General features: G+C 36.7%; 50 protein-coding genes and 1 pseudogene (1 of these 51 running past the window's edge). 50 read left to right on the top strand and 1 reads right to left on the bottom strand.

Annotated elements, in window-relative coordinates; all coding sequences use genetic code 11:
- The 47 genes from QZR90_RS06960 to QZR90_RS06730 all read left to right on the top strand — a co-directional run.
- Window positions 1-713 carry the 3' portion of a helix-turn-helix transcriptional regulator gene (locus QZR90_RS06960; RefSeq protein WP_295790197.1) on the top strand. Its footprint begins 259 nt before the window's first position, so only the last 713 of its 972 coding nucleotides appear in the window; its start codon lies off the left edge, out of view; its stop codon occupies window positions 711-713.
- Window positions 714-839: 126 nt separating this feature from the next.
- Complete coding sequence (locus QZR90_RS06955) at window positions 840-1,457, top strand: MotA/TolQ/ExbB proton channel family protein (protein ID WP_295790195.1); 618 nt, start codon at window positions 840-842, stop codon at window positions 1,455-1,457.
- Window position 1,458: 1 nt separating this feature from the next.
- Complete coding sequence (locus QZR90_RS06950; RefSeq protein WP_295790194.1) at window positions 1,459-1,860, top strand: biopolymer transporter ExbD; 402 nt, start codon at window positions 1,459-1,461, stop codon at window positions 1,858-1,860.
- A gap of 17 nt (window positions 1,861-1,877) precedes the next feature.
- On the top strand, window positions 1,878-3,599 hold the full coding sequence (hutW, locus tag QZR90_RS06945) for a heme anaerobic degradation radical SAM methyltransferase ChuW/HutW (protein WP_295790214.1): 1,722 nt from the start codon (window positions 1,878-1,880) through the stop codon (window positions 3,597-3,599).
- A 24-nt stretch (window positions 3,600-3,623) separates the two neighbouring features.
- Entirely contained in the window at window positions 3,624-4,589 is a 966-nt protein-coding gene (locus QZR90_RS06940) for an ABC transporter substrate-binding protein (RefSeq protein ID WP_295790192.1), read from the top strand.
- Window positions 4,582-5,616 (top strand): iron ABC transporter permease, encoded by a 1,035-nt coding sequence (locus QZR90_RS06935; protein WP_295790190.1) that lies wholly within the window; start codon window positions 4,582-4,584, stop codon window positions 5,614-5,616. The genes QZR90_RS06940 and QZR90_RS06935 overlap by 8 nt, the downstream gene beginning before the upstream one ends.
- Entirely contained in the window at window positions 5,613-6,407 is a 795-nt protein-coding gene (locus QZR90_RS06930; RefSeq protein WP_295790188.1) for an ABC transporter ATP-binding protein, read from the top strand. Before QZR90_RS06935 ends, QZR90_RS06930 begins: the two co-directional genes overlap by 4 nt.
- A gap of 29 nt (window positions 6,408-6,436) precedes the next feature.
- Window positions 6,437-6,952, top strand: coding sequence for a flavodoxin family protein (locus tag QZR90_RS06925; protein WP_295790186.1), 516 nt, complete (start codon window positions 6,437-6,439; stop codon window positions 6,950-6,952).
- Window positions 6,953-7,690: 738 nt separating this feature from the next.
- Window positions 7,691-9,586 (top strand): TonB-dependent siderophore receptor, encoded by a 1,896-nt coding sequence (locus tag QZR90_RS06920; protein WP_295790184.1) that lies wholly within the window; start codon window positions 7,691-7,693, stop codon window positions 9,584-9,586.
- Between the two features lie 328 nt (window positions 9,587-9,914).
- Window positions 9,915-11,999, top strand: a complete 2,085-nt coding sequence (locus QZR90_RS06915; protein WP_295790182.1) for a TonB-dependent siderophore receptor — start codon at window positions 9,915-9,917, stop codon at window positions 11,997-11,999.
- A gap of 293 nt (window positions 12,000-12,292) precedes the next feature.
- Window positions 12,293-13,243 (top strand): aspartate carbamoyltransferase catalytic subunit, encoded by a 951-nt coding sequence (locus tag QZR90_RS06910; RefSeq protein WP_295790180.1) that lies wholly within the window; start codon window positions 12,293-12,295, stop codon window positions 13,241-13,243.
- Window positions 13,227-14,516: a dihydroorotase gene (locus QZR90_RS06905; protein WP_295790178.1), complete on the top strand. Its 1,290-nt coding sequence runs from the start codon at window positions 13,227-13,229 to the stop codon at window positions 14,514-14,516. The genes QZR90_RS06910 and QZR90_RS06905 overlap by 17 nt, the downstream gene beginning before the upstream one ends.
- Window positions 14,513-15,583, top strand: coding sequence for a glutamine-hydrolyzing carbamoyl-phosphate synthase small subunit (gene carA, locus QZR90_RS06900; RefSeq protein WP_295790176.1), 1,071 nt, complete (start codon window positions 14,513-14,515; stop codon window positions 15,581-15,583). Before QZR90_RS06905 ends, carA begins: the two co-directional genes overlap by 4 nt.
- 8 nt (window positions 15,584-15,591) lie before the next feature.
- Window positions 15,592-18,795, top strand: coding sequence for a carbamoyl-phosphate synthase large subunit (carB, locus tag QZR90_RS06895; RefSeq protein WP_295790174.1), 3,204 nt, complete (start codon window positions 15,592-15,594; stop codon window positions 18,793-18,795).
- A gap of 7 nt (window positions 18,796-18,802) precedes the next feature.
- On the top strand, window positions 18,803-19,822 hold the full coding sequence (locus QZR90_RS06890) for a dihydroorotate dehydrogenase electron transfer subunit (protein WP_295790171.1): 1,020 nt from the start codon (window positions 18,803-18,805) through the stop codon (window positions 19,820-19,822).
- Between the two features lie 56 nt (window positions 19,823-19,878).
- Window positions 19,879-20,832, top strand: coding sequence for a dihydroorotate dehydrogenase (locus QZR90_RS06885; protein WP_295790213.1), 954 nt, complete (start codon window positions 19,879-19,881; stop codon window positions 20,830-20,832).
- A gap of 199 nt (window positions 20,833-21,031) precedes the next feature.
- Complete coding sequence (locus tag QZR90_RS06880) at window positions 21,032-21,235, top strand: hypothetical protein (RefSeq protein WP_295790169.1); 204 nt, start codon at window positions 21,032-21,034, stop codon at window positions 21,233-21,235.
- 209 nt (window positions 21,236-21,444) lie between these two features.
- Window positions 21,445-23,232: a sulfatase-like hydrolase/transferase gene (locus QZR90_RS06875; RefSeq protein WP_295790167.1), complete on the top strand. Its 1,788-nt coding sequence runs from the start codon at window positions 21,445-21,447 to the stop codon at window positions 23,230-23,232.
- 143 nt (window positions 23,233-23,375) lie between these two features.
- Window positions 23,376-23,804, top strand: a complete 429-nt coding sequence (locus tag QZR90_RS06870; protein WP_295790166.1) for a HutP family protein — start codon at window positions 23,376-23,378, stop codon at window positions 23,802-23,804.
- 421 nt (window positions 23,805-24,225) lie between these two features.
- Entirely contained in the window at window positions 24,226-25,290 is a 1,065-nt protein-coding gene (locus tag QZR90_RS06865) for a glycosyltransferase family 8 protein (RefSeq protein ID WP_295790164.1), read from the top strand.
- A 63-nt stretch (window positions 25,291-25,353) separates the two neighbouring features.
- Window positions 25,354-26,520 (top strand): nucleotide sugar dehydrogenase, encoded by a 1,167-nt coding sequence (locus tag QZR90_RS06860; RefSeq protein ID WP_295790161.1) that lies wholly within the window; start codon window positions 25,354-25,356, stop codon window positions 26,518-26,520.
- Between the two features lie 26 nt (window positions 26,521-26,546).
- On the top strand, window positions 26,547-27,551 hold the full coding sequence (locus QZR90_RS06855) for an NAD-dependent epimerase (RefSeq protein ID WP_295790160.1): 1,005 nt from the start codon (window positions 26,547-26,549) through the stop codon (window positions 27,549-27,551).
- A 275-nt stretch (window positions 27,552-27,826) separates the two neighbouring features.
- Window positions 27,827-28,348: a translation initiation factor IF-3 gene (gene infC / locus QZR90_RS06850; protein WP_295790158.1), complete on the top strand. Its 522-nt coding sequence runs from the start codon at window positions 27,827-27,829 to the stop codon at window positions 28,346-28,348.
- Window positions 28,349-28,368: 20 nt separating this feature from the next.
- Complete coding sequence (gene rpmI / locus QZR90_RS06845) at window positions 28,369-28,566, top strand: 50S ribosomal protein L35 (RefSeq protein WP_295196540.1); 198 nt, start codon at window positions 28,369-28,371, stop codon at window positions 28,564-28,566.
- A 39-nt stretch (window positions 28,567-28,605) separates the two neighbouring features.
- On the top strand, window positions 28,606-28,956 hold the full coding sequence (gene rplT, locus QZR90_RS06840) for a 50S ribosomal protein L20 (RefSeq protein WP_295790156.1): 351 nt from the start codon (window positions 28,606-28,608) through the stop codon (window positions 28,954-28,956).
- Between the two features lie 223 nt (window positions 28,957-29,179).
- A complete protein-coding gene (gene galU, locus QZR90_RS06835; protein WP_295790154.1) occupies window positions 29,180-30,049 on the top strand; it encodes a UTP--glucose-1-phosphate uridylyltransferase GalU in 870 nt (289 codons plus the stop codon).
- Between the two features lie 96 nt (window positions 30,050-30,145).
- Window positions 30,146-31,519: a sugar transferase gene (locus tag QZR90_RS06830; protein WP_295790152.1), complete on the top strand. Its 1,374-nt coding sequence runs from the start codon at window positions 30,146-30,148 to the stop codon at window positions 31,517-31,519.
- Window positions 31,520-31,564: 45 nt separating this feature from the next.
- Entirely contained in the window at window positions 31,565-32,662 is a 1,098-nt protein-coding gene (glf, locus tag QZR90_RS06825) for a UDP-galactopyranose mutase (RefSeq protein WP_295790150.1), read from the top strand.
- Window positions 32,663-33,427, top strand: coding sequence for a DUF4422 domain-containing protein (locus QZR90_RS06820; protein ID WP_295790149.1), 765 nt, complete (start codon window positions 32,663-32,665; stop codon window positions 33,425-33,427).
- Between the two features lie 71 nt (window positions 33,428-33,498).
- Window positions 33,499-34,560 (top strand): glycosyltransferase family 2 protein, encoded by a 1,062-nt coding sequence (locus QZR90_RS06815; protein ID WP_295790147.1) that lies wholly within the window; start codon window positions 33,499-33,501, stop codon window positions 34,558-34,560.
- Window positions 34,561-34,564: 4 nt separating this feature from the next.
- Window positions 34,565-35,695: a glycosyltransferase gene (locus QZR90_RS06810; RefSeq protein WP_295790146.1), complete on the top strand. Its 1,131-nt coding sequence runs from the start codon at window positions 34,565-34,567 to the stop codon at window positions 35,693-35,695.
- 33 nt (window positions 35,696-35,728) lie between these two features.
- The gene (locus tag QZR90_RS06805; RefSeq protein WP_295790144.1) at window positions 35,729-36,787 is read left to right on the top strand and encodes a polysialyltransferase family glycosyltransferase; all 1,059 of its coding nucleotides are present in this window, start codon (window positions 35,729-35,731) and stop codon (window positions 36,785-36,787) included.
- A 31-nt stretch (window positions 36,788-36,818) separates the two neighbouring features.
- Window positions 36,819-37,997: an O-antigen ligase family protein gene (locus tag QZR90_RS06800; RefSeq protein WP_295790142.1), complete on the top strand. Its 1,179-nt coding sequence runs from the start codon at window positions 36,819-36,821 to the stop codon at window positions 37,995-37,997.
- The gene (locus QZR90_RS06795) at window positions 37,994-39,382 is read left to right on the top strand and encodes an oligosaccharide flippase family protein (protein WP_295790140.1); all 1,389 of its coding nucleotides are present in this window, start codon (window positions 37,994-37,996) and stop codon (window positions 39,380-39,382) included. Before QZR90_RS06800 ends, QZR90_RS06795 begins: the two co-directional genes overlap by 4 nt.
- A 20-nt stretch (window positions 39,383-39,402) precedes the next feature.
- Window positions 39,403-41,043, top strand: coding sequence for a cytidylyltransferase domain-containing protein (locus QZR90_RS06790; protein WP_295790138.1), 1,641 nt, complete (start codon window positions 39,403-39,405; stop codon window positions 41,041-41,043).
- Complete coding sequence (locus QZR90_RS06785) at window positions 41,043-42,116, top strand: N-acetylneuraminate synthase family protein (protein ID WP_295790137.1); 1,074 nt, start codon at window positions 41,043-41,045, stop codon at window positions 42,114-42,116. Before QZR90_RS06790 ends, QZR90_RS06785 begins: the two co-directional genes overlap by 1 nt.
- 1 nt (window position 42,117) lies before the next feature.
- A complete protein-coding gene (locus QZR90_RS06780) occupies window positions 42,118-42,771 on the top strand; it encodes a Wzz/FepE/Etk N-terminal domain-containing protein (protein WP_295790135.1) in 654 nt (217 codons plus the stop codon).
- A gap of 24 nt (window positions 42,772-42,795) precedes the next feature.
- A complete protein-coding gene (locus QZR90_RS06775; RefSeq protein WP_295790133.1) occupies window positions 42,796-43,707 on the top strand; it encodes an NAD-dependent epimerase/dehydratase family protein in 912 nt (303 codons plus the stop codon).
- A 100-nt stretch (window positions 43,708-43,807) separates the two neighbouring features.
- On the top strand, window positions 43,808-44,833 hold the full coding sequence (gene rfbB, locus QZR90_RS06770; RefSeq protein WP_366208661.1) for a dTDP-glucose 4,6-dehydratase: 1,026 nt from the start codon (window positions 43,808-43,810) through the stop codon (window positions 44,831-44,833).
- Window positions 44,834-45,111: 278 nt separating this feature from the next.
- The gene (locus tag QZR90_RS06765; RefSeq protein WP_295790130.1) at window positions 45,112-46,167 is read left to right on the top strand and encodes a hypothetical protein; all 1,056 of its coding nucleotides are present in this window, start codon (window positions 45,112-45,114) and stop codon (window positions 46,165-46,167) included.
- Between the two features lie 268 nt (window positions 46,168-46,435).
- On the top strand, window positions 46,436-48,646 hold the full coding sequence (locus QZR90_RS06760) for an AAA family ATPase (protein WP_295790127.1): 2,211 nt from the start codon (window positions 46,436-46,438) through the stop codon (window positions 48,644-48,646).
- A gap of 108 nt (window positions 48,647-48,754) precedes the next feature.
- Window positions 48,755-48,955: a KTSC domain-containing protein gene (locus tag QZR90_RS06755; RefSeq protein WP_295790125.1), complete on the top strand. Its 201-nt coding sequence runs from the start codon at window positions 48,755-48,757 to the stop codon at window positions 48,953-48,955.
- Between the two features lie 217 nt (window positions 48,956-49,172).
- On the top strand, window positions 49,173-49,517 hold the full coding sequence (locus QZR90_RS06750) for a hypothetical protein (RefSeq protein ID WP_295790123.1): 345 nt from the start codon (window positions 49,173-49,175) through the stop codon (window positions 49,515-49,517).
- 84 nt (window positions 49,518-49,601) lie between these two features.
- Window positions 49,602-50,888 carry a hypothetical protein gene (locus QZR90_RS06745; RefSeq protein WP_295790122.1) on the top strand — a complete coding sequence of 429 codons (1,287 nt, stop codon included), beginning with the start codon at window positions 49,602-49,604 and terminating at the stop codon, window positions 50,886-50,888.
- A 16-nt stretch (window positions 50,889-50,904) separates the two neighbouring features.
- Entirely contained in the window at window positions 50,905-51,381 is a 477-nt protein-coding gene (locus QZR90_RS06740; RefSeq protein ID WP_295790119.1) for a DIP1984 family protein, read from the top strand.
- 318 nt (window positions 51,382-51,699) lie between these two features.
- Complete coding sequence (locus QZR90_RS06735; protein WP_295790117.1) at window positions 51,700-52,827, top strand: M20/M25/M40 family metallo-hydrolase; 1,128 nt, start codon at window positions 51,700-51,702, stop codon at window positions 52,825-52,827.
- 16 nt (window positions 52,828-52,843) lie between these two features.
- Window positions 52,844-53,095, top strand: coding sequence for a hypothetical protein (locus QZR90_RS06730; RefSeq protein ID WP_295790115.1), 252 nt, complete (start codon window positions 52,844-52,846; stop codon window positions 53,093-53,095).
- 138 nt (window positions 53,096-53,233) lie between these two features.
- On the opposite strand, the gene QZR90_RS06725 is transcribed toward QZR90_RS06730, so the two are convergent.
- Window positions 53,234-53,914 (bottom strand): HAD family hydrolase, encoded by a 681-nt coding sequence (locus tag QZR90_RS06725; RefSeq protein ID WP_295790113.1) that lies wholly within the window; start codon window positions 53,912-53,914, stop codon window positions 53,234-53,236.
- 214 nt (window positions 53,915-54,128) lie between these two features.
- On the opposite strand from QZR90_RS06725, the gene QZR90_RS06720 reads away from it, so the two are divergent.
- From QZR90_RS06720 to QZR90_RS06710, 3 genes and pseudogenes are all read left to right on the top strand, one after another.
- The gene (locus QZR90_RS06720) at window positions 54,129-55,799 is read left to right on the top strand and encodes a sugar-binding domain-containing protein (protein WP_295790111.1); all 1,671 of its coding nucleotides are present in this window, start codon (window positions 54,129-54,131) and stop codon (window positions 55,797-55,799) included.
- A 223-nt stretch (window positions 55,800-56,022) separates the two neighbouring features.
- Window positions 56,023-56,781, top strand: coding sequence for a glycosyltransferase family 2 protein (locus QZR90_RS06715; RefSeq protein WP_295790109.1), 759 nt, complete (start codon window positions 56,023-56,025; stop codon window positions 56,779-56,781).
- A gap of 174 nt (window positions 56,782-56,955) precedes the next feature.
- Window positions 56,956-57,671: pseudogene (locus QZR90_RS06710) on the top strand (glycosyltransferase family 1 protein); the annotation flags it as partial.

The raw sequence follows: 57,671 nt of genomic DNA, 5'->3' as shown, positions 1-57,671 counted from the left end.
ATGGCAAATGTTTATATATGAATAGTGGCGATGTGTCTATTGGTTGGAAAAAGAGTGATGGATATCGGCATTCCTCTTATTTCCCTACAGGATTTTATAAAGGATTGTCCTTAGCCGTGTATGTGCCACGAGCGCAAAAGGCAGTAGATGAGTTTGTCGGCGAAGGAATTATTGACTTAGAAGTGATTTGCAATCGCTTCTGTGAAGCTCATGAGTTTGGTCTCATAAAGGATACAGGGCGTTTAAAGGAATTATGTCTCGATTTATATAATGTGCCTCAAGTATTACCAGAAGTGTATTTACGCGTTAAATGTGTAGAGATCTTTGTGCTATTAGGAACATTACAAAGTGTAGAGAGTCATGAACGCGATTATTTTGAACGAGCTCAAGTGGAAACGATAAAAGCCATTCACGATACTATTGTGAATGATTTAGGGCGCCATTATACAATTGAGGAGTTAGCTAATACGTATCGTTTGTCTATGACTGCGTTGAAGCGCTGCTTTAAAGGTGTTTATGGCATAACTATATATCAATATGTAAAGCGGTGTCGCATGCGTGCAGCAGCTAAAGAATTGAAGGAATCTGATGATACAATTTTAGCTATTGCCAATCGTTGGGGCTATGAAAATGGCAGTAAATTCTCTGGTGCCTTTAAGCAAATCATGGGCTGTAATCCAAGGGAATATCGTTTAAAACATAAGATGTCATGATGGAAATTTCTTGACCCAATGGAGCTAAGTGCTCTTTTTGGGGTAGTTTGATGAAATTGACTTTTGTTATCATTTTATATAGAGCAGGTATGGTTGTGTACATATTTGCACGAGGAGGTCAAATTAATGGAAGCATTAGCATATGTATTACACTTATTTATTACAGGTGGTTTAGTTATGTATCCACTTTTATTTCTTTCCTTGGTGACTATCGCTATTGCCATTGAACGATGGTATTATTTTAAACATAATACGCGAAGTATAAAAGGATTGATTCATGGCGTTTACCACAGTATTAAATCTGAAGATTGGAACACAGTGGACGAATTGTGCACCCAATATCCATCCGCCATGAGCCGTGTAGTACAGGCAGGTATGCGAAATCGAGAATCTGAATCAAGTTTAAAAAATAGCTTTATGGAGCAAATGACTTTAGAAATGTCATCTTTTAAACGCTATTTAGATTATTTAAGTGCCATCGTTACAGTGGCGCCATTACTTGGTTTGTTAGGCACTGTTACGGGCATGATTGGCACCTTTGGAGTCTTAGATAATGGCGGCGGTGCAGCGGCTATTACTGGCGGTATTGGGGAAGCTCTCATTGCGACGGCTACAGGCCTTTGCGTTGCTATTATTGCCTTTATGGTGTACACCTATTTCAGTCACCGCTTAGATCATTTTATAGTAGACTCTGAAAAAACCTGTGCTATGGTCGCCAATGGATTAAAAAAGGAGTGGAATTAATATGTTTAAAGAATTAGGATTAAAGCAAAAACCAATGTTTATGATTATTCCTATGATTGACATAATTTTCTTTTTACTCGTCTTTTTTATGATGAATAGTCTTCAAACAGTAGCACAAAAATCTCTCGATGTTCAGCTTCCTACGGCGCAAGCCGCACAGACACAACGGCAAGTTCCTGTTATAATATCATTAGATACAGCAGGACATATTGTTATTGATTCAAAAGCCTTCAGTGCAGATGATGCTAGACAACTTTTAGCCACAAAAGCAAAAGAGAATCCGTCCATCGCCGTTATTTTACAGGCCGATGCACGAGCTGCTCATGGTCAAGTTGTAGCAATTATGGATATGGTGCGTTCGGCGGGGATTAAAAAATTCTCCATTGGAGCCACCAATAAATGAAAGGAATCTAACTCATGATGAAACCTGAAGAATTATTTGCCAGCATGTCTGAGGAACAACGGATTATGCAATTTGGGCGGTCCACAGATAATCCGCTTATGGAAGCCTTTGATGCAAAGCGTGTAGTACATGCAGGTTTAAATGGCCGCCCGTTGAGTCCAGAGGAGTCGCAAAGCACTTGGTCTCGACTTATGGAGGAAGAGCCTACAAAAGGACAATTACAGTCTGCGTATATACACATTCCATTTTGTCAGACAAAATGCTTGTACTGTGGATTTTTCCAAAATGCAGCCAATCAATCAGCAGAAGATCGTTACATTGATTTGCTCATTCAGGAATTAGAACATGATGCAACGCATAGACGCGTAAAGGATGGATTGATTCAAACTGTATTCATTGGAGGCGGCACACCGACCTCTTTATCGGCGCATAATGCGGCGCGATTATTAAAGACAATTCAGAACTGCTTGCCTTTGGCTAATGATTATGAGCTCACCTTAGAAGGCCGCATCAATGATGTAGTGCCTGAAAAAATGGAGGCTTGGTTCTCTAATGGAGTGAATCGCATGTCCTTAGGTGTGCAATCGTTTCACACGGATATTCGTCGTCAATTGGGGCGCTTAGATGACCAGGAGACTATTTTACAGCGTTTAGCTGCCATTAAAGAATATAATCAATGCTCCTTGGTAGTGGATTTAATTTATGGATTGCCTGACCAAACACCTGAAAAATGGATGGAAGACTTAAAAATTCTTGAGACAGCACCGATTGATGGTATGGATTTATATCAGTTAAATGTATTTGAAAATAGTGATTTAAATAAACAAATACAAAAGGGGCGCATTTCGCCAGCGGCGACTACTAAGGAACAGGCTCAGATGTTTGCTATGGCTAGAGAATTTGTAGATGCCTATAATTTTAAGCGTTTAAGTGCCGCCCATTGGAGCCGCTCTCCACGGGAGCGTAGCCTTTATAATACAATGGCTAAGCGCGGCTATCCTATGTTCCCCTTTGGCTGTGGTGCCGGTGGCAATGTAGGTGGCTATATGACGATGCTCCATCGTGCTCTTGGTCCTTATGAGGCCATGGTAGAAGCAGGTCAAAAGCCTTTTATGGTATTGATGAAGCAATCGCCATTGCAGGAGATGGCCAATATTATTGTGGCTCAATTGGAGCAAGGTCATTTTGATTTGCGACCTCTCATTGCCTATGATGAGCGTTTAGGTGATTTAGCGTGGCTCTTCGATTTATGGTGTGAGCGAGGCCTTTGCAGCTTCAATGGCGTTATGTATAAATTGACGTTGGCCGGTGAATTCTGGCATGTGAACTTAACACAGTCGACTATTGAAATGGCTCAATATATATTGACTGGTGAGTCTGTTATGTTAAAAGAGAAGATTGCGGCGCAAAATGATGGCAAGGTACATGGACATCCTCAGGGAATGGGCCATCCAGCAGGAGTGCCAAAAGGACATCCAGGTGGTCATCCTCATGGAGCGGGCCACCCAGCAGGCGTGCCAAAAGGACATCCCGGTGGTCATCCTCATGGAGCAGGCCACCCAGCAGGAGTGCCAAAAGACGATCCTAGTGGACATCCTCATATGATTCGTGCGCAGTTTGCTAATCGTGCAGAAAGTCCAGCAAAAGAATTAAATGATACGCAAGGGATGTATAAGGCCACAACTATGGCAGGGCATCCGAGTGCTTGTCCGATGGGGAAGGTGCTAAAGAATAAATAAGATGTTAGTAAGGTAGGTGATGGTTTGAAGCGTTATTTAATAATTCCGGTAGGTATTGTAGTGGCCTGCTTGGTATTTTTAGCAGGATGGATGAATTTTCATGAATATGAGTCAGCTCAACCAAGCACTATGCGTACCGTAGTTGATGCAACCGGCACGGAGATTCAGATTCCAACGCATCCGAAGCGCGTTGTTATCTTAAATATTGCAAACTTAGATATGTATTATGCAGTAGGCGGTAAAGTAGTAGGTAAGCCTAAGTCCTCATATTATTCTAAAGACCTTATGGCGGCGACGGCTGATGTGCCATCTATTGGGGGTCTTCATAGTCCTAGCGTAGAAGCTATTATCGGTATGCATCCGGATTTAGTTATTGGCGTTAATGTACCTTTTAATACCAATCTGCGCGAGATGCTAAGCCAGGCTAATATACCCTTGTATATTAATAATCTAAATACCTATGAAGATGTAGTAGATACACTTCGCTTCTTTGGGGAATTAACCGGTCATGAAGATGTTGCCAATGTAACAGCCAAGCGCGCTGAAGATCATTATAATAAAGTAGTGGCCTTGACTAAAGAAGAAACAGGACCCCAGTCCCTCATTATCTTTGGGTCGCCTGGCAGTTTTAGCATGGCCACGAATACTTCGTTTAGTGGTAATTTACTAAAAACTTTGGGTGGTCATAATATTGCCGACCGAGATAGTAGCCTCGCTGGCGATTATGTGCCACTCAGTATGGAGTACATCATAAAAGAGAATCCGGAAGTCATTTTCTTCATTTCCATGACACCTAAGCCTGATAGCATTGAAACCTTTAAGCGAGATATGTTAGAGAGTTCGGCTTGGCAGGATATTTCCGCTGTTAAAACAGGCCGTATTTACTATTTATCAGGTGGTTTATTTGCATTAAATCCAGGGACGCCAATTAATGAAGCGCTGGATATTATGTACAAGGATTTATATGGAAAGGAGGTCCCAAATGACTAACAAAGAGTTGACTGCACAGAATCAGTTAGCACTGCCGAAAGATGGACGGTATCGACGTCGTCAACTAGCGTATGCAGGAGCTGGGCTATTTTTACTCATCGCTGCTTTAGCGGGTATTTTATATGGGGCCATTCCAGTTAGCTTACAGGAATTATCCTTATTATTACAAGGGCAAGGCTCTAATGATACGGAGCGAATTGTGTATTATTTGCGCTTACCTCGCGTTATATGTGCCGCATTAGTGGGCATGAACTTAGCCTTGGCAGGCTGCATTTTGCAAGGCGTATTGCATAATCCATTGGCCGATCCAGGGATTATTGGCGTTACTGCTGGTGCCGGGGTGGCTGCTATGGCAGTAATGATTTTAGCACCAGCCTTTATTTACTGGGTGCCTTTAGCGGCCTTTATAGGTGCTTTAGTGGCATTGGCGATTGTATTTTTATTGGCTTGGGATAGAGGCATTAATCCTTTGCGCCTTATCTTAGCAGGTGTAGCAGTAGCCGCTTTCTTTGGCGGTGGCACAACAGCTTTGTGGGTAGCATTCCCAGACCGTATTCAAGGCGCCGTTAACTGGCTTGCCGGTGGTTTTGCAGGGGCACGCTGGTCCTATGTGTGGATTGTATTGCCTTATAGCATTATTGGCCTTTTAGGTACCTTGTGGAATTATCGAAAATTAAATGCCCTTCAAATGGGTGATGAAGTAGCTTTGAGCTTGGGGATTAATTTAAAACGCACGCGTTTTATTCTAATCTTTTTATCGGCTATTTTAGCTGCATCCTCTGCCAGTGTAGCTGGCTTACTCGGCTTTGTAGGGCTTATTGTACCTCATATTATGCGACTTATCGTAGGTTCTGATTTTGAATACTTATTACCAGCTTCTGCCGTATTTGGTGCGGCTTTACTAGTTGGAGCAGATACCTTTGCGAGAACTATATTTAGTCCTATGGAAATACCAGTGGGGATATTCCTATCCTTCTTAGGGGCGCCATTTTTCTTGTATCTATTGAAACGGAGGAGCCGAGGATGACACGTACATTAGTTATGGACCAAGGTCGTATCGGCTATGGAGAGCGAATCGTTGGTGAAGGGGTTAATGTAAGCTTTGATAAACCAGAGATTGTAAGCATTATTGGTCCTAATGGATCGGGTAAATCCACGGTATTAAAAACCTTAGGCCGTCTGTTGGAGCCGATGGCTGGGACTGTACTATTAGATGGTAAAAATATTCAAAAGATGGGGGCTAAGGAAGTGGCGCGAATCATTTCCATGTTGCCTCAATCTGCTCAAGCGCCGCAGGATATGACGGTACGTGATTTAGTACTCTGTGGTCGTTTGCCCTATCAGAATGCATTTAGTTCACTAAAAGTAGAGGATGTGCAGGCCGTAGAAGCCGCCTTAGAAGAAACAGGCTTAGTTAATTTACAGCATCGTCCTTTAAAAGATTTATCCGGTGGTGAAAGGCAACGCGCTTGGCTTGCCATGGCTATTGCCCAAGAGCCTGATATATTGATGTTAGATGAACCGACTACGTTCTTAGATGTGCGGTATCAGCTAGAATTGATGAAATTAGTTGTGAAACTACATAAGACTCGTGGTATCACCGTGATTATGGTGCTACATGATCTTAATCATGCAGCTCATTTTAGTCATAGGCTAATAGCAGTTAAACAAGGACAAATCGTAGCTGATGGAGCGGTGGCAGATATTTTTAATGAAACTGTCTTGAGTCAGCTCTATGATGTAAACATGGTGTTTAGTAAATTACAGATTAATGGTGAAGAGCATACGATTTGTGTGCCTTATGAAAGTCGTATATAGGCATATGTATAATAGAGAGGAGTTTATCCATGAAGAGTATTGTTATTTATTCATCACGCACAGGCAATACAAAACAAGTAGCCGAAGCAATTGTTAAAGAATTACCAGCAGGTACAGAGTGTGTAGCTGTTAAAGATGCTCCTGCTGATTTAAGTTCTTATGATTTAGTATTTATGGGCTTTTGGGCTGACCAAGGAAATGCTAATAAAGAAGCGCAGACAGTGTTGAGCCGTATTAATTCAAAACAAGTTGCTTTATTTGCCACCTTAGGTGTACCACCAATGCTTCCTCATGCTAAGGAAACGATGGAGGCCGCTAGTAAATTATTACCTAATGGCTTAGCGCCAGTGAGCACTTTTATGTGCCAAGGCAAAGTAGATCCAAAAGTTATTGAAATGATGTTTAAGATGTTCCCTGAAGGACATCCTCATGGACGTAGTGCAGAGCGTGAAGAGCGTCACAGACAAGCCGCATCCCATCCAGATGCTACAGACCTTCAAAACGCGCAGAACTTTGCAAAAGATGTATTGGCTAAATTAGGTTAATAGTAAACAGATTGGTAACAGTTAGTCTAATAGGAAATATTTAAAAAAGAAAATAGTATAAAAATATTAGACCATATTAGATTAGTGGATGTTAGTAAAATTTACTAAAAGTTAGTAACAGTCAGTAAAATAAACTAATTACTTTGGATATTAATGGTTAGTTGGCAGTCTTTGTGTATTAAGAGAGACATGGTTAGCTAGCTAACCATTACTATAAAACATGCCCAGTTGGCATGATAGATTGAACAAGAGTTTGAATTTTCTATACAAGCAGTAGACATAATAGGTAAGGACCTAAATATATCGACCTTGAAATAGCTAGGTGTAGCTAGCCCTTGTGGAAACATGGACACACAGGGGACCTGTAGATATAGAGGCTTACTTATTATGTCTTTTTGTATGTAGAGCAAGTGGAGGCATTTTTAGTAGCAATCGAATTAAATGCGAAAATAATAAGTGTTAAAGGTATAAAGTATATGAGAATACCTGAAGAAGTGTCGTAATGTTTTCGAGTTACGTTGTTAATTCAAGAGATAATTTGTGTGTAAATGTAATGAGTATTACAGTAGCAGAAGTAGGGCCGAGTTGTGTGTGCTGACGGAGTTTGCGAGTTAGATAGTGATAGTAGTCGATTAAAGCTTGTGTTAGAAGTCGTGGGGGATTACAGATTCACTCTCAATATAAGTCGTGCAGTGTTAGATGGGCTTTTTGTGCATGATTGGTTCAGAGGAGAAACAAATGAACTTACGAGTAAGAAAACAGATTATTTTATCCACTTTAATAGTAACTGCTATGACCTCACCAGTGTGGGCGGCCACTAGCCAAACCGATACAATTGTAGTAACGGCATCAAAAACGGAAGAAACAATTAAAGCATCGCCACAAGCTGTTGAAGTAGTGACCGCAGAAGAGATGAAAAAATTAGGGGCAGATAATTTAATTACAGGCTTACAGTTAGCAGATAATTTAAATTTATCTGCTGGCACACAAAGTGGTACAGGTAATCAAGTAATGCTTCGCGGCATGGATTCTAGATACACTTTGATTTTAGTAGATGGACGTCGTATGTCTGGAGAGGATACAGCACAGTCAGCTAATATTTACACGTTAAGCCGCATCAATTTGAGCAATGTAGAACGCGTAGAAATTGTCCGCGGTTCTGGCAGTACTTTATACGGGTCCGATGCCATGGGTGGTGTAATTAATGTTATTACTAAAAAGGCTACAGAAGAACAGGGCACTGTTGGCGTAGTCACTGGGAATCGTGAGATTAGTAATTGGTATAGTTATTCAACAGGTAAACAAGGGCGATGGAGTGCTACGGCTGATGCTCGCTTTACTAAAGTACGACCTACGAATGTATTAAGTAGCTCGTCTTCTTCTGGTAGTGTATATAATCAGCCAAGTTTGTATGGCAATAAACAATACTATAATGTGAGCACGACCTATGATTTTGAAAATGCTAACCACAATGAATTACGTTTTGATGGTAGTTATTTTAAATCTAAGTTACAGACATCGAGCAATAATATGTCTTCAATCGCTAGATATAACCAAGATGGCTATGATCTTAGCTTGACATATACAGGTAAGACTGATAAAAATGACTACCAAATTCGCACCTATTATGATCGTTTAAATCGAGAATACCGCCCCGCATCTTCGGCTTTAAATGAAGATGGCAAGTATTATAATTTTGTAGTTGAAGCGCATGACACTATGTATGCCAATGATGACCATACTATTACCTTTGGCGGTGAATACCGCAAGAACTACTATGAAGGTACGCGCTTGCAAAATGCAGCAGCCCATGAAGTAGATTCTACGGCATTATTCGTTGAAGATACATGGCAAGTCAATGATAAATGGATTGTGCAGCCGGCGATTCGTTATGAATATAATGACCAGTTCGGTTCGAATGTGTCCCCTAAAATTGGTACTACTTATAATTTCACGGACCACTTGCGATTAAAAGCTAATTACGGCTTAGGATATCGCGCGCCAAGCATTTCTGATTTGTATATGAACTTTAGCCATACAGTGGGAACCTTCTCGTATCGTATATTAGGTAATCCTGATCTTGAGCCAGAGAAATCTAGAAATTTTGATATTGCTCTAGAAGGGGAACATGGAAAAGCCTTTGCTAAAGTGTCCTACTATGACAATAAGATTAAGAACTTAATTGACAGCACTGTAGTGGGTTATCTTTCAGGCTTCTTAACTATGAAGTATATAAATGTTGATGAAGCGCGTATTCGTGGGGTAGAAAGCACCTTAGGATATAACTTTAATGATCGATTGACGTTTAAATTGACTCATAATTATATCCATGCCACGGATGAAAGTGATGGAAGCCGCTTAGCTAATCGCCCTAAATTTGTTAGCACTGCACAGCTTTCTTATGATAATGGGGAAACTAATGGCTATAATATTACCCTTTGGGATGCCTTTACGCAGGATTATTATTTTAATAGCAAATATTATACATTTAATACCCTTAATATTTCAGCTACGAAGCGAATCAATGAAAACTTATCAGTCTTTGTCGCTGTAGAAAACATTTTAGATAAAGAAATTGATGATTTATATCTCTTCGGTCGAGTTTGGCGTGTAGGGGCTGAAATGAAATTCTAAAGGGAGTTTACTTACTATCTTTAATTAGAATTATTAGTTTTATACATTAGTAGCTTTATATAATGTTTGGCTTAATATACTAGTATTTTTAAAATTAGTACAACAATATCATTTCTAAGTAGAAGTGAACAAAACCTCTATCTAGTAGGTATGATCAGGCGATCAATGTGTGGATTGTTACATGCTTACTAGGTAGAGTTTTTTTATAAGCTTGAGATGAAGTGAACGTGAGTTTTTTGCCTTATTAAATCAAGGAAGTTCATCAAAAATAAATTTTGTGTGTAATTGTGTGTAATTTTTATATTATAGTGTGTTGGAGGTTTGTGTGATGTATAAAATGAAGACTAAAGAAATTGTATTAAGTGCTCTGGTGCTAACGGCTATGACGGCCCCAGTTTATGGCCAAGGAACTGTATCAGATGGCGTAAATCGGACGGAGACCATTGTAGTAACGGCTTCAAAAACAGCTGAAACGATTAAAGCCGCTCCACAAGCTGTAGAGGTAATTACAAGTGATGACATTAAAACAATGGGGGCTACTGATGTAGTGTCTGCGTTACAGTTAGCAGATAATATTAATTTATCTGAGTCCTCTATGACGGGGAATCAGGTTATGCTTAGAGGGATGGATACAAAGCATACGTTAATTTTAGTAGATGGCAAGCGTTTAGCTGGTGAAGATACAGATAGCACAGCCAATGTATACACCTTAGGGCGCATGAGTTTAGATACAGTAGAGCGCATTGAAATTGTGCGTGGTGCTACGAGCTCTTTATATGGTTCTGATGCTATGGGTGGGGTCATTAATATTATTACCAAGATACCTGCTACAGAAGGTGTTACTGTAGGTGTCAATACAGGCACGCGGCAAATGAATAATTACTATCGCTATGATTCTGGCAAGCAAGGTCGTTGGAGCTTGACTGCAGGGGCACAGTTTACAAAGGTGCGTCCTATTAATATTCACCAATATGTGGCGCCATCAGCTACAGCTGTAGGGGTGGATGATTACAATCGTTATATGTTTGGTACGCGTCAAAACTTTGATGTAAGTGCTGTATATGACTTTGAAAATGCTAACCAAAATAAATTGCGCTTTGATGCCAATTATTTTAAAGAACATTTACGCACTGAATTAGCTGATCAACAAGGCTTGCAAAGAGGCATGAAGTATGACCAACAAAAGGATAAGGTAGAGCATTATGATAATTCTAGTTATGGCTTAAGCCTTACTTATACTGGTAAAACCGAGTCTAATGACTATATGGTACGCACCTATTATAATCAGCTCAAAAAAGATTACGATATGAGTAATAATGTTGATTTTTCTTTCTTAGGCCGATTCTCTCCTGTTGCACAGAAAATGATGGAGCGCTTATATCCAAGTTCAGACTATGACAGAGCTAAATATTATACCTGGGTGACAGATGCACAAAATACGATGTATCTCAATGATGACCATACCTTAACCTTTGGTGGTGAATATCGCCGGGTATACTATGCTGGTACGCGCCTCGGTGGCCAAGCGAGTGCTGATGGGGTAAAAAATAAAGAGGCCCATGATGTTAATTCCTATGCCGCCTTCATTGAAGATACGTGGCAGGTAACAGACAAATTGATGCTACAACCATCAATTCGTTATGAACATAGTGACTCCTTCGGGTCCAATGTATCACCTCATATTGGCTTAAATTACAGCATTAAGGATAATTTACGCTTTAAAGCTAATTATGGCCGTGCTTATAAGGCGCCAACTGTATCAGAGCTTTATATGAATATGTGGCATAGTCCAGGCCCTATTATGGTCAATGTAAATGGCAACCCAAACTTAGAGCCAGAGAAATCGGTGAACTATGATGTTTCCTTAGAAGGAGAATGGGGTAAATCCTTTGCGAAAGCTACATATTACAATAATAAAATCAGCAATCTCATTGACTATAATCAGTGGACAGACCCATTAACTGGCGTAATCCATGCTGATTATGTAAATGTGAATAAAGCTAAGATTAGTGGCGTGGAATTAACGTATGGCTATACCTTCTCTGATCGTTTATCAGCAAAAGCTACGTACAACTACATTGATGCTACGAATGAGCGCACTGGTAGTCGCTTGTTGAATCGCCCTAAATCGGTGTCTACAATTCAGTTAGTATATGATGATAATCAAGACACAGGCTATAGCGCTATGCTTTGGAATACCTTCACGCATGATTATGCGTATAGTCCATCTACTAGCCGTCGCAGTGGAGGCTATAATCTTTATTCCTTCAATACATTCAATGCATCTGTAACACGTAAATTCAATAAGGAGTTCTCTGCATTTGTAGCTGTGAATAATATCTTTGACAAGAAAGTAGATGACCTCAATATGTATGGACGAATTTGGCGTGTAGGGGCTGAGATGAAGTTCTAATTGTTAGTGGATATTGCTTACATTGGCTATTGTGGGAGGTATATAATAAGCATAAATTGATAACTTCCTTTTAGCTTGACAGTGAGCGCCTCGAAAGGTAAAATAGAGGAGTAAGAAACAGTGAAAACAGTACGAGAGACTGTTAGTTTAATGAATACCTTTTAAGTTAGTCCTGTGAGGCTAGTAAAGGAACATAGTAGGGACCCGTGTGGCCATGGGTATATCACTACGTCTGCTATAGACCTTTTGCCTCTGGCAAAAGGTCTTTTTTGATATCAGTTAGGAGGCTGACAATGGGACAAGTAAGTTTAAAGGGCAAGCATCTTCTAGGTCTTGAGCATATCTCAAGAGAAGAGATCGAACTCATTTTACGAGTAGCCAAAAAAATGAAGAAAATTGTTCTTTCGGAGGATAAGAAACATCCCCTGTTAAAGGGCAAATCCATTATCAACTTATTCATGGAGAATAGTACTCGTACGAGAAGCTCCTTTGAATTAGCAGGTAAATACTTAGGTGCTGATGTCATTAATATTTCAAAGAGTGGTAGTTCCATGGCAAAAGGTGAAAGCTTCCGCGATACATTGCTTACCATGTCTTACATGGGCACTGATGCCATCGTAATGCGTCATAGCGCTGAAGGCTCACCACTCTATGCAACAAAAGTAGTGGACCCTATTATTATCAACGCTGGTGATGGTGCACATGAGCACCCAACACAGGCTTTACTCGATATTTACTCCATCATGGAACGCAAAGGTAGCTTAGAGGGCTTAAAAATTGTTATCGCAGGCGATATCATGCACAGCCGTGTAGCCCGTTCTGATATTTATGGCTTTACTAAACTTGGCGCCGATGTGCATTTGGTAGGCCCACGTACCTTGGTGTACCCAGAGTTAGAAAAGTTGGGTGTTACAGTGCATCATGATGTGCGCGAAGCGCTAAAAGATGCAGATGTAGTCAATGTACTTCGCATCCAATTAGAGCGTATTAACTCCGCCTTATATCCAACAAATCGCGAATATGCGCGCATTTTTGGTATTAATAAAAATGTCTTAAAAGAAGCGAAAGATGATGTAATGGTATTGCATCCAGGTCCAATGAACCGCGGTCTAGAAATTGCTCATGACGTAGCGTATAGCGATGAATCAGTGATTCAAGAGCAGGTTCGTAATGGTGTGGCCATTCGCATGGCAGTATTGTACTTAACAATTGTTGGAGGTGACGGCAGTGAGCTTGCTGATTAAAGGTGGTACAGTTGTAAACCCAGGAAAACAACAACATGAAATAGCAGATATTTTAGTCGTGGACGGAAAAATTGCCGCCATTGGTCAGAATCTTTCCGCTGATGGTGCTGAAGTATATGATGCAACTGGTCTCATTGTGACACCAGGCCTTATCGATATGCATACACATCTTCGTGAGCCAGGTCAAGAAGCAAAAGAAGACTTCCACAGTGGTACCCAAGCAGCAGCTGCTGGTGGCTTTACTCGTATCGCTACAATGGCGAACACAAAGCCAGTAGTAGATAATGCTGCGTTAGTGCGCGGTCTTCAAAAACAGGCTGACTTGACTGGTGTAGTAAAAGTAGAATTTATCGGCGCTGTAAGTAAGGGCCTAGAAGGCAAAGAATTGGCTGAAATGGGCGATATGGCAGAAGCTGGCGTAGTTGGTTTCTCCGATGATGGCCATTATGTAGAAAGCGCTGCTTTCATGCGTCGCGCCTTAGAATACTCTAGCATGTTCAACAAACCTGTTATCGACCATGCAGAAGAAGTGAGCTTAACTTGTGAAGGTCATATGCATGAAGGCTTTGTAGCTTATCAAATGGGTGTAAAAGGTCGTCCTGCTGTAGCTGAAGATATGGCGGTAGCTCGTGATTTAATGTTAGCTGAAATGACTGGTGGCCATATTCACATTGCTCATGTAAGTAGTAAAGACACGGTAGAGCAAATTCGCCGCGCCAAAGCTAAGGGCATTAAAGTTACTTGTGAAGTAACTGCACAGCATTTATCCTTTACTGATGAATATCTTCGTGAATACAATCCAGCGTTTAAAATGGCGCCGCCAATTCGTTCGGAAGATCATCGCGAAGCCTTGTTAGCAGGCATTAAAGATGGTACTATTGATGCCATTATCACCGACCATGCACCACATGCAGAAGAAGAAAAAGACGTAGAATTCTGCTGTGCACCAAATGGTTTCAGTGGCCTTGAAACATCCTTAGCAGCAGTGATTACGCACACCTATAAAACAGGTCTGTTAACCTTAGATGAGATTGTTAATTTAATGAGTGTGAAGCCAGCTCAAATCATGGGTGTTGATGCAGGTATCTTAGAAGTTGGTAAAGCAGCCGACATTACCGTATTCAGCACTGATGAAGAGTGGACTGTAGACCGCAATCAATTTTATACCAAGGGCAAAACAAGCCCATTTGATGGTATGACATTAACCGGCAAGGCTAAGTTAACAGTAGTAAATGGCGAAGTTGTTATGAAAGAGGGAGTTGTGACCCAGTGAAAGGTAAATTAGTATTACAAGACGGTAGCGTATATGAAGGTCAACTTCTCGGCGGAGCACCAATTCTCGGGGAAGTCGTTTTCAATACAGGCATGACAGGGTATCAAGAAATTTTAACAGACCCATCTTATGCCGATCAGATTATTACATTAACCTATCCTTTAATTGGTAACTATGGCACATATCGCGATATTGCACAGGCGCCAACACCATATTGCCGTGGCATGATTGTAGGGGAACTTTGTGATTTCCCAAGCAATTGGCAAAATGAAGGCACCTTTGAAGAATATCTTCGCGCTTATGGCATTCCTTGTTTATATGATGTAGATACGCGTGCTATTACACGTCGCATTCGTAATCACGGGGTTATGAAAGGTGTAATTTGCCCAATCAATACGCCACAAGAGCGCATTGATGCTTTACTGGCACAAAGCTTGCCAACTGACCAAGTTATGCGCGTTACCACTAAATGGGAAGGCTACCGCGGTAGCAATCAAGCTAAATACCATGTAGCAGTATATGACTTTGGTGTGAAAGAAAGCATTTTAAAATCCTTAGAAGCTTGCGGTTGTCGCTTGACAATTTTTCCAGCCGACACTAAGGCAGAGGAAATCTTAAAAGTAAATCCAGATGGCATTTTCTTGTCTAATGGCCCTGGGGACCCTCAAGACCTTGGCTTTGCTGTAGAAGAAGTTAAAAAATTACTAGGTAAAAAGCCAATCTTTGGTATTTGCATGGGCCATCAAGTATTAGCTCTTGCTTATGGTGGCAGTACTTATAAAATGCGCTTTGGTCATCGTGGTTCTAACCATCCAGTTAAGGATCTTCGCACTGGTCGCGTATATATTACTTCACAAAATCACGGCTATGCAGTGGATGAAACTAGCTTGAAAAACGCCGATGTTACAATTACACATCGAAGTGTAAATGACGATACTGTAGAAGGTATGGTGCATAATAGTATGCCTATTATGTCAGTGCAATATCATCCAGAAGCATCGCCTGGACCAACTGACAATCTCTACTTATTTGACGAATTTGAAGCATTAATGGATAAGCATAAATAGAAGGGGCTGTGACAATGGAACAAAAGAAAATACTCGTTATCGGGTCCGGCCCGATTATTATCGGACAGGCGGCAGAATTTGACTATGCAGGGACACAGGCTTGCCGCTCCCTTCGTGAAGAAGGCTATAAAGTTGTACTCGTAAACTCTAATCCTGCCACAATTATGACAGACCGAGACATTGCTGACCGCGTATATATTGAGCCAATTAGCTTGGAGTTTGTAACTGAAGTAATTCGCAAAGAGCGCCCTTATGGCTTGCTAGCTTCTCTTGGTGGGCAAGTAGGCCTTAACATGGCTGTAGAATTATCTGAAGCCGGTGTATTGGAAGAGTATGGGGTAAAACTTCTTGGCACTACTTTAGCGGCTATTAAGCAGGCGGAAGACCGTGAGCTTTTCAAAGAAGCTATGAAGCGGATCAATCAACCAGTGCCTGAAAGTGATATTTTCAGCGATGTAGAAAAAGCCGTTGAATTTGCTAATCGAATTGGGTATCCAATTATCATTCGTCCAGCTTACACCTTAGGTGGCACGGGCGGTGGCATTGCGCACAATGAAGAGGAAATGTACATGATTGCCCTTCGTGGCATCAAGTTGAGCCCGATTCATCAAATTCTAGTAGAGCGCTCTGTAGCAGGCTGGAAAGAAGTAGAATATGAAGTAATGCGCGATAGTGCAGACAACTGCATCATCGTATGTAATATGGAAAATATCGACCCTGTAGGTGTTCATACTGGCGACTCCATCGTAGTGGCACCAAGCCAAACATTAAACGATATTCAGTACCAAATGCTTCGCACCGCATCAGTTGACATTATTCGCTATCTTGAAATCGAAGGCGGCTGTAATGTGCAATACGCCCTCGATCCATATAGCAATCAATACTATGTAATCGAAGTAAATCCTCGCGTATCTCGCTCCTCAGCACTTGCTTCTAAAGCGACAGGCTATCCAATTGCAAAGGTGGCAGCGAAGGTGGCATTGGGCATGACCTTGGACCAAATTACAAATGCTGTAACTGGTGAAACTAAAGCGTGCTTCGAACCATCCTTAGACTATGTAGTTACTAAATTCCCACGTTGGCCATTTGAAAAGTTCAACTTAGCGGACCGTACCCTTGGCACGCAGATGAAGGCTACTGGGGAAGTTATGGCTATTGACCGCACTTTGGAAGGTTCCTTATTAAAAGCGATTCGCTCCTTGGAAATCGGCTTAGACCATATTGAATTGCCTAAGATTTCCCATGAATCACCAGAGCAATTAATTGAGCGCTTGCGTCTTGTAGATGACGAACGCATCTATGTTGTAGCACAAGCTCTTCGCGCTGGCATTAGTGTGGAAAAAATTCACTTCATTACGAAGATTGATACCTTCTTCATCAATAAGATTAAGAATATTGTGGATGTAGAAAAAGACTTAGCCGCTAATGGCGTGACAGAAGAAAATCTTCGTTTAGCTAAGAAATATAGCATGCCAGACAAAGTAATTGCGCGCTTTGCTAACACAACTAGTGAAGCGGTACAGGCTAAGCGTGAAGAATTTAAAGTATTCCCAACTTACAAATATGTAGATACTTGTGCAGCTGAGTTTGAAGCACATACACCATATTATTACAGCGCCTATGCTTATGAAGATGAAGTCGTGCCACGCGGTGATAACAGCGTTATCGTTCTAGGCTCTGGCCCAATCCGCATCGGTCAAGGTGTAGAGTTCGACTACTGTTCGGTACATTCTTCTTGGGCGCTTCGCAAAGCTGGCAAGAAATCTATTATCATCAATAATAACCCAGAAACTGTAAGTACAGACTTTGATACATCTGATAGCTTGTACTTTGAACCACTTACTGTGGAAGATGTTATGGAAGTAATTCGCAAAGAAAATCCAATTGGCGTTATTGCTCAATTCGGTGGTCAAACAGCGATTAATTTAGCTGGTCCGCTCGCAGAGCGTGGGGTTAAAATCCTAGGTACTTCTGTAGACAGCATTGATATGGCCGAAGACCGCGAACGCTTTGACGAATTATTGGCTGAGCTCGGCATACCTCGTCCTGTAGGCGCCTTAGTAACGAGCCATGAAGAAGCGATTGAGGCAGCTAGCCGCCTTTCTTATCCATTAATCGTTCGTCCATCCTATGTATTAGGTGGTCGAGCTATGGAAATCGTGTACAATGACAAAGAACTTGATGTGTACATGAAAGAAGCTGTAGTGGCATCTAAAGATCATCCAGTGTTGATTGACCGTTACATGGTGGGCATGGAAGTGGAAGTAGATGCTATTGCTGACGGCGAAGACGTTTGCATTCCTGGTATTATGGAACAAATCGAACGTGCTGGTGTTCACTCTGGTGACTCTATTGCCGTATATCCTGCGCAGCATTTATCGGATGAAATTACAGAGCAAATTGTTGATTATACACGTCGTATTGCTAAAGGCCTTAATGTAAAAGGGATTGTTAATATTCAGTACATCGTAGCTAATGGTGAGCTTAATGTTATCGAAGTAAATCCTCGCTCCAGCCGTACAGTACCATTTATCAGTAAAGTAACGGGCATTAATATGATTGAATATGCAACGCGCATTGCTTTAGGCGAGACAATTAAGTCCATGGGGCTACCAACTGGTTTAGTGCCAGCGAAAGACTATGTAGCTGTGAAAGCGCCAGTATTCTCCTTCTCCAAAATGGGCCTTGTAGAAATCGCCTTAGGACCTGAAATGAAGTCTACTGGTGAAGTTATGGGGATTGGTCGTTCCTATTCTGAAGCCTTATTTAAAGCCATTCATGGCGCCAATATGCGCATTCCAGAAAAGGGCCATATTCTCATGACTGTAGCAGACCGCGATAAAGAAGAAGCAGCGCGCTTAGCGAAGGGCTTTATCGACCTTGGTTATCATATCCAAGCGACTGGCGGTACTGGTAAATACTTTGAAGAACATGGTATTCCATGTGTAATTGTTAATAAAATTCACGAAGGTGAAAATAACTGTGCTGATTTAATCCGCCGTGGTGAAGTGGACCTTATGCTCAACACCTTGACATATGGCAAGCGTCCAGAGCGTGAAGGCTTCCAACTTCGTCGTTTGGCCGTTGAAATGGGCACACCTTGCTTGACCTCCTTAGATACAGCGCGCGAAGTATTACGCGTTGTAGCTGGTCGAGCTAATGAAGAAATTAAAATTGAAGTCGAAGCGTTACAAGATTTTGAGATGGAGTGATTAATCCGTGAGTGGATATGTAGAAATGGCGCGAGTGCTCCGCAATGAGCAAATCGGATCCGATGTATGGATTATGGATTTATACGCCCCAAAACAAGCAGCTGAAGCAAAGGTTGGACAATTTTGTAATGTTCGTGTAACTGGTGGCACGGCGCCTTTATTGCGCCGTCCCATCAGCTATGCTGGATTTGATAGCAATGAAGGTACCATTACCTTGCTATATCGCGTAGTAGGTAGTGGTACAGAACTTATGACAAAGCTTAAGGAAGGGGACGAACTAGATTGTTTAGGGCCTCTTGGTAGTCAATTTGAGCTCACTGATAATATGTTATTGGTCGGTGGTGGCGTAGGGATTGCACCGATGCTTTGTATTGCATCAAAACTTAATGAAGTAGAAGATACAACTCGCTATACTACAGAAGAAGAGGAAGTCGAGATACAGCCAATGGCGTCTAAAAAGGCGACAGTAGTCTTAGGTTTTAGAAATGAAAGCGAAACCTTCTGGGCTGATTTATTTAAAGACTGCCCTGTCGAGGTGTATGTTACTACTGATGATGGCAGTGTAGGGACAAAAGGATTCCCCACAGCTATTATGGGCGAGTTAATCACTAGTGAACGAGGCGAGGCTCAAAGAGTATTAACTCCATATTTAACAGGTGCTGGTAAGAGTGAATTAATGCCTCAAAACGCTAGACTAGAGGCGACGACTCAGGCCATAGAAGAAGCATTAGCAGCTGCACCGGAAGGCGTTAGTGTAGAAGCAGTAGCTGAAACTGCAGACGCTGCAGCAGCTGAAGGTTGCAATATTGGTTTTACATCGGTCCTCACTTGTGGTCCTACACCAATGATGAAAGGTGTGGCTAAGGTAGCGGAAGAATACACTGTGTCATGTCAAGTATCTTTAGAGGAACGGATGGGCTGTGGCACTGGTGGTTGCTTGGGCTGTGGCTGTCATGGCCGCGGCGGTAAACGCTATAAAGTATGTAAAGAAGGACCTGTATTCCCAGCTGAGGAGGTGTTTTTCTAATGAGTCATGAACAATTAGCTCAGCTTGGAGACCATGGAGAGCTTGGTTATAAGCATATGGACCATAGTAAGGATTTAAATGGCAAAAAGCCAGCGTATCCTGATTTAGCAGTCGATTTTTGTGGCATCAAAATGAAGAACCCTATCGTTGCGGCATCAGGCACCTTTGGTTTTGGCCTAGAATATGCTGATTATCTCGACCTTAGCAATGAAGTGGGTGCTATTTCAGTGAAGGGCTTAACACCACAGGCGCGCAATGGTAATGAAGGAACGCGCATTGCCGAAACTCCATCAGGACTTCTTAATTGTATTGGTCTGGAAAATCCAGGAGCAGAAGCATTCGTAGAGCATATTTTACCGGAATTAAGAAAATATGATGTGCCTATTCTAGCTAATATTTCGGCTGCTGATGTAGATGGTTATGCGTTTATGGCTAAAACTTTAACTGTTGAAGGCGTAGCTGGTTTTGAAGTTAATATTAGCTGTCCCAATGTAAAAAATGGTGGTATGGCGTTTGGCGTATGTGCTGAAAGTGCAGCCGCTGTTTGTAAAATTGTAAGACAAAATACAGATTTGCCAGTCATTATGAAATTGTCTCCTAATGTGACGGATATTGTAGAAATTGCCCGTGCAGTTAAAGAGGCCGGTGCTGATGGTCTTAGTATGATTAATACTTTGTTGGGGATGGCCATTGATGTTAAGACACGCCGTCCTATTCTAGGTAATCTGTACGGTGGTCTTTCAGGCCCTGCGGTGAAACCAGTGGCTTTGCGTTTGGTGCATCAAGTGGCGCAGGCTATAGATTTGCCAATCATGGGCATGGGTGGCATCATGACCGGCACTGATGCGGTAGAATTTATGCTCGCTGGTGCCGATATCGTGTCCGTAGGCACAGCCTCTATGGTTGATCCTGGTGCTATTGGCCAAATAGCGCGCGAAATGCATGAATACTGTGAAGATACTGGTATAGCTCATATTAGTGATTTAGTAGGAGCATTACAACCATATTAAGCAGTTAGAAGTCATTGCTTATGATGTAAGAGATGAGAGACATAGATATACGTAGAAATACGTGAGAGAATTAGATATAAGCTGAGAGAACTAAATATATAGAGTCAGTAAAAGAGCCGACTAACTTGTTTGAGGACGAGTTGGTCGGCTTTTTGCATTCTTAGAGAGTAGTCTTTGGTTTATTATTAATAGACGATATATGGGGTATGAAATACTTTTACTATTTAAGGCATGTGGAAATAAATATAAGGAATGTGGAAATGAATTTAAGGAATATGAAAATAAATTTAAGGAATATGAAAATAAATTTAAGGAATATGAAAATAAATTTAAGGGCTATAGAAATAAATTTAGGGATATGGAAGTAAATTTATTGGACATGGAAATAAGTTATAACAAATAGTACATGGTTGGATAAGTCCACTGTTGGCGAACATATCAAAGGTAGTCCGATTGATAAGATTCATCTTGAAAAGTTGTTTGACAAAATCTAGTGAAATTCATAAGATAAAATGAATGACAGATGAACGTTTTTGTTACCAATTCTTTTCATATATCGTAATGGGGGATACATCTATGATTAGATAGAGGTGGAACAGGGAGTATAAGTTTATGAAATGGATGAAGAAGCTAGACAAACAAGTAGTATATGCAATGGTTTTATATTTATTAGGAATAGTAGTAATTCAAGATATAGTGCTTGGTGAGTTTGTATGGAAGATGAAATTGCAGGACTTCATTTCCGCTTTTGTTGTAAGCCTAGTACTGTATGTGTGGAATTTCCATAGGAGCATTATCTTAGCCTATTTAGGGCTAACATTTTTTATGAGCTCTATTTTGTTGATTCAAGCTTTTCACCATATTGCGATAGCTTTTACTGCCTTGCATGTAATGATTAATAGTAGTAGTTTATTGGCATGTGTGTTAATTTCTATATATCATTTTAGTGACTTTAACTGGATAGGTAAAAATAAAGGTAATAGAGTTGTACTGGGATTTTTATTTTTTATTTTCTACTTGATTCCGCTTACATATTGGGCGTATTGGGCCATGAGTGGGCAAGTTTTGCAAGCCGATATCGTGTTGGCTATTTGCCAAACCAATGTGTCTGAAACAGTGGCGTATTTAAGAAGTCAAGGCATATTAAGTATAGTTATCTTATTTGTTTGTACCATTATCTATATAATGGGGACTGTAGCACTTACGCGCTTCATGCCTAATACAGCAGTGGCTAAACAAGTATCTAAGAAGAAAGTGACACTGGGGTTATGCGCGGTGTTTTATTTACTAAGTATAGCTAGCTTCGCTCATATAAGCCGAGCCAGTGAGCCTATTGTAATGTTTAAATCCATTAAGAAGTCCTTAGATTCTTATAAACAATATGGCTTAAATAAAGCATTACGAGAAAAGCGTTTACAAGCTATGACAGGACTGAGTGTAAATCCTAAAAATAAAGGTGTGTATGTACTAGTGATTGGCGAGTCAGAAACGCGTGAGCATATGGGCGTGTATGGATATAAGCGCAATACAACGCCTTGGCTAAATGAGTTAAGCAAGGAAAAGAATACGCTTGTGTTTTCAAAGGCATTCTCTAACCATACGCATACGGTACCAGCTTTAACTTATGCATTGAGTGAAAAGAATCAGTATAATCATCTAAATTTAGATGATGCTAATTCTATTATTGAGATTGCAAAAGCTGCAGGGATGAAAACATATTGGATTAGTAATCAACAAAAGTATGGCGCGTGGGATACGCCTATTGCGGAGATTGCTTCAACTGCTGACTACCAAGTTTGGGTTAACGGCTCTGTAGGTGAGAGCACTAATACACTGTATTTTGATGAGCGCTTAGCAGGTCAAATTCCTGATATAAAAAACTTAGACAATGCACTCATCGTGTTCCATGTAATGGGATGTCATGGATTTTATGGTGATCGATATCCTGATGCCTATGATGTCTTTTCCGGTGATGATAGTGTAGTGGACATGTATGACAATGCAGTACTATATGATGATTTTGTTTTATCTAAACTTTTTAATGATGTTAAGCAAAGCCCTAATTTAAAGGCCTTTATTATGTTTTCTGACCATGGGGAAGATGCAGACTCTCATAAATCACATGAAAGTAGTAAATTTATTCCTGTTATGTCTAAAATTCCATTGATTATAAACTTTTCAGACTCTTATGTAGCTGATCATCAATCCTTGGTAGACACTTTGCATATGCATAAAGATAGTCCTTGGACAAATGATTTGATGTATAATTTATTGATCTCAATTATGGGGATAGAAGGGGCGCCAGTTCAGGAGTCACAGTTTGATTTAGGTAGTCCTTCCTATAATAGAAATCTAGATAATTTGCGAACTTTACATGGTAAGAAAAAGCTTTCATTGTAAGATTTTAATGGACAAAGTATAATTATATTAATATGTATTGTGCAGCACTTCATTTCATAGTAATTGAAGCGAGGGACAGTATAATGGAAGTACAGCTATTTTATATGTGAGAGTTAAGTTTGGTAGTATGGTAGGAGATGTATATGGAATATAATAGCATTTCAATAGGTCGTGCCGCGTTACGCTTGGCCATTACTGAAACACGGGATATGGAGCAGGAGCTTCGCAAGGATTTACAAGAGAAGGGCATTCGCTCAGTAGCAGTTGATTTTGGAGGGCAGTTTTTACAGTCCATTCCTAAGATTATTGAACATGCTGTTGTGGCAGCGCAACGTCAAAAAGTAGTAGCAGATAATCATATTGGGGAAGGCGCTGTTATTGGGGCTACCCAAGAAGCACTAGAACAATTAAAACGCAAAGCTACAGGTCTCAATGTGGGCGGTAAAATTGGTATTGCACGGTATCGCGAGCATCTCAGCGTGGCTATCTATATCGGCGTAGGGATCTTGCATCTAAATGAAATTGCAGTGGCTATTGCCCATCGAAGCTTGCCGGCTAGAGAAGGGGAGTAAGTCTCTCGTTATATTTGGAAGCATAAAGCATTGATAGTATTGATTTTGATAGAAACTGTGGCGGAAGTGCCAATAAAATAACTCGTGCAAGCATTTTAGAATATAATACTAAGAACGAAAAGAAGACAAGTTAAGACGGCTTGTCTTCTTTTTTATTACTAAATTTGTTGGGCATAATGTTAAGTATTGAATTGTTAGGCAAAGTATTAGTATTAAAGTGTTAGGCATAATCAATGTTATAGTGCTAGGTAAATATTAAGTGTAATATAAAGTTAGAAAATATAAATTTTAAGCGGATTGTGCTTAGTAAATAGTAAACTATGAAAGCGTTCTATGCTATAATAATTAGATAAGTTATAGTATTGAACGAGGGACTCTAAAGGTTGTTTTAGGAGTCTATAGATGCATTTGGAGAGCTTAAATGAAAACATTTACAGACGCATTTTTTGATGAAGCTAATTTTATTAAAAATCAGATAGATTTTAATTATTTACCTAGTAATATAACTGCAGAAGTAGAGCAGAATACATCTGACGTAGTGCAAGATGCTCCAGAGGAGTTATATCACATTGCCTATAATGTCAATGATGGATTTATTCATATTATGGGAGCTTCTGTTATTTCTGTACTTGAAAATAATAAAGATAAGAAGTTCGTAGTACATATTTTTACAGATGGGCATAGTGATGAAAATAGCAAGAAGATTGAAGAATTGGCGCGAAAATGGCAGTGTCACTGCATTTTGTATACTATTGATATGAAGCCTTTTGAAGATTTTCATATTAAAGTGGCTCGATTTTCTCGTATTACCTATGCGCGTCTATATATGCCGAAGGTGATTAAAAAATATGCCAATCGTTTTATTTATTTAGATGCTGATACGATGTGCTGTGGAGATTTTAAAGACTTATGGCATCTAGATATGCAAGGCGCTGCTATGGGGGCTGTATCTGAACATCCAGAAGCCGTAAAATATAGAGCGGGTCATTTAAAATTAAAAAATGGCAAATACTTCAATGATGGTGTCATGCTAATTGATATTGATACTTGGGAAGAACAGAAGATTACAGAAGAAGCCTTTTCTTATCAAAATGAACCGCGCGAGCGCTTCTTAGGCCAAAGTCAGGATGTGTTAAACTTAGTGTTTGATGGTGAGAATTATTTCTTGCCAGCTCAATATAATGCTTTTGGTGGGGCCGTTAATTTTAATGGACAGCCTATTATTGCCCATTGGACTGGGCGACGTAAGCCGTGGCAAATGGTAGTAACTGATATTGATGCGCAGTGGCGTCATTACAATGATTTATCACCTTGGGAGTCCATCACTAATATTTTGCCTATTAAAAAGCCAGAAAATTACCATGACTTTCAGCAGTGGGGACGCTATGAAAAGTCCAAAGGCAATTATGGTAAATATGTACAGGGCATATTTTGGTATGCTGTACTTCGCACCATATATAAATTAGGTGGCAACAAGAAGAACTAGGATATGTAAGCGAATACTAGCATTTCTTAGTATATTGTTTTAAGAGGGAAAAGAAGGTAATCTATGAAAATTGCAATTGCAGGTACAGGCTATGTAGGTTTGTCCAATGGATTGCTATTAGCGCAACATAATGAAGTAATAGCATTAGATATAATTCCTGAAAAAGTGGAACAATTAAATAAAGGCCTATCACCTATTATAGATAAAGAAATCTCTGAATTTTTACTTCGAGATGCGATCAATTTTAAAGCTACACTAGATCCTGAAGAAGCGTTTTGTGATGCGGACTATATTATCATATCGACGCCGACAAATTATGACCCGAAGAAAAACTTCTTTGATACATCTTCTGTTGAAGCTGTTATCGAGGAAGTGCTTCAAATTAATCCTTCTGCTGTGATGATAATAAAATCTACAGTGCCTGTTGGTTTTACAGAGCAGATGCGAAAGGAATACAATACTGACAATATTATATTCTCCCCAGAGTTCTTAAGAGAAGGTAAGGCCTTGTATGATAATTTATATCCTTCGCGCATTGTAGTTGGTGAGCGTTCGCAGCGTGCTGAGCAATTTGCAGATTTGTTGAAAGCAGGGGCGCTAAAGCAAGATATTCCTGTGCTGTTCACTGGTTCCACTGAGGCAGAGGCGATTAAGCTCTTCGCTAACACATACTTAGCATTGCGAGTGGCCTATTTTAATGAATTAGACTCTTATGCAGAAGTGCGTGGCCTTCATACAGATGAGATTATTAAAGGCGTAAGCTTAGACCCGCGCATTGGGGATTTTTACAATAATCCATCCTTTGGCTATGGAGGCTATTGCTTGCCGAAAGATACTAAACAATTATTGGCTAATTATCATGATGTGCCGCAAAATTTAGTGACCGCTATTGTGGAAGCCAATCGGACGCGCAAAGATCATATTGCAGATATGATTATTCAAAAGCAACCAAGTGTTGTGGGCGTATATCGATTGACTATGAAAAGTGAGTCAGATAATTTCCGTGCCTCTGCTATACAGGGCGTTATGAAACGAATTAAAGCTAAGGGAATTGAAGTAGTGGTGTATGAGCCAACTCTTGAGTCGGAGGATTTCTTTAGATCTCGTGTAGTTAGAGATTTAGATGAGTTTAAACAACTTAGCGATGTTATCATTACGAATCGTTGGTCCTCGGAGTTAGATGATGTAAAGGAAAAAGTATATACACGAGATTTGTTTGCACGTGATTGAGCAAGGATTAATAAGAAGGAGTCGTTATGGCAACATATAATGCATATGACAATTCAAAAATAGTATTGGTAACAGGGGCCGCTGGCTTCATTGGATTTCACCTAACTAAACGGTTGTTAGAGTTAGGTGGTACCGTGATTGGCTTTGATAATGTGAACGATTATTACGATGTCTCTTTAAAGGAATGCCGGTTAGCGATTCTTAATGAATATCCAAATTTTACTTTTGTAAAGGGTAATTTAGCGGATAAACAAGCTGTAGATAGTGTATTTGTTGAGCATACCCCTCATATTGTGGTAAATTTAGCTGCACAAGCAGGGGTTCGCTATAGCATTGATAATCCACAAGCCTATTTAGAATCAAACCTAATTGGTTTCTTTAATGTGTTAGAAGCTTGTCGTCATAATCCAGTGGAGCATTTGCTCTTTGCGTCGAGTTCTTCTGTGTATGGCAATCAAGAAAAAACACCTTTTTCTACGGAGGACAATGTAGACCATCCAATTAGCTTTTATGCAGCGACTAAGAAATCCAATGAATTGATGGCGTATACATATAGCCATTTATATAATATTCCTGCTACAGGCCTTCGATTCTTCACTGTATATGGGCCATATGGACGTCCTGATATGGCATATTTTAAATTTACTAATAAAGTATATGCAGGTAAGCCTATTCAGATATATAATAATGGCGATATGTATCGCGATTTTACCTATGTAGACGATATTGTGGAAGGCATTGAACATATGCTGTGCAATCCTCCAAAAGCTAATACACAGGGCGATCAATATAAAGTCTATAATATTGGCAATAACAAACCAGAGCAATTAATGCATTTTATTGACGTCTTAGAGAAGGCTATCGGTAAAGTTACCGAGAAGGAATATTTGCCTATGCAACCAGGCGATGTGTATCAGACCTATGCTGATGTGAGCGAGTTGGAGAAGGATTTTGATTTCAAGCCTAAGACAAGTATAGAGGAAGGTCTTGGAAAATTTGCCAAATGGTATAAAGAGTATTATAATAAGTAGGTACTATGAGTATGGATATGCTTGTTAAGAAAATAAAAATAAAAGCCTTGACATAGTATCTATATTTAGTTATACTACTATAGTATTCATTTAGGAATACCATTAAGAAGTAGAGGCCATCCGCTTCTCACCTATTGTCTAGAAATAGTAGGTTGTATAAAGTTTGAACCAAGTGAGTTTCACATGGTTTATTAATGAGCTTATTACGGATGGCGTTATGCCATCCGTTTTTTATATTTTAGAATAACATATACTGTTAAATTCTGTATTTGGAGGTGACTATTATTAGCAAAGATACGCCGCGTATTAATGAAGAAATTCGCGCCCGTGAAGTTCGCGTAGTGAGCGCTGATAATGAGCAATTAGGGATTATGTCCGCTCGTGAAGCATTAGCATTGGCTGAAGAACATCAGTTAGATTTAGTAGAAGTAGCGCCAAATGGCAAACCGCCAGTATGCCGTATTATGAACTACGGTAAATTCCGCTACGAGCAACAAAAACGCGAAAAGGAAGCAAAGAAAAAACAGAAGACCTTTACTTTAAAAGAAGTAAAACTTCGTCCACATATTGAGGATCATGATTTTTATGTAAAAATGAAAAATGCTGCTAAATTCTTAGCAGAAGGTAACAAAGTTAAAGTTACTATCATGTTCCGTGGCCGTGAATTGAGCCATCCTGAATTAGGTCAAAATGTTTTAACCCGTTTCGCTAGTGAACTTGGCGAACAAGCTGTAGTTGAAAAAGCTGCTAAGCTTGAAGGTCGAAATATGACAATGATATTAGCAAAAAAAGGATAATTTGAGGAGGATAATTAATTATGCCAAAAATTAAAACTCGCCGTGCAGCGGCTAAACGTTTTGCGGTAACTGGTACCGGTGAATTCAAGCGTGCTAAAGCGTTCAAGAGCCATATCTTAGAAAAGAAAGCTCCTGGTCGTAAACGCAATCTTCGCAAAGCAGCTCTAGTATCTAAAGCTGACCACAAACGCGTTTCTAAATGCTTACCATACGCATAATCGTTAATTAATAGAAGTAGATAATGGAGGAACAATAGAATGGCAAGAGTGAAAAAGGGCGTTACAGCTCATGCACGTCATAAGAAAATTTTAAAATTAGCTAAAGGTTACCGCGGTACTCGTAGCCGTTTGTTCAGAAAAGCAAACGAAACAGTAATGAAAGCTGGTTACTATGCTCGTCGTGACCGTCGTGCGAAAAAACGCGAATTCCGTAAATTGTTTATTGCTCGTATCAACGCAGCAAGCCGCATGAATGGCTTAAGCTATAGCCGTTTCATCGCTGGTTTAACTAAAGCTGGCGTAGCAGTTGACCGTAAAATGTTAGCTGATCTTGCAGTAAACGATGCAGCAGCATTTGCTAAATTCGTTGAAATCGCTAAAAACGCGTAATAACAACAAATACTAAAGATAAACACCAATGAGAGAAGAGTGGATCTGAAGGACCATCTTTGTCATTGGTGTTTTTATTTATGCCATTTGAATGTTAACTAAGAATAAGTAAAAGACGTATTAATCAATGGTTTTTTCACTCATACATGTTATAATAAAATAGATAAATTTTGTTTTCTTGTAATCAACAGTTTTGTTGTTAAAGCGTTAGGAGCATAAAGTTATGAATAAAGTAAGAAAGGCTGTTATCCCTGCAGCTGGTTTTGGCACTCGATTTTTGCCAGCTACTAAAGTACAACCGAAAGAAATGCTACCAATTGTAGATACTCCTGCTATTCAATATATTGTAGAAGAAGCGTTAGCTTCAGGCATTGAAGAAATCCTTATCATTACGGGGCGTAATAAACGAGCCATTGAAGATCACTTTGATACAAGTGTTGAGTTAGAGCAACTGTTACAACAACAAGGCAAGAAAAAGCAGCTAGATATGGTGCGCCGTTTAGCAGACATTAAAGTTCACTTTATTCGTCAAAAAGCACCACGCGGTTTGGGGGATGCTATTTATTGTGCTAAAGCATTTGTAGAGAATGAACCATTTGCTGTCCTACTAGGCGATGATGTGGTATATAATCCAGAATACCCTTGCTTAAAACAATTAATTGATACCTATGAAAAATACGAAGGTACTGTGCTAGGAACTCAGCGCGTAACGGAAGATAAGATCAGCTCTTATGGTATTGTGGCTGGTGAAGAAGTATCCAGCAATTTGTTAAGAGTAACAGGTATTGTTGAGAAACCAAAGAAAGAGTTAGCACCTTCTAATTTAGCTGTTTTAGGCCGTTATGTATTGACTCCTGAAATTTTTGAAAAACTAGAAGAGATTCCATTGGGCGCTGGTAATGAGCTTCAATTAACTGATGCCATTGCGCAATTAAGTAGTCCAGTGTATGCATTAGCTTATGAGGGCAAACGCTATGATATTGGCGATCGTTTAGGCTATCTTAAAGCTATGATTGAGTATGGTTTGCGTCATGAGTTAACGGCAACTGGCTTAAAAGAGTATTTAGATGAGTTAGATACTACACAATTCTAATAACTTTTATTAAGAAAGGGTTTTGTTTTTATGGGAAAAGGAATTCCTAGCATTAGTAGAAGGACTACATATTTATTGCCATTGTGTTTGCTTATCATGGACTATGCAATGGTAGCATTAGGTGTATGGGGTTCATATCATTTTAGACGTATTTGGGCCTATCCTGAAGTTATGTCTAACTTTCATATTAAGAGTATTTACATCTTTTTGATTGCCCCAGCGTTATTCCTGTTTATGCTGTTTTTATCCAATGCATATCAGATTGCCATTCCTTACTGGGATCGAGTACGGAATGTGTTTAAAGGCATTACATATAGCATTATACTAACAGTCTTCTTAATGTATGCAGCGAATGTGGCTGGTGATGTATCGCGATTATTTATTTTATTCTCTTGGATTATAACCTTTTTTACTGTCTTATTAGGGCGTTATATTTTGGAGCGTATTTTAATAGCTACGGGGCTCTTAAAGATTCCAGTGATTATTATTGGCGCAGGAAAGACGGCTCAACTTTTATTGCGTTCTTTTGAACGTCATCCTATTATGCGCTATGATATTGTAGGTTTTATTGATGATAATCCTGTTTGTGAAGAGTTAATTACACAATACCCTTTACTGGGTGGTTTCAGTGATATTGATAAGATTATTGCATCAAGTAAAATACAACATGTTATTGTATGTGCACCGGGTTTACCAGCTAAAAATCTGATTACCTTGATTAATCGTTTAGAAATACTAGTAAAAAATGTTTCATTTGTACCAGAATTGATTGGTATGCCAGCAGCCAATGTGTCTGTTCAAGGTTTAATGGAAGAGAACATGCTCTTAGTAAATGTAAAGAATAATCTGGCTAGACCCTATTATCGTGTCATGAAACGCTTGTTTGATACTGTATTGACACTTTGCGGTATGGCCGTATTTTTGCCGATTGGTCTTATTATTGCAGCGATTATTTATATTACAGATCCAGGACCTATATTATTTGCTCATCGACGGGTAGGTCAGCATGGTAAATTATTCCCATGCTATAAATTCCGCTCTATGGTGGTTAATGCAGAAGAGGCTCTTAAAGAATATTTAAAAGATAATCCAGAAGCACAAGAAGAGTGGAATCGAGATTTTAAATTAAAAGATGATCCACGGATTACTAAGATTGGACATTTTTTACGTAAAACAAGCTTAGATGAACTACCTCAGTTATTAAATGTATTAAAAGGGGAAATGAGTCTTGTAGGACCTCGTCCAATTGTTACGGCTGAGATTGAAAAATATGGGGAATATATTCAAGATTTCTATTTAGTGCCACCAGGAATTACTGGCGTTTGGCAAGTCAGCGGGCGCAGTGATACAACCTATGATGAGCGAGTTCAAATGGATTCTTGGTATGTTCATAATTGGTCTGTTTGGATTGATATTGTGTATTTAGTAAAAACAGTCACGGCTGTTTTAATGCGTAAAGGTGCTTATTAACATTGGACAGTCATTTAATATAAATTTGTCTATAAGGAGATAGCAATGAAATATGATTATTTAGTAGTAGGAGCAGGCCCATTTGGCTCTGTATTTGCTCATGAAGCGCATAAACGTGGGAAAAAAGTATTAGTCATTGATCGGCGCAATCATATTGGTGGCAATATGTATTGTGAAAACAAAGATGGCATCAATATTCATGTATATGGGGCTCATATTTTTCATACGTCCATTAAAGAAGTATGGGATTATGTAAATCAATTTGCTACTTTTAATAATTATGTAAATTCTCCCGTAGCTAATTATAAAGGTGAAATGTACAATTTGCCTTTTAATATGAACACCTTTAGTAAGATGTGGGGGATTTCCACGCCAGCTGAGGCTAAAGCGATTATTGAAGAGCAGCGTGCCAGCATTACAGGCACGCCTAAGAATCTAGAAGAACAAGCGATAAGCCTAGTTGGTAAAGATATTTATGAAAAACTTATCAAAGGGTATACGGAAAAACAATGGGGGCGGCCTTGTACAGAGATTCCATCGTTTATTATCAAGCGATTACCTGTGCGATATACATATGATAATAATTACTTTAATGATCGTTACCAAGGGATTCCAGAAGGCGGCTACATAAAGTTAATAGAAAATATTCTTGAAGGTATAGAAGTACGTTTAGGTGTCGATTTTATAAAAGAACGAGAAGAGCTAAGTGCTTTAGCGGATAAAATTGTCTACACAGGGCCTATTGATGAATACTATAACTATGAGTTTGGTCAATTAGAGTATCGAGGCTTACGTTTTGAAACAGAAAAAATAGAAACTGAAAACTATCAAGGCGTAGCGGTTGTAAACTATACAGAGGCTGAAGTCCCATATACTCGTGTTATTGAGCATAAACATTTTGAATTTGGTAAACAACCAGTATCCTATGTAACAAAGGAATACCCTGCTGATTGGAAAGTAGGGGACGAAGCATATTATCCAGTAAATAATGAAAAGAATCAGGACTTATATGCTAAGTATGCTTTAAAAGCCAAAGAAGAAAAGAATGTTATTTTCGGTGGTCGTTTAGCTGAATATGTATATTATGATATGGATAAAGTGATTGCAAGTGCACTTCGTTTAGTAGCAAAGGAATTGAATTAAGTGTCGAACATTAAAATTTTAGTAGCAGCACATAAACCTTATTGGATGCCAAGTGATGATGTGTATATGCCGCTTCACGTTGGCAAAGAAGGCAAGGCCGATATAGGGTATATTGGAGATAATACAGGGGACCATATTTCACATAAAAATGCTAATTACTGTGAATTAACAGGTCTCTATTGGGCTTGGAAGAATTTAGAGGCCGATTATATTGGTTTGGTTCATTATCGTCGTTATTTTACAAAAAAAGAAGTACGAAATATAGAAGCGAAGAAAGAGCAAATCCTTCTTCGCTCTGATTGGGAGCAGATTCTAGCGAATTATCCAGTAGTAGTGGCGGATAAGCGTAAATACTATATAGAAAGTAATCGCTCACACTACAATCATGCTCACCATAGTGATGGATTAGATCTAGCGGAACAGATTATCCAGGAGCGATATCCTGAATACAGTGCCGCTTTTGATTTAGTTTGTAAACGTACATGGGCTCATATGTTTAATATGTTTGTTATGCGTAGAGATATGTATGATGCTTATTGTGAGTGGTTATTTGATATTTTAGGTGAAATAGAAAATAGAGTCGATATTTCTAACTATGATACATATGAAGCGCGCATCTTTGGCTTTGTTAGTGAAATATTACTTGATGTATGGTTAGAAAAAAATAAAGTTCTATATAAAGAGCAAAATGTTTCTTTTATGGAGAAACAAAACTGGGTGAAAAAAGGCGGAGCTTTTTTGAAGCGTAAGGTATTTGGCAAGTAGGCGGCTATAAGGACGTCAACTATTGGTTTTGGTGAAGGTTTATTATATAAATTACGGCAAGGAGGATACAAATGGAAATAGAACAACCATTTTTTAGTATTATCATGCCAATTTATAATGCAGAAAAATATCTTGAACGTGCTATTGAAAGCATTCTTAAACAGACTTATTCTAATTTTCAATTAATTTTAATAGATGATCAATCTACGGATTCAAGTTATCAGATTTGTCTTAATTTAGCAGCTTCTGACTCTCGCGTTGCAGTGTGCCAAACTGCAGTGAATAGTGGAGCGGCAGCTGCTAGAAACTTAGGATTAAGGCAGATTAAAGGGGCGTATGTAAGTTTTTGTGATAGTGATGACTATATTGATTCCGATTTATTAGAAATCGTACATTCTTATTTAAAAGATAATACTATAGATTGCTTAAAATATGGATGCATAGAGGAATATATTGACAATAAAACTCAAGCTACGTATTTGAAAGAAGTTCGATTGAAAACGAAATGTTATAAAGGAAGAGATGCGATTGCAAATCAATGTTTGCATATGGAGCTGATTCCTTTATTTGGTTATCTCTGGAATGGATTTTATAAAGCAGAAATAATTACACAAAATCAATTGTTAATTGACCCTCAATATCGTGTTAATGAGGATTTTGATTTTAATATCCGTTATTTTGAGTATGTAAATAAATTACAATGTATTGAATATAATGGATATCATTATATTAAGTATGTGGAGTCTGATAGCCTATCATCTCAACAAAAAGCAGATTATTATGAACTTCATATGATGAAAATAGAGAAGTTCTTAGAACTTTTTAATGGATTTACAAATATGATTGATGCAGCGAAAAAAAATTTGTTTTGGCTGTACACTCGGTTTGTATACTCTACATTGCAACGGGCTAGTGCTATGAATCAAGATATTAGTGTTGTCTTACATAGCATTAAAAATACCGAATTATTCGCCTTATTTATGAAGGTTAACTTTGCTGGAGTATCTCGAAAACAGCAATTTATGATTCAATTATTACGGATGGATAATTCTTTTCTATTATTGCAAATGGTTACTACGATTGGGTTTGTAAAGAAAAGACTTCCATTCTTGTTTGCTCGAATTAAAGGATGATAAGATGACAAGAGATTCGTTGCCAGTAAAAGTATTGCAAGTTGGCATGACAAGAAATTTAGGTGGATTAGAAACGTATTTAATGCAACAATTTGATAATCTTGATAAAAATAAAGTAGTATATGATTTCGTAAATATAACTAATGAGTATGAAATTGTATTTGCAGACAAAATAAAAACTCAAGGGTCAAAAATATTTGGTATTTGTTCACGGCATAAGAATCCTTTAAAGCATTATTGGCAGTGGTATAAGTTATTAAGTAAAGAGGGCCCTAATTATAAAGCAATTGTCTTAAATACAAATAGCTTGGAATATATATTTCCTTTAGTTATTGGCAAAATAACAGGGATACCAGTTCGCGTTATACACTCTCATAGTAGCGGTTTTGAAAATAAAATTGGAGTTTTTCGTCGTTTATTAGTTTTTTTGAATCGAATGCTTATGAAGTGGAGTGCTACTGGATATTTTGCTTGCTCACAACTTGCAGGAGAGTGGATGTTTGAAAAACAGCAACCTTTTACAGTAATCAATAATGCTATCAATGCAAAGGATTTAGCATATGATGAATCCATTAGAAATGAAGTACGTAATGAATTGGCTCTACAAGATAATTTTGTGGTAGGTCATGTAGGCCGATTTGTTTATTCAAAAGATCATGAGTTTTTAATTAATATTTTTGCTGAAGTATATAAACAAAATAATAAGTCGCGTCTGTTACTAATTGGAGACTATGTAGATGATGATACATTCTATAAACAAGCACAGGAGCAAGTTCGTTCATTAGGGTTAGAGGCGGTTGTCTTATTTTTAGGCATGCGTCATGACGTTAACCGATTAATGCAAGGCATGGATTGCTTTGTATTGCCATCTAGATTTGAAGGGCTTCCTTTGGTTGGTATTGAGGCGCAAGCTAGCGGGTTATATTGTGTATTTTCTAATACTATTAGTGAAGAGCTTAGATTAATTGATGGACGCAGTGCTTTCTTAGATAAATCTTTGGATAAACGTATATGGGCAAAAACTATAGTAGATAGTAATAGTATAAAGAGAATTGATACAACTCAACAAATTGCTCAAGCTGGTTATGATATTGAAGTGGAAGTAAATAAAGTTATGGATTTTTATTTGAAATGAGTGATTGAATTGTATTAAGGACTGCGAGGCATTATGATGATTGGCTTTTTTTGCACTACACCATATCATATTTTATTAACTATAAGTATGGCTCTTAATGAATTTAAAAATGATAAGCTATGTTTAGTAGTTTTTAAACGTTTTAGAGATTCTGATCGTATAGTTAAAAAATTAAACGAAGAAAAAATTTTTGATAAAATTATTACGATTGATACTTTGGAGTTTACGTCTTTTAAAAATTGGAATAGACGATATAGAATGTTTCGTTTTTATCCTCAATTTAAAGAGGTTGCTCAACGTGAGTGCTTTAAAGAGTTTATTTTTTTTGCACCTGATTATATTGAAGTAAGTTTTATGATAAAACTTATTTCCAAGAACAGTCCACGATGCATTTTTTCTTATGGTGAAGATGGTATAGGTACATATATATATGATAATATCTATGAACCTAACTCTAGAGGGCGTTGGTGGCTAAATTTATTAAAACGAACGAAGTATTTAGATAAGATTAAACATATATATGTAAAATATCCAGAGTTGATATTAAACCATCAAAGATATGAATTAAAGCAAATTAATCGAACTATTTCAGAGAAATTTAAGGCGATAATTTTAAATATTTGGCCATGTAATATTGAGTTAGAAAAGCGTATTATTTTTTTACAACAGCCCTTTCAAGAGGATTTGAATACTTCTATGGCAAGAAGTCAAGATAAAATATTAAAAAGATTATCTACAGATTTCAGTGATAAATTTGTTGTAAAACTCCATCCTAGAACAAGATACCTCCCTAAAGATTTGAGTTTAGAGGTATTAGACTTTGATGGACTTGTCGAAAGCTTATTTTTAAGGTCAGAGAGTGTAAATGGTGTGATAGGTATTAATTCGTCAGCTCTATTTACTCCATATTTGTTATTTGGAAAAACAATTCCTATCATACTTTTATATAAGCTTTCTGATTATCAGGAATTATCTAAGAGAATGGAATCATTTATTTATTATTTTGAGAAACAGTTTAAAGCTGATGGTGGTAAACTATATATTCCGAAAGATTATGAAGAGCTTCATAGAATATTGGAGTACTTAGAATGAGTCTATTTAAGAAAAGGAGTAATAAATTATTATGGAGATTAAGTTAAATCAAAAGACCACTTTTCTTTCATTTGGACTTGGAATTATAGTATGGCTGTTGTCAATTTTTTTCGTTTATGGTATAGCAGCGGTACTATTAAAGGCAATAGTGTTAACTTTACTTTTAGGTGGCGTATTTAGCTTTGTCATTTCAAACAATTGGAAGCTCCATATATTAGAAAAAAATTTACTTGTATATTTTCTTATGATTTTAGGCATATTGCTTGGAATATTATTTAATAACTATACATGGGATGAAATTTTAAAAAACTATTTAATATTATTTTTCTTGTGGTCTTTTTATTCCTTTTCAAATCAAGAATCTTTTAAGCCGTTAAATAATTACATTTCTGAAACATTTTATTGGTTCTTTTTAGTGTTTATAATATTTAATTTATTTGTAATAAAAAGTAATTCTGGGAACTATACTTTTGATTTAATTAATGATCAAAATTTTACTGGGTTAATGATTTTTTTATTTTTTACTTATTCTTGGCACTTTAAAAGAATAATTGGCATATTGCCTTGTTTATACTTTATAACTTTTCTATCCTCCAGTCGTGGATTATTTGGTATGTTAGTTATATTCTTTTTTTGTATTATGTTTCGAAATACTGTTTATTCAATTATTAAGAAATTTTTTGCAAAAATTTGGAGACTAATGTTAGTTTTGTTTATTTTCATTATGGGGTTATCAATATATTGGATTGGAAATATTTCTACAGATAATCTTTCTAATTATAGAGAAGGATTGAATGATGGTTCTAATAAAATGAGGTTTTCTGCTAATGTTTATTCAATGGATTTAATAAAAGAGAATGATAATTTATGGTTAAGTGGGTATGGAAGTTTATTGAAGCAAGTCTATGGGATAGAGGAAGATAAGCCGGAAGCTAATCATGCTAGATATAATGGTGTAAGATTAGTTCAGCCACATAATTCATTTTTAAATTTATTTATAAAAATGGGGATTATACCAGGTGTTATATATTTATTTGTAGTTTCTATTATTATTGATAAATTAGTGTCGCGTAATACTATTGAATTTATTATTCCATATTTTATTAATGCTTCTTTTATGCATTCCTTTTTTAATGGACCATGGTTTGTTCTTTGGTTACTTATATTATATTTCTGTAAATATGTAAAACGGGATAAATTAAGGATATGAAACTACAAAATAAGAATGCTATTTATAATATTTTAGGCCCCATCATATTAAATGGTATAAACTTTTTTACAATTCCTATTTTTACAAGGATGATGGGGCCGTCTCAATATGGTATTGTATCTGTTTTTACAACGTGGATAGGCATTTTTTCTATCATTCTAGGTTTACAGGTGCAAGGGAGTATTGGTACTGCAAAGGCACATTTAGGTGATGAATGTATTAAGAAGTATTTATCGAGCATATTAATATTAGGCTTGACCTTTTCAACATTATGTCTAAGTGTTGGTGCTATATTTTATAAACCGATTTCTGACTGGATGATGTTATCAGTGGAAACTTATATATTAATGGGCGTTCAATCGATTGCAACTTTTGTTATATCATTCTCTAGCATAGCATTTATATTTTATAAGAAGGCTCAATATAGTTTTTTTGTTAATGTGTCTACTGCAGTCATTACTTCCGTATTAAGTGTAGTATTAATTATGTATCATTTTCATGCTGCTGAGGCCTACTTAGGCCGTATCTATGGTATGGTAATTCCTACCGCGTGCATATCTTTATTTGTAGCATTTTATTTTTTAAAAGAAGGTAATTTTACCTTTAAAAAAGAATATGTTACATTTTGTTTACCAATTTGTTTGCCCCTTATTTTCCATGGACTGTCTCATATCATCTTAGGGCAAAGTGATCGAATTATTTTACAGAGATTTTTAGGTAATGAAGCAACTGGTATCTATAGCTTTATGATTATTTTTTCTGGTGTATTAACAGCTATATGGGGAGCTCTAAATAATACATGGGTTCCTTTCTACTATGATGATTTAAGAGCAGGCTTGCTCGAGGTAATAAGAGAAAAGTCAAAGAATTATATACTTATTTTTACTATAATTCATATAGTATTTTTAATGTGGGCACCGGAAGTAATAAAGATTTTTACGCCACCACCATTTTGGCAATCTATATATTTATTGCCATTATTTGTGCTAAGTAATTATTTTACTTTTATGTATAGTTTTCCTGTAAATTTTCAGTTTTATCATAAAACAACAATTTCAATCGCTATAGGAACTGTTGGAGCTGCATTAGTAAATATTGGATTAAACTTCGTATTTATTCCTATGTTTGGCATTGTAGGATCAGCTTTAGCAACTTTAATTGCACATATAATGCTATTTGTATTCCAGCAGATTATTTCATCATATATAATAAAATATCCTTATCATTATAATTGGCGTTTCTTTGTACCTGGTATATTAATTATGACTATTGTGACTGTTGGTTTTTATAGTCTTGAAAGTTTAATATTAATACGATGGGGGATTGGTGTATTATTTTCTATTTATTTCTTCTTTGATATCTATCGGCGTAAAAAACTGTTTTAATTGACTAGGAGGTTGTTTTCATGCCTAAGGTTTTAGCTGTTATTCCTGCACGTGGTGGGTCTAAAGGAATTCCACGCAAAAATATTCGCTTAATGTGTGGGAAACCGCTCATAAGTTATGCTATACAAAATGCATTACAATGCGATTTGATCACAGAATGTGTAGTTACTACTGATGATGCAGAGATTGCTGGCGTTGCAAAAATGTATGGAAGCCAAACTGTATTACGTGGACCAGAGTTATCAGCTGATGCTGTTACTTTAGATCCAGTTGTCTATGATGCGGTTAAGCAAATGGAAGAAAAAAATAAGACAAGCTATGATATTATTGTAACGATGCAGCCAACATCACCATTAATGCAGCTGTCAACATTGGAAGGAGCTCTAACTTCATTTATTGCTGAAGAAGCGGACTCAATGATTAGTGTTGTCAATAAGCCACATTTATCTTGGAAAAAAGTAGATAATAAAATCATTCCTAACTATGAAAAAAGATTAAATAGACAGCAATTACCACCAAATTATATGGAGACAGGAGCTTTTTTCATAACTAAACGGGAATTTGTCACTGAAAACTCAAGACTAGGTAATACAATTAGTGTTTTTGAAGTGCCTGAGCGTGAATCCACCGATATAGATTCTGTTGAAGATTGGGTAGTATCTGAAAGTGTTTTGAATAGAAAAAATATAATTTTTCGTTGTGATGGCATGAAAGAATTAGGTATGGGCCATATTTATAATTGTATAACTATGGCTATGTCATTAGTGGAACATAATGTACTATTTGTTACGCGGGAAGATTGCAAGGCAGGCTTAGATAAAATAAAAAGTACTAATTTAAAATATGTAACAATTACTTCTGATGAGGATATAGAAGTTATTATAAATGATTTTAAACCGGATATATGGGTTAATGACTGTTTAAATACAAGCATTGAATATATAAAATGGCTGAAATCAAAAGTAAAACGTGTAGTCTCTATTGAAGATTTAGGTGATGGCACTAAATTGGCTGATGCAGTTATTAATGCTTTATATGAGAATAAAGAGACTTTATGTAAAAACTCGTATGAAGGGCCTAATTATGTTTGCCTTCGTAATGAGTTTCATTTAGAAGAACCGAAGTTGTTTTCAGAGACTGTAAGCGAAATATTTGTCATGTTTGGTGGAACAGATCCAAGTAATCTTAATAAAGAATTATATGAGGTTGCTCAAATTCTACATGATGAATATAAAGGCATAAAGTTTAACTTTATAACAGGTATTTCCTATAACGCATCAGAAAAAGGGATTATTTCTATTCCAGAGAAAAATATTTTTGTTCATGAAGGTGTTTCAAAAGTTACTGACTTTATGAAGCACGCAGATATTGCTATTACTAGTCAAGGCCGAACAATTTTTGAAGTAGCGAGTATGGGTGTACCAGCAATTATATTAGCTCAAAATGAGCGAGAACTAGAGCACACATTTGCAACTATGAAAAATGGATTTTTAAATTTGGGCTTAGGTGCACATGTGTCGATAGAAACAATAGTCAACACATTACGATGGCTGATAGATACACCAAACATTCGAGCTAATATGCGTGAGCTTATGTTACGGCATGACTTTAAAAATACTACGAATCGTATTAAGCGAATTATTTTAGGAGATGAAAACTAATGAAAAGTATAATTCAAGAACGTTTAGAAGCAGGGAAGTTTGCTTTAATTGCTGAAATTGGTGTTAATTATTATGATATAGCTAGTAAGTTAAATATTTCTAATATGGAAGCAGCTAAAATGATGGTATTAGCAGCTAAAAATGCAGGTATTCATGCTGCTAAATTTCAAACATATAAGGCAGAAACATTAGCAGCTAAAAACTCTCCTTCATATTGGGATACTACAGAGGAAACTACGAATTCACAATATGCACTTTTTAAAAAGTTTGATGCATTTGGTTTAGAAGAATATAGAGAATTAAAGGCTTATTGCGATCAAATTGGTATAGAATTTTGTTCCACGCCATTTGATTTTGAATCAGCTGATTATTTAGATGAGTTGATGGATGTTTATAAGATTTCATCTTCTGATTTAAGCAATTTGCCATTTATTGAGCATATCGCCAAAAAGAACAAGCCAATTATTTTATCGATTGGTGCATCAAATTTAGAAGAAATTCAAAAAGCAGTAGATGTGATTAAGGCTAATAATGATAAAAAATTAACACTTTTACATTGTGTATTAGAGTATCCGACACCGTATGAACATGCTAATTTAGCAAAAATTGCTACATTAAAAGCGACATTCCCAGATGAATTTATTGGATATTCTGACCACACAAAACCTGATTATTCATATAATGTAATTAAGACTGCATATTTGCTTGGAGCACAAGTTGTAGAAAAACATTTTACTTTAGATAAACAATTGCCAGGCAATGACCACTATCATGCAATGGATCCACATGATGCTGAAGAAATACTCAAAGAAATTGAGTATATTGATTTAATTAAAGGTGTAGGTGAACTGGTTTGTTTAGAATCTGAGAATACAGCTCGTTTAAATGCAAGACGTTCTATAGTCGCTACACGAAATATTAAAAAAGGTGAAACAATTACTGAGGAGTTAATTACGTTTAAACGTCCTGGAACAGGAATTTCTCCTACAGAGAGTCATAAAGTAATTGGCAAGAAATCTACTATAGATATTGAGGAAGATACTATTCTTCAGTGGGATATGTTAGGAGAATAATATGGAGAATCAAGATATAAAGACGATTGACTTATTAGATGTTATTAAGCATATTTGGAAATCCAAGTTTATAATTATTATATGTACATTATTATTTGCAGGCGTAGGATTTTTTCTTAGCCGCTCGGAAGCGCCATTGTATATGACTTCTGTTTGGGTTCGATTACCGCAATATGTTGATACACAAACAGTAAATACTGCGGTTCAAGTTGCTAATGGAAATATGCTAAACAATTTATATAAAGAGGTGGGAATGAATCCTGACTCACCTGATGTAGCAGTAAATGCGGATGTGTTAAATAAATCTACAGTCATTCGTATACAGTTTCAAGGTGTGAATCCTGAAGAAATAAAGCAGTTTTCTGATACTTTTAAAGAGGCTTATGTTGCAGAGGTAAATAAGTTTGTTAACGAGCAAATGATTACTGCATTAGAAAATGCAAGATTACAAGGAACAAATACAGGGATAACTTCTAATTTTGATTTGGCAAAAGCGGAAGTTATTAAAGATGGTGCAGTACCAACTGCAGATTTAAATGCAGGCAATGATACTTCAAAGATTGTAAAGATGACAATATTTGGCTTTATTATAGGCATTGGTATTGGATTGTTGAGATATGGCATTAGCGTGGTTAGAAAAGATTCAAACAATTAATTTTGAATCTTTTGGGGGGATTATATGAAGATTTGTGTAACTGGTGGTGCAGGTTTTATTGGTTCACATTTGGTGGATCGTTTAATTGAGTTAGGGCATCAAGTTTTAGTTATTGACAATCTATCTACAGGGTGTAAAGAATTTGTTAATCCTAAAGCTGAATTTATGGAGATTGATATAAGAGATCATGCCCTTGGAGATATTTTTGAGTCTTTTAAGCCAGATTATGTGTTTCACGAAGCAGCGCAGACCATGGTTCCTGTATCAATGGATAATCCCGCTTATGATTGTGATGTAAATCTGATGGGATTAATTAATGTATTAAATGCTTCTCTAGCAGTAGGGGTAAAGAAGGTGTTGATGCCTTCTTCCGCTGCTGTTTATGGAGATTTAAACACATTGCCGCTTAAGGAAGAACAAAATGGACGACCTAGCTCATTTTATGGATTAACAAAATTAACAAGTGAATATTATTTGGATTTATATTATAAAAGTTTTGGATTGCCATATATATGCTATCGATATTCCAATGTGTATGGACCACGTCAAGGGAATGGTGGAGAAGGTGGCGTTATTAGCATCTTTGTACAGAAATTAGCAAGCGATGAATCAATAACAATTTATGGTAATGGCGAACAGACTAGAGACTTTATATTTGTTAGTGATGTAGTAGACGCTAATATATTAGGCTTAGAGCAGGAGTCAGTAGTTGGTGTATTTAATGTATCTACAGGCAATGAAACCAGCATTAATGAGTTGGTTGATACGCTAAACATAGCCTCTGGAAAATGTTTACAAGTACAGTATGGAGAGGCCAGAAAAGGGGACATTGAGAATTCTTGCTTATGTGCTGAGAAGGCGGAAAAGGAATTGAAGTTTAAAGCCAAAGTTGAGTTAAGTGTGGGGCTAGAAGAGACATTAAGATACTTTCGCTAGATAGCAAGATATTTTAGGCTATTGGTTTTGGGGCACAAATAAAGACGGAAGGCAGTGCTATTTTATTTTAGACATAATTTTTTGATATAGGGATATAATGGTGAAAATAATAGTAACAGGCGGTGCCGGCTTTATTGGCTCAAATTTTATCTTTCATATGTTAAATACATATCCGAATTACCGTATTATCTGTGTAGATAAGTTGACATATGCAGGTAATTTATCGACATTAAAAAGTGTAATGGATAACTCTAACTTTCGGTTTATAAAGATTGATATTTGCGATAGCGAAGCTATTGAGCAACTTTTCATGGAAGAAAAACCAGATATGGTAGTTAACTTTGCCGCTGAATCACATGTGGATCGTTCTATTGAAAATCCAGGAATTTTTTTAGAAACAAATATTATGGGAACGGCCGTTCTTATGGATGCGTGTCGTAAGCATGGAATTAAACGGTATCATCAAGTGTCTACCGATGAAGTGTATGGTGATTTGCCATTAGATAGACCTGATTTGTTATTTACCGAAGAAACGCCATTATACGCAAGCTCTCCATATAGTAGCTCTAAAGCAGGAGCCGATTTACTTGTATTAGCTTATTTTAGAACCTACGGCTTACCTGTAACAATTTCTCGTTGTTCAAATAACTATGGGCCTTATCATTTTCCGGAAAAGTTAATCCCCTTAATGATAGTTAATGCACTGAATAACAAACCACTGCCAGTCTATGGGGATGGTAAAAATGTTCGCGATTGGTTGTATGTAGAAGACCATTGCAAAGCCATTGACTTAATCATTCACAAGGGGCGTGAAGGGGAAGTTTACAATGTTGGCGGTCACAATGAAATGGCTAATATTGATATTGTTAAGTTGATTTGCAAAGAGTTAGGTAAATCGGAAGACTTGATTACATATGTAACAGATCGTAAGGGACATGATAGGCGGTATGCTATTGATCCTACCAAAATCCATACAGAACTTGGGTGGTTACCAGAAACTAAATTTGAGGATGGCATTAAAAAGACCATTCAGTGGTATTTAGATAACCGTGAATGGTGGGAAGACATCATTAGTGGGGAATATCAGCATTATTATAAGAAAATGTATGAAAGTAAAAAAGAATAGAGATGAAAATAAAGAAAGAGCAGCTTGGGGCTGCTCTTTTTGTATATTAAAATAAGGATAAAGTGGAGTAAATAAAGAAACAAAAAGCTAACAATAAACTAGAAAAATTTATCAAGAAGTTTGTAGAGTTGTAGAGTGAAGGTATAATAGAAGTGTGTTAGAATATAAAGTAATTATCTTATTGCTTTATATTGATGAATAAAAAAGTCACTAGTATAATATATAGTATATAAAATGTTTTGCGGCACAATATATGGTAAGCGCGTAAGGATAGAATTATGAATTTTAAAGAAATAGATTTAAATGAAAAGGGAATTTTTAATCATTTAATTTATTGTTATTTGACATCAGCGTTGTCAATCGGTGATTACAAAGAATTAAATATGGTTAAAGGGAGTTGGATAAATGGTGTTAAGCATGAAGAACTAATAACAGATGTTTTTGATCTTTTATTAATGTTTTTTTGTGAAAATATTAATCCATATGGTCTTATTTATTTTTTATCAAGCGGTGTTGTATATCAATTAGATCGAAAAATTAAGAATAGTAATGATCTAGTGATTGACATTGACAATTTGTCAGATGAATATAAGATTGTTGATGTTTTTTGTTCGCCAACATCTTTAATAAAGGGGCATAAACATGAAAATTTCCAATATGATGATTCCCTTCAGCTGATAACAGAAATTTCAGATAATTCTATAATAATTAAGATTGATAAATTTGATTATCGGTATTTTTTAGTCAATGCGTATACAGAGATTGAAATTAATGCATTTGCAATGTTAAAAAATGATGATAATAGTGCTGATGGTAATTGGCGAAACGCTGTTAAATTATTTAGAAAACAGGAATATGTTAGTTCCATAGAGGCTTGTAATAGAGCGTATGCTAGGGCTATTAGAGATTTTTTACGCTATGCAAAAACTATTGATATTTTTAAAAATGATAATAATTTTATAAAGAAGATGGATAATATTGGCTCTAGGAAACTTGATTATTTAGTTAAAATTTATAGAGAGGTGATAAAAAAAACTGAGGGAGTTAAATTGTTGAAAAAAATAGAAGATTTGATTAGAGAGATGAATGCTTTGAGAAATAAAGATACTCATCCTGAAGGGGATAAATTTGAAAATTTGACAGAGGATAAGGTTAAGGAATATATAGTTGCTACATTACTTTTGATAAAGTATTTTTCTATGAAAATACCATTTGCAACTACCGAAAATATTCAAAAAAATAAAAAAGACTTATTTAATCAAGATAGGGTTGAAAAAGAAGGATATTTTGGAATAGCATTTTATATGATTAATAAACAAATAGAGGTAAGATAAAGCCATATTTAAAAAGTTAAAATAAATTATGGATAATTAATAAGAATAAATGTGAACATAAAAAGAGCAGCTATATAGTTTGCTCTTTTTTTATGTTCGTATTAGTATGCATAATAATTATAATAGTATTGTTGAATTTTCAATATATTTATCATAGAATAAAAGTAAGAACAAATGTTCTTATTGGTGGAGTTGAATATAGTTAGATAAGCTCGAGGAAGTACACATTTAGTTTTTATAAAATGGGATAGGTATGGAGGTTATAAATTTGGAACATATATTAAAATTTGAAAAAATTATAAGAGATGGAATTTTTGAATCTGAATTTAATAATTTAGTAAAACATAATGAAATAAAATTGAATAAGTCTAAGATTGCAATACTTTATGGAGCCAACGGAACAGGCAAAACTTCGCTATTAAAGCTTATTGAAGAAGATGATCGAAATAATCTTCAGTATGATTATAATAATCACATTAATGGAGATAATGTATTTTTTGTCATTAAGGATCAGATTGAAAGAAATGTTATAGAAGGAGACGCAAATGAGCTTTTTTTAGGAGATAAAATTAGAAAGCAATATAAATTAAAGGAAGAAATTAAAATAAGATTACGATCATTAGCAATTAAAATTCATGATGAAATTAAAGAGACTTTAGGCATTACATCTACTAAGTCAGTAATATTAAATTATTTAAAAACAATAAATAGCCCATTATATAAATTATTATTTAATCTTGCCAAAACTCGTGGTTATGAAGAAAGCATTACGCCTATAGACTTAAAATTTATAGTGGATAATTATCATAAAGTAGAAAAATCAGAAAACTTAGATGAAGAAAAAAGAGCATTTTTGACGAGGTCATTAAATGATAAACACTCTATTATTTATAAAATTTTGAAAATTACATTGAATGAATTAGAACCAGTTCCTGAAGTGCAAAAATATGAAGAGGTTAACCTTGCTGTAAAAGTTTTAAAAAAGTATGAAGACAGAACAGAGTGTATTGTTTGTGATACACAAAATGTAGATTTACATCGTGTACTAGATAAGAAAAATAAACATAAGTCTAAAATTATAGGTAGATTGAATATAGAATTTAAAGAGATTATGGATGATATAAATGAAATGCAAGAAGGTACTCCATATAAAATAAAGGAGCAAATATTAGATATTTTAAATACTGGAGATATTAGTGATTTTAATCAATTGAAGTTAGACATATCGAATGATATAGATAAATATATTAATGAATACCATTTAGTTTTAATTGATTATATAAACAAATCTGATATATTGAAGTTAGAAAACGAATATAATTTATTGGTTCAAAATAAGTTTGAACTAAATGACGAGGACTTTTTCTATTTACAAGAAGTAGTGAAGGAGAGCATGGAAAAAGAACTCACTATAAAAAGAGATAATAAAGATTTAGTTATAAGTCTTGACAAATCGAGCTTATTACATGTCGAACGGGCTAAGTTACCCTTGAGTACAGGGGAACAAAACTTCATATCTTTAACTTTTGAGCTCATTAAAGCTAATAAAGCAAGTGAGCCAATAATAGTTATTGATGATCCAATATCAAGTTTTGACTCAATATATAAAAATAAAATTGTCTATGCTATTGCAAAAATATTACGAGAAAAGGAAGTAATTATTTTAACACATAATACAGATTTATTACGCTTGGTACGTGGGCAAATAGGAAATAAATATAGAATGTATATTTTCAATAATTCTTCAGGATGTGAGAATGGGTTTATTGAACTGAGTGACTCTGAAAGTAGTTTGATATGCAACATAGAAGCGTTTGTTCAATTATTAAAAGATCCCAATTCATTGCAGGTTCAAGACCAATCTATATATTTAATCTCTTTAATACCTTTTATGAGAGGATATTCAGGGTTAGTTTCATATGATATTAAAGAAAAGCTTTCGCAAGTAATGCATGGATATAAAACAGAGTATGTTGATATAGGTAAAATATATTATGATTTATTTTTAAAAGATGATAAGACCAATGAGCGGGATAGTTATCGTATTGACTCGCAGGGAATAATAGATAAATTTAAGGAGTTATTATATGATGGGAGTCTTAATAGTTTACAAATAATTAGAAACGATGAATATAGGTTACTTAATAGAACCTTAGTGCATTCATTTTCATATTTAGCGCTACGATTAATTATTGAAGAGGTACTGTGTCGAAAATACTCAGTTGAAGGAAGATATTTACAATTGGGAAAAATAATTTCTTGTGCGTATAACGGAAAATCTTTAGATGCTGTACGGAAAAGGGTGTTTTTAACTTCAAAGAAGACGTTAATAAATGACTTTAATCATTTTGAGGGGAATATGAATATTTTTCAACCAGCAATTGATATTAATGATGATTTGTTAAAAAGAGAAATAGATTCAATTTTAAAGTTTATTGATGCTGAGGATTCAGATAAAAATAAGGTCATTTCTTACTAAATTTAAAGAGAATAGAGCAGTATAATGAAAAGCATATCATATTTGGTCAGAGTATAATTAGTATATAAATGATAAGAGTATTTTTATTTAATATAAAGGAGATGCAGTATGAAATTATTTCCGGTAACATCATCTAATATAGCCGCTATTGGTTATGAATCAGGTATTATTGAAGTACACTTTTTAAATGGGGCTGTATATCATTATCCTAATTGTACTAAAGCGTTATTTGAATCATTTCTTTCTGCATCATCTAAAGGTAAGTTTCTACATCAATGGCTGAAAGGTCGAGGAGAGTATGTCATTTAATAATATGTTTTATAGTGTTTTGTATACTGGTTTGAAATATATAGATTATTTACTTGCTGAGTGGTGAGGTTAAAAATAATAAAGGCTAATAAGTTAATAATGTACTAAAGGATTTCTTAAGTAAATAATAGAATATATAGAGTGTGAGAAATTAAACTTTTATTGTATGCAAAGAAGTATTTAGTAGAATATTAGGATGTTACGTAGGGGGGGCATTATGGCTAAATATACAGATGAAGATATTAGAAATTGTAAGAAGGTCACTTTGAAAATTGCTGGTGATTATTTAGGTATATCACATCTAGCTGTAGGGGTAGGAATGCGTAATAATTTGCTTCCTATAGGTTTTGCTATCCATAATGAAGAACGAGATAGTAGATTTAGTGAAAGTTGGTCATATCATATTGTTCCAGATAGATTGATTGCCTATAAGCATGGGACAATTTCAGAAGTACATGTAGAAAATATAGAAAGAAGTTTAAATACAATGGTAGAAGAATTTGGTAAGTTAAGGCAAGAGCTGCTTTTTATATTAAGCGAAAACTCAGAACAAAAGATTTAGAGCTTTTTGAATATGGGTTTTCGCTAGGGAAATATTCGTGTGACAGTAAAAAATTGTCTATTAATCTAAAAGAGGCGATGAAAGATGAGTTGGAATGATAGTATAAAAGTATCGCGGCAGACTCTTTATAATGATTTATGGGAACTTGGTATAACTAGAGTAGCAAATAAATATAATACTTCTATAAAAGAGTTAAAACAGATTTGTGAATACTACCATATACCAAAACCAGATAACGTATATTGGGGAAAGTTACACTCTGGTCAAGACGTATCAGATTTAAAGCCTACATTAGAATATTTTGCCAAAGAAGAAGTTGTTATTTTAGAAAAACGTAAATTTAATAGAACAACTGAAGTAAAGTCATTGAATTCCGGCTTGGATAAAAATGGTTTGACTGATAATGATATTAGAGTTTATGAGCACGAAAGATTCAAAGAACGTTTACTTTTTTTATCTGCAGAAGAGATAAGAAAAATTGAAAAGATTGCTTTTTCAGTAGATATATCTAAAACGGGGCGATTACATAATCGTGTAGTGAAATTAAAGAATAGTATTGAGAGATGGTTAAATAGAGCGCGTCAAGATCGTAGAAATTATTATGATTACAGTACTAGGGAATATATAAATGAACCACGATTTGCTATGGATGTTTCAAAAAGTAGCTTGCCAAGACTATACTCTTTGCTAGATATTATATTTAAAACCTTTGAGTTATTAGGTGTTGAAGTTACTGAAAATTGTACACTTAAATTTGGGGGAGATGAAGTTCGATTTGATATTGTTGAAAAGTTAAATCAGGTGCCTCATGAAATTACAAAGAAAGAAGCACGGGATTTAATCATATATGAAGATGCAGTAAAAAATAATAAATGGGCAGTAAAACCACAAATTAGAAAATATGATAAAGTGCCAACTGGGATATTTCGTATAAAATTTAGTCAACGAAAATTTATAAAAGATGGAGAAGATAAAAAACTTGAGAATTTGATGCCAGAAATTATAGCTTCAATTTATGAAGAATATAGGGTCGTTAAAGAAGAACGAGAAGCTAGAGAAGAAAAGCATCGATTGTGGTTAGAAGAGGAAAAAAGAAAAGAATTATTAATAGAGCGTATTAATAAAGAAAAAGGTAAGACAAGAGCCTTGCTGAATACAATTGAGGATTATAAACTAGCTCAAGATATAAGAACATATGCAAATATTTTAGCGACACAGTCCAAGGATGATAATCTAATATCTTGGATATTAGCTAAGGCCGATTGGATTGACCCTTTGGTTTCGAAGCCTGATGAATTGTTGGGAGAGCGAAATCATAAGGCTTCCGCAAAGGATAAGCAAGAAGCTCTAGAAGCAAAAAGATATTTATAAAAAGCAGGTGACATAAATGAAACTAGCCGAAGCTATTATGGAACGAAGTACACTCTTGGGGATTGTAAATAATCTTCATGACCGAATTGAACGAAATTTACAGATTCAAGAAGGTGAGGTTCCTCAAGAGGATCCACAAATTCTTATCAAAGTAAAACATCAAAAGAGTGAAGAGTTGTTGCGTTTGATTACGAATATTCAGAGAATTAATGCGTCTACCTATGTACTAGATGAGAAGGATAGAGCAACTACTGAAACATTACAGGCTGCTTTGGTTCGCAGAGATTATTTATTTAGACTTTCTTCAGCATATAGTGAATATGCTCGGTATAGTGTGCCTAATGTTCGTGGAAGACAGTCTGAGATAAAAGTGCTACCAGTATTAGATGCATCATCATTGCAAAAAGAAGCTGATAAATACGCTAAAGAAGCACGAGAATTAGACCGATTGATTCAAAAGACGAATTGGTATGTCGAATATAGCGAAATATAAAATTCAATAGATTGTTAAGGTGCATATATAAGGCGAATGATACCCTGTCTATGTTGACTCCAGCTGTGGGGCGCGGCACGATTTACAATTTTTGCCCATACAACTTACAGGTTATGCTTACAAATTAAACAAGGATAATACCAATCATTGATTATATATGTAGGGTGGGTATGGGGATAAAGAGCAACTTTAATAGTTGCTCTTTTTATTTTAAAAAGAAGGAAAATAGGCTCATCAAAGCGAAATGTATTGTATAAAGGTATGTTTAATTTTCGAATAATTTGTAGAATGTAAATTAATTAGAAAAGGGAGGCCATTATGATCCAAGAAAAGCGTTTACTTGATGAGTTTTTTGAGTTATTAAGAATGTACACGCCAACATTAGGCGAGCGTGAGATTGCCGATTTACTTACTAAGCGTTTAGAAGGTTTAGGTTTTACTGTAGTGGAAGATGATGGTGGTACTAAATTAGGTGGTACAGCTGGAAATCTAGTAGCTACTCGCAAGGGCACTATTCCTGAGGCGCCTATGATTATGTTAACGGCTCATATGGACAATGTGCAGCCTTGTAAGGATGTAAAGCCTCAATTAAAAGATGGCCTTATCACGTCCGATGGGACTACTGTACTAGGGGCTGATGATAAGGTAGGTATTGCCACTATTTTAGAAGCATTGCGCACGATTGATGAGCAAAAAATTCCTCATGGAGATTTACAGATTGTCTTCAATATTGCAGAAGAAGGGGGCGTTAATGGCTCTCGTGTAATGAACTCTTCTTTATTAAAGGCTCAGTATGGCTTTGTCTTTGATACGATTAACTCTCCAGGCCGCATTGTGCGTAAAGCGCCAGGGAAGAACCGCATTGAAGCGCGCATTATTGGTAAATCTGCCCATGCTGGTAATTCCCCAGAGAAGGGCATTAGCGCTATTGTTGTAGCAGCGAATATTATTACTAAATTACCTCAAGGTCGTATTGATGAAGAAACAACGGCTAACATTGGCATTATTCATGGTGGACGAGAAACGAATGTAGTGCCAGAAGAAGCGACTATTGTAATGGAAACGAGAAGCCGCGATAAGGAAAAATTAACAGAGCTTACTGACAATGCGGTGCGCACTTTTGAGTTAGTTGCTCGTGAAATGGGCGCCACTGCAGAGGTAACGGTAATTAAAAATTATTCGCCATTTAAAGTGGCCGAAGATCATGAGACTGTACAATTGGCAAAGCGTGCTTGTGAAAATTTAGAATTCCCTATTAATATCACTGAAGGTGGTGGCGGTAGCGATGCTTGCTTCTTTAATGCCTATGGTGTACCAAGCGTAGTGCTTGGCGTGGGAATTCGCAATCCTCATTCTAAGGAAGAATATATCCCAGAAAAAGATTTATATGATACAGCGCGTTTGGCTGTGGAGCTCATTAAAGAAGCGGCTAAGCTGAAAGCGTAAGTATTAAGGGATTACAATGAATCGAAAAATAACGGTACAACGAATTGTTTCTAATAAAGTTCAATGTTGTCACTGCGCCGATATACTAGAGTCTACATGGACTCATGATGTAAAACTTTGTAGTTGTAAGACCGTTGCTGTAGATGGCGGCCTTGAGTATTTACATCGAAGCTTTAAACAAAAAGGTGACTACATTGAATTGTCCGAGACGTATTGGGAAGAAATTGACTGGGATTTACCTAAAGTATCGCCTATAAGTGAAGAATAAATGGTAATAGAAAAGCTGTAATACCTCATGGTATTACAGCTTTTTCTTTTGAAATTCAGACCGAGTGTCCGATGTATTTAGTTGAGATTCCGAAAGAGTGGACTATGTAATTTAATTGAGATTCAGAACAAGGGGGGGCTATTTGTTTAACTCTTCTAATATGCTTAGCACATCACTAGGTTTTCGTGCAATGTGTTCAGCCCCTTGGTTGAGTAAGAATACTTCGCCTCTAAAGCCCCAAGTAACAGCTATAGGGAGTAATTTTGAATTGCGTGCTGTAGCTAAATCGACTTCAGAATCTCCTACATATACAGCCTGCGTTTTATTACTATTGAGTTCATCTAAGGCTGCATACACCATATCTGGTTCTGGCTTGCGCGCAAGACCAGGTCGTTCACCAATGCCTACGGGAAAATAGCCTTTAAAATATTGTTCGTTCAAGGCCGTCACGCCTTCTTGGATTTTATTGGACACAACTGCTATTTTATAGCCCCGTTCTTTTAAACTGTCTAGGAGTTCATAAATACCTTCATACGGTGCAGTTTTATCTTGCCAATGCTCAGCGTAATAGGATTTAAAATCAGCGAGCATAGCGGTTTGAGTCTCAGTTGATGTATCAGCAGGGACGCTGCGCTCAATTAATTTGCCTAGGCCATTGCCTACGAAGCTGCGAATTTCATCAAGAGTACGTGTAGGATGCTGATACAGTGCTAGAACATGATTCATCGTATCAGCTAAATCGTCAAGTGTGTTTAATAAGGTGCCATCGCAATCGAAGATAACTGTATTGTAGCGGGTGTTTTCAGTAATTTTACTCATAGGACTCTCCTCAGTTATTTATATAATGCTTTGTAATTGAATGTATAAGTAAGGTATGTAATATATACTTATATTTTATCATAGAACAAAATGGTTAATTATACAATTTTGATATAAGATTTTAAAGAAAACACTTAAATTTAGTGATAAATTAATTGTCTATGAGTGCATATATAGTATATACTTAGATAAGAAAGCATAGGAGGAGTCATTAATGAGTACTATGGAGTTATTACAGCCAGTAGACAATGCATTTCGTGACTGCTTAGATTTAAATGGCCAATGGTTTTTTGCCTTTGATCCTGCAAAGGATAAGAGCTATGAATCTGGAGTAGCCCGCGACATTTCAGTACCTGTTCCCGCAGCGTTACAGGATGTCTTTGTGTTGCCCGAAGAACGTGCCTATTGTGGCACCATGTGGTATGAGCGGCAAGTATTTATACCTAAGCGCTGGCTTGGTTCAGATGTGTTTTTGCGCTTTGATCGAATTGGCAACCGCGCTGTTGTCTATGTAAATGGCATTGAAGCGGGACGTCATGAGGGGATTTATACTTCCTCATCGTTAAATGTAACGCGCCAACTTCGGTATGGCGAAGACAATCGCATTGTTGTAAAAGTTAATAATGAATTATCACCCTATGCATTACCGGCGGGGCAAGTGATTACATCGCCTAAAGGGCAGCGTGTGAATCAGCCTCATTTTAATTTTTCCGTCCCTACTGGCATATATGGGGGCGTTAGCTTATATACGGTGCCAACTACACGCCTAACGGATGTGATGGTGCAGACCGTATCTATTACTAAGGAGCAAGCAGTGCTTCAATACATGGCTCATGTGCAGGGGAATTGCTTGGTAACAGCAACATTGCGCACTCGTGATGGTCGCATCATCGCTACTGGTGTAGGTGGCAATGCGAAGCTTGTTATCGATAATCCTCAAATTTGGAGCATTGGTCATGGCTATTTATATAACTTGGAATTAGAAGTGAGCCGTTTAGGGAAGCAACATGATTCCTATAGCTTTAAAGTAGGCATTCGCACTGTTGAAGTGGACGGAGGGAACTTTAAGTTAAATGGTGAAATGACTCGTTTAAAAGGCTTGTTGTGGTCTAAGGCTCATGGCGATACCTTAGTTATGTCACCGGCGCAGATTAAGCAGCGCATGCTACAAATATTGAGCCTGGGCGGCAATTGTATTTACAGTGGTGCCAGACCTTTGAGTCCTCAAGTCTTGGCTATGGCCGATGAATGTGGGCTTTTAGTAATTGGTGAAATCCCAGGTGCAGGCTTGCTGTCAAAGGATTTAAAACCAGGGGATGCTAATTTTAATAAGATTGACATAAAGTCCAGACTATTAGAAGCACATAAGGAAACGATTCAAGACTTAATTCGTCGCGATAAAAATCATCCATCCATTATTACTTGGTCTTTACTATATAATCCAGTGACGACGTTAAAAGATGATGAAGCATACTACCAAGCACTAGTTGATACAGCTAAGGAAGCTGATTGGGAAGGGCGTCCTATGAGTATCACTGTCAGTCATGTAATGAATACGATGTGGCTCAATACATTAAATGCCTATGCTATGATTATTCTTACTCGTTGGGCCAATGACTGGCAACGTCCGGCTGAATTGTTGCAAAGTCAGATTTATAAGGAATTAGTCGATTGGGAAGCAAAACATCCAGAGAAAGCAATAGCTGTTTTCTTGAACACAGAGGTGTGTACTGATCAAAATTCCTATGCAGTGTATAAAGAGCAGGCTGATAAATTAAAAGCCTTGCTATTTATGCTTCATACTATGCCTAATGCACAAGGTGAGTTTTTGCAAATTAGCGATAGTGCATTAAATGATACATTAAAAGAGGGCTGGAACAGTTAAGATAAATTAGACTTTTAGGGTAGTCTAAGGAATATAAAAAGCAGTAAGTTGAAAAACTTACTGCTTTTTTATGTCAATCCCACCTTTGTCATGCCTATAGTAGGTGCTTTTGTGCTATAATGTGTTAAGAATGTTAAAGCAGTTATATTAAACAGTAAGTTTAAATAGTATTTTATAGCAATTTTAATAGTTTGCAGTTGTACTCATCACGAAGGATAGAGCTATGGTAGATGTTAGTGTTCTTATTTTGACAAGAAATGAAGAGAAGAATATAGAGACTTGTATTAAAAGCTGTTCATTTGCAAAGGAAATCATTGTTGTAGATGATGGCAGTACAGATCAAACTCAAAAACTAGCGGAAGGATTAGGCGCTACCGTGATTAGCCGCTCCATGAATGGCGATTGGGGCGCGCAGAAAACCTTTGCCATAGAGCAGGCCTCATGTGATTGGATTTTCTTGATTGATGCGGATGAACATTGCAGTCCTGAACTCGCTAAGGCAATTGAACAAGCCGTGATTCAGAATAAGCCTGTTGCCTATGAGATACAACGACATAATCAATTTAAACATAATGTGGCGACTCATGGTGTGCTTCGCCCTGATTTGGTGTGCCGTCTTATGCCTAAAGCTAATACGTATGTGGAAGGCTTAGTTCATGAGAAGGTGATTCATCCCTATCCAGTAGAGCGTTTGCCAGGCGCTTTATACCATTATACGTATCAAAACTGGGAACAGTATTTTAATAAATTCAATAAGTATACGACCTTATCCGCTAAACAATATGTGGCTCGTGGCAAGCGCTGTAGCTTCGCTAAAGATATTTTATTTAGACCTCTATGGGCATTCGTTAAAGTATATATCTTAAACAAAGGCTTTTTAGATGGAAAAATGGGCTGGATTTTGGCGTCAAACCATTATTTCTATACTATGAATAAGTATGTGAAGTTATATTATCTAAATAAGTCTAATGGCGAACTGTAATATAAGGTTCTATCGGTGAACTGTAATATAAGGTTCTATGGTTCCAGGGGACTATAATATTTCAAGGGGAAACTGTAATATAATACTTTAAGGGCTTTATAGCTTAGGTAGGTTTAAATTTTGAAAGCTAGATGAGCGCGTGAAATTAGTTGTAAGATTATTAGGGAGTATGGAATGAGAGTTGCTATTTTAGAGAGTATCATAATGCCTGCTGGCCATGAGGTTGAGTTTGATCGCATTTTAGTTAATGAACTCAAAGCACAAGGCCATGAACCGGTATTTTGGGTGCCAGAAAATTTTCCCTTTAAAATTGATTATAAAGCACCAGTTGAATACTTAGCAGGTGGTGAAGTGGTGACTTATGCTGGAGCCAGTCGCTTTCAAAAGCTATTCTTGTCAGTAAAGCGTGAGGTACGGCGGAGACGATGGTTTAACTCAGCGTATGAGAAAATTAAAAATGGCGAATGTGATTGCGTAGTGATTCCTACTTCTACATTTAGATATTTAAAGGCTTTGTTGCAGACAAAGCTAAAGGATTCACCAGTTCCTGTATATTTTATAGTTCATGGCATCAACCCGCGTGAAAAAGCACGATTTGTTAAACAGGTGCGGCGCTGTGAGAAATATAAGAACATTCACATAAAAATCATTACATTACGAGATGATTTTGGTGGAGATAATTTAACGAATATTGATTTAATTGCACCGCCTGTATTTAAGCCTGTATATACTCAGGTGGAGCCAAGCCTTACCTATAAAGAGCCTATTACGCTAGGCTTTTTTGGACAATATCGGCGTGAAAAAAATGTACGATTTTTCCTTAATGCTTTTAAAAAGGCACAATTTACGGTGCCTGTAAAATTAATTGTTCAAGGGGCCACAGCGATGCA

It is taken from the genome of uncultured Veillonella sp., assembly GCF_900545795.1.
In the GTDB taxonomy this organism is placed as follows: domain Bacteria; phylum Bacillota; class Negativicutes; order Veillonellales; family Veillonellaceae; genus Veillonella_A.
Note: the sequence above shows the minus strand (reverse complement) of the source record. Positions and strands in the feature narration are given on the sequence as shown.

Bases quoted from the DNA above. Each gene is read 5' to 3' on its own strand.
- QZR90_RS06955 (WP_295790195.1), top strand. From the start codon at position 840: ATGGAAGCATTAGCATATGTATTACACTTATTTATTACAGGTGGTTTA.
- QZR90_RS06950 (WP_295790194.1), top strand. From the start codon at position 1,459: ATGTTTAAAGAATTAGGATTAAAGCAAAAACCAATGTTTATGATTATT.
- hutW (WP_295790214.1), top strand. From the start codon at position 1,878: ATGAAACCTGAAGAATTATTTGCCAGCATGTCTGAGGAACAACGGATT.
- QZR90_RS06935 (WP_295790190.1), top strand. From the start codon at position 4,582: ATGACTAACAAAGAGTTGACTGCACAGAATCAGTTAGCACTGCCGAAA.
- QZR90_RS06930 (WP_295790188.1), top strand. From the start codon at position 5,613: ATGACACGTACATTAGTTATGGACCAAGGTCGTATCGGCTATGGAGAG.
- QZR90_RS06925 (WP_295790186.1), top strand. From the start codon at position 6,437: ATGAAGAGTATTGTTATTTATTCATCACGCACAGGCAATACAAAACAA.
- QZR90_RS06920 (WP_295790184.1), top strand. From the start codon at position 7,691: ATGAACTTACGAGTAAGAAAACAGATTATTTTATCCACTTTAATAGTA.
- QZR90_RS06915 (WP_295790182.1), top strand. From the start codon at position 9,915: ATGTATAAAATGAAGACTAAAGAAATTGTATTAAGTGCTCTGGTGCTA.
- QZR90_RS06910 (WP_295790180.1), top strand. From the start codon at position 12,293: ATGGGACAAGTAAGTTTAAAGGGCAAGCATCTTCTAGGTCTTGAGCAT.
- QZR90_RS06885 (WP_295790213.1), top strand. From the start codon at position 19,879: ATGGACCATAGTAAGGATTTAAATGGCAAAAAGCCAGCGTATCCTGAT.
- QZR90_RS06880 (WP_295790169.1), top strand. From the start codon at position 21,032: ATGGGGTATGAAATACTTTTACTATTTAAGGCATGTGGAAATAAATAT.
- QZR90_RS06875 (WP_295790167.1), top strand. From the start codon at position 21,445: ATGAAATGGATGAAGAAGCTAGACAAACAAGTAGTATATGCAATGGTT.
- QZR90_RS06870 (WP_295790166.1), top strand. From the start codon at position 23,376: ATGGAATATAATAGCATTTCAATAGGTCGTGCCGCGTTACGCTTGGCC.
- QZR90_RS06865 (WP_295790164.1), top strand. From the start codon at position 24,226: ATGAAAACATTTACAGACGCATTTTTTGATGAAGCTAATTTTATTAAA.
- QZR90_RS06860 (WP_295790161.1), top strand. From the start codon at position 25,354: ATGAAAATTGCAATTGCAGGTACAGGCTATGTAGGTTTGTCCAATGGA.
- QZR90_RS06855 (WP_295790160.1), top strand. From the start codon at position 26,547: ATGGCAACATATAATGCATATGACAATTCAAAAATAGTATTGGTAACA.
- rpmI (WP_295196540.1), top strand. From the start codon at position 28,369: ATGCCAAAAATTAAAACTCGCCGTGCAGCGGCTAAACGTTTTGCGGTA.
- rplT (WP_295790156.1), top strand. From the start codon at position 28,606: ATGGCAAGAGTGAAAAAGGGCGTTACAGCTCATGCACGTCATAAGAAA.
- galU (WP_295790154.1), top strand. From the start codon at position 29,180: ATGAATAAAGTAAGAAAGGCTGTTATCCCTGCAGCTGGTTTTGGCACT.
- QZR90_RS06830 (WP_295790152.1), top strand. From the start codon at position 30,146: ATGGACTATGCAATGGTAGCATTAGGTGTATGGGGTTCATATCATTTT.
- glf (WP_295790150.1), top strand. From the start codon at position 31,565: ATGAAATATGATTATTTAGTAGTAGGAGCAGGCCCATTTGGCTCTGTA.
- QZR90_RS06815 (WP_295790147.1), top strand. From the start codon at position 33,499: ATGGAAATAGAACAACCATTTTTTAGTATTATCATGCCAATTTATAAT.
- QZR90_RS06810 (WP_295790146.1), top strand. From the start codon at position 34,565: ATGACAAGAGATTCGTTGCCAGTAAAAGTATTGCAAGTTGGCATGACA.
- QZR90_RS06805 (WP_295790144.1), top strand. From the start codon at position 35,729: ATGATGATTGGCTTTTTTTGCACTACACCATATCATATTTTATTAACT.
- QZR90_RS06800 (WP_295790142.1), top strand. From the start codon at position 36,819: ATGGAGATTAAGTTAAATCAAAAGACCACTTTTCTTTCATTTGGACTT.
- QZR90_RS06795 (WP_295790140.1), top strand. From the start codon at position 37,994: ATGAAACTACAAAATAAGAATGCTATTTATAATATTTTAGGCCCCATC.
- QZR90_RS06790 (WP_295790138.1), top strand. From the start codon at position 39,403: ATGCCTAAGGTTTTAGCTGTTATTCCTGCACGTGGTGGGTCTAAAGGA.
- QZR90_RS06785 (WP_295790137.1), top strand. From the start codon at position 41,043: ATGAAAAGTATAATTCAAGAACGTTTAGAAGCAGGGAAGTTTGCTTTA.
- QZR90_RS06780 (WP_295790135.1), top strand. From the start codon at position 42,118: ATGGAGAATCAAGATATAAAGACGATTGACTTATTAGATGTTATTAAG.
- QZR90_RS06775 (WP_295790133.1), top strand. From the start codon at position 42,796: ATGAAGATTTGTGTAACTGGTGGTGCAGGTTTTATTGGTTCACATTTG.
- QZR90_RS06765 (WP_295790130.1), top strand. From the start codon at position 45,112: ATGAATTTTAAAGAAATAGATTTAAATGAAAAGGGAATTTTTAATCAT.
- QZR90_RS06755 (WP_295790125.1), top strand. From the start codon at position 48,755: ATGAAATTATTTCCGGTAACATCATCTAATATAGCCGCTATTGGTTAT.
- QZR90_RS06750 (WP_295790123.1), top strand. From the start codon at position 49,173: ATGGCTAAATATACAGATGAAGATATTAGAAATTGTAAGAAGGTCACT.
- QZR90_RS06745 (WP_295790122.1), top strand. From the start codon at position 49,602: ATGAGTTGGAATGATAGTATAAAAGTATCGCGGCAGACTCTTTATAAT.
- QZR90_RS06740 (WP_295790119.1), top strand. From the start codon at position 50,905: ATGAAACTAGCCGAAGCTATTATGGAACGAAGTACACTCTTGGGGATT.
- QZR90_RS06735 (WP_295790117.1), top strand. From the start codon at position 51,700: ATGATCCAAGAAAAGCGTTTACTTGATGAGTTTTTTGAGTTATTAAGA.
- QZR90_RS06730 (WP_295790115.1), top strand. From the start codon at position 52,844: ATGAATCGAAAAATAACGGTACAACGAATTGTTTCTAATAAAGTTCAA.
- QZR90_RS06725 (WP_295790113.1), bottom strand. From the start codon at position 53,914: ATGAGTAAAATTACTGAAAACACCCGCTACAATACAGTTATCTTCGAT.
- QZR90_RS06720 (WP_295790111.1), top strand. From the start codon at position 54,129: ATGAGTACTATGGAGTTATTACAGCCAGTAGACAATGCATTTCGTGAC.
- QZR90_RS06715 (WP_295790109.1), top strand. From the start codon at position 56,023: ATGGTAGATGTTAGTGTTCTTATTTTGACAAGAAATGAAGAGAAGAAT.